A 48,516-nucleotide genomic window follows, 5' to 3' on the forward strand; every position below is an offset into this window, starting at 1 on the left:
TCACACCAGATGCCGTGCACACCGAGAATGGCAGCCATCGAGCCAGAATATCCGCGGAGCACCTCCCGCGACCGCGGTTCTTCCCAATGTCGTTCGGGACGTACCGGGAAGATCACGATCGCCCAGGTCACCGGCCGCAGGCGGCGCGCCACGCCGCGAGAGACAGGTGCTGCTCGCCGAGGGTCGAGTCGTCGCCGGCGTAGAACCACGTGTTGCCGGTGAAGCGGTCCTGCCTGCACCTCCCCAGGAGAGCGAATCAGACGAACGGTGAACGCATCTGGGACCGCGTAGCGAGGACCGCGTGGGCGACTTCGATCCATGGGAGAGCAACCGCGGCTGAACGTCCGCGTCCGGGGTGCTCGACACCTGCACCTACACCGACGGATGGATCTGATGATCGCTGGTGTCGCATCATCGCGTGGACTACCGCTGTACACACGCAACGCCGACGACTTCAAGGGCTCGAAGTCTGATGACGGCAGTGGGAGCCCACCTCAGCGGGCTCCCCACTCGGCCGAAAGTCACCAGCCGCGGGCGCGCCACTCCGCGAGGGACGGGCGCTGCTCGCCGAGGGTCGAGTCGTCGCCGTGACCGGGGTAGAACCACGTCTCGTCGGGCAGCACCGCGAACACGCGGTCCTCGACGTCGTTGATGAGCGAGGCGAAGTTGTCGGGCGAGGTGGTCTTGCCCACACCCCCCGGGAAGAGTGAATCTCCGGTGAAGAGGTGCGGGCGGCCGTCCGGGTCGTCGTACAAGATCGCGATCGAGCCCGGGGTGTGGCCGCGCAGGTGGATCACCGTCAGGGGGACTTCTCCCACGTCGATGGTGTCGTTGTGGTCCACGAGGACGTCCGGTGCGACGGGGAGGACCGCGGCGTCCAGCTCGTGGGCGGCGGTCGTGCAGCCGTGGGTGGTGGCCAGGGGTTCGAGTGCCTGCCAGTGATCGGCGTGCTGGTGCGTGGTCACGATCGTGCGCAGCGCCGGGCGCGTGGGGAGTTGGTCGAGCAGGGCGGACAGGCGCTCGTGGTCGTTGGCCGCGTCGATGAGCAACGCCTCGTTCGTGGACCGGCAAACGAGCAGGTAGGCGTTGTTGTCCATCGGTCCGACGGAGATCTTCGTGATGGTCAGCGCGGGGAGGGTGCGGCTGGCCGCGGGGCCGCCGGGCTCGACGTGACCGGTGTAGTTCTCGAGTACGTCCACGGTGGCTGACGGTAGTCGCTCCGGGCCGTGCGCCGCACACCTTCAGGTTGCATACAGGTTGCACTCATAGGGTAAGTAAAGGTCGACAATCCGTCGCCGCGTACTCCGAAGGCACCAACCCGCATCGACGAACAGGTCCCCACCTCTCGTGATCCCAGAGCAACGACACAAGTCCCGGACGACCCGGCGGGTCAGCTGGGACGTCCTCAGGGTCGTCGCCATCGGATGCGTGCTGCTCCACCACGCCACGCTCACGAGCGTCAGCAGCCACCCCGACCTGGGGCCGTTGCCGTTCACCTTCCCGATGTCGATGGGCGCCAGCACCCTGATGGTCGTCTCGGCCTTCTTCGCCTGCGCCACCCTCAGCCACGGCCGGCCGGGCCGCTTCGTGTGGAGAAGACTCGCGCGGCTGCTGCCCGCCTACATGGCCGCCGTGCTGCTCACCTACGCCGTGCAGAGATGGGTCGCGCCGGAGGGGTGGAGCCAGCTCGACGGCCGTGACGTCGTCTACAACCTGCTGCTCGTCAACCAGTGGTTCCCGGACGTCGACATCGTCGACTTCGCCTACTGGACGGTCCCGGTGCAGATCTGCGCGTTCGTCGCGGGTGCGCTGCTGGTCAAGCGGCTGCGCGGGACCGGGCTGCGGGTCTTCCTGTGGGGGCTCGTCGTCACCCCGCTGCTGCTGCGGCCGTTGCTGGACCACTCGTACGCGCTCTTCACGATCTACAACGGGTTCGCGCTGCACCGCGCGCAGCTCTTCGCCGCAGGGATTGCCATCTGGCTGTGGTCCAAACACCGGATGGGCACGGCGCACCTGGGCGCACTGCTGACCGCCACGTTGGTGGCACAGGCGGTTCACACGACCGAGTACGGATCGACGATCGGCTTCGGCGTGCTGCTACTGCTCGTGTGCGCGGCGGCCGCTGGACCCGATTGGGTGTTCTTCAACCCGGTCCAGCGGGCCGTCACGTGGCTCGCGGGCATCTCGTACGGCGTCTACCTGGTGCACCAGCAGATCGGCACCGTGGTGATGGACCGCATGCACAACGCCGGGCTGCGGTCCTGGTGGCTGCTCGCCGGCTTCCTCACCTCGGCGGTCGTGCTCGGCTGGGCGCTCACGAAGTTCGTCGAACGGCCCGCCTACCGGCTGCTCACTCAGGCCCAGTCGGGCAGCTCCGGCAGCTCGCCGCGCAGCTCGGAGCCGTCGGAACGGCCGGTCAGCCACGCCAGCACGGCGCTCGCCGGCCCGCTCACCGAGCTGCGGCTCTCCGGGCCGGTGAGCTCCCAGCTGCGCTGAGCGCCGCCGGGCAGGGTGACCTCGACCGAGAACGCGTCGACACGGCCCTCGAACTGGCGCAGGACGTCGTCGAGGAACTCCTCCACGAGGTCGGCCGGCAGGTCGTCGAACGTCACGCCGGCGTCGAGGTCGACCAGGTGGATCCACAGCTCGCGCAGTCGCAGGAACGGCACGGACGACGCCGGGATCGACGCGCCCTTGGGCGAGGCGACCTCGGAACGCCAGGCGTGCGCGGGCAGGTCGCGGCAGGCCGCGTCGAAGCGCTGGCAGGCGGAGTCGAGGTCGGCCCTGATCACCTGCAGCAGCCTGCGGGAGCCCTCTTCGATGTCGGCGTCGCGGTCCGCGCGCGACGCGTACGCCTGGTGCTCGACCCCGGTCTTGGCCCAGGTGAGCAGGTTCACCAGCGCGTCGGCGTTGCGCGCGAGGTGGGCGACGACGTGCCCGCGGGTCCAGCCGGGCAGCAGGCTGGGGCCGCGCACCGCGGTCTCGTCCAGCTCCTCGACGACCTCGTACAGCACGTCCGTCGCCTGCCGCACCGCGGTCAGGTGCCGGTCGGGCACTCCCCGCGGCGACGGCACCGACGTGTGCTGCGTGGACGGCGTGTAGGTCATGTGCTGCCTCTCCCCGACGTTGAGGCTGATCGAAGTGCCCAGCCTAGGAGGTAGAGCCTGTTCAGGGGAATGCGGAAGCCGCCCGATCCGTTTTTGTCGGTGGTGGCACCTAGCATGGTTCGCGGGTCGGTCACAGCCTCCGGAACGGTGCTAGTACGCTTCGAACGCTTGTTCGGAAGAGTGTGGCGTGAGTGACCCGCCAATCGCAGCCGAAGGGACCCCAGTGGCAGACCGTCTTGTCGTTCGCGGCGCCCGCGAGCACAACCTGCGCAGCGTGGATCTCGACCTGCCGCGGGACAGCCTCATCGTCTTCACGGGGCTGTCCGGCTCCGGCAAGTCGAGCCTCGCGTTCGACACGATCTTCGCCGAGGGGCAGCGCCGCTACGTCGAGTCGCTGTCGGCGTACGCGCGCCAGTTCCTCGGGCAGATGGACAAGCCCGACGTCGACTTCATCGAGGGCCTCTCGCCCGCGGTCTCCATCGACCAGAAGTCCACGAGCCGCAATCCGCGCTCGACCGTCGGCACCATCACCGAGGTCTACGACTACCTGCGCCTGCTCTACGCGCGCGCCGGCAAGCCGCACTGCCCGCAGTGCGGTGAGGCGATCGGCAAGCAGACGCCGCAGGAGATCGTCGACCAGGTGCTCGCCATGGAGCAGGGCACCAAGTTCCAGGTGCTCGCGCCGGTCATCCGCGGCCGCAAGGGCGAGTACCTCGACCTGTTCCAGAACCTGCAGTCGCAGGGCTACTCGCGAGCGAAGGTCGACGGGGTCGTCCACGCGCTGGGCGAGGTGCCGAAGCTCAAGAAGCAGGAGAAGCACCACATCGCGGTCGTCATCGACCGGCTGAGCGTCAAGGCGTCGTCCAAGCAGCGCCTGACCGACTCGGTCGAGACCGCGCTCAGGCTCGCCGACGGCCTGGTCGAGCTGGAGTTCGTCGACCTGCCGGAGACCGACCCGAACCGGGTCAGGGGCTTCTCGGAGAACCTGGCCTGCCCCAACGGCCACCCGCTCGCGATCGAGGACCTGGAGCCGCGGTCGTTCTCGTTCAACTCCCCGTACGGCGCCTGCGTGGTCTGCACCGGCATCGGCGTGCGCAAGGAGGTCGACCCGGAGCTCGTGGTCCCCGACGACGAGCTGACGCTCGAAGAGGGCGCCATCGCGCCGTGGGCAGGCGGGCAGACCGCCGAGTACTTCACGCGCCTGCTGCAGTCGCTCGGCGAGACCATCGGCTACCGGATGGACCAGCAGTGGCGCCACCTGCCCGCGAAGGCGCAGAAGGCGATCCTGCACGGCATCGACGAGCAGGTGCACGTCCGCTACCGCAACCGCTACGGCCGTGAGCGCTCCTACTACGCCAACTACGAGGGCGTGATCCCGTTCCTCGAACGGCGCCAGGAGCAGACCGAGTCCGACTACATGCGGGAGAAGTACGAGGGCTACATGCGGGAGGTCCCGTGCCCCGCGTGCGCCGGCACCCGCCTCAAGCCCGAGATCCTCGCGGTCACGCTGCACCACGGCAAAAAGGGCGACAAGTCCATCGCCGAGGTCTGCGCGATGAGCGTCGGCGAGTGCTCGGACTTCCTCGACGGCCTCAAGCTCGGCAAGCGCGAGTCGATGATCGCGGGCGCGGTGCTCAAGGAGATCCAGGCCCGCCTGCACTTCCTGCTCGACGTCGGCCTCGACTACCTCTCGCTCGACCGCGCCTCCGGCACGCTGTCCGGCGGTGAGGCGCAGCGCATCCGGCTCGCCACCCAGATCGGCTCCGGCCTGGTCGGCGTGCTGTACGTGCTGGACGAGCCGTCGATCGGCCTGCACCAGCGCGACAACCACCGGTTGATCGAGACGCTGACCCGGCTGCGCGACCTGGGCAACACGCTGATCGTCGTCGAGCACGACGAGGACACGATCCGCACTTCCGACTGGGTCGTCGACATCGGTCCCGGCGCCGGTGAGCACGGTGGCAAGGTCGTGCACAGCGGCCCGTACAAGAAGCTGCTGAGCAACAAGGAGTCGATCACCGGCGCCTACCTGTCCGGCCGCAAGTCGATCCCGATGCCCGCGAAGCGCCGCAAGATCGACAAGAAGCGCCAGCTCACGGTCGTCGGCGCGCGCGAGCACAACCTGCGCGGCATCGAGGTGTCGTTCCCGCTCGGCTCGCTCACCTCGGTCACCGGCGTGTCCGGCTCCGGCAAGTCGACGCTGGTCAACGACATCCTCGCGACCGTGCTCGCGAACAAGCTCAACGGCGCCCGCCAGGTGCCCGGCCGGCACACCCGGATCAAGGGCCTGGACCTGGTCGACAAGCTGGTGCAGGTCGACCAATCGCCGATCGGCCGCACCCCGCGGTCGAACCCGGCCACCTACACGGGCGTGTTCGACCACATCCGCAAGCTCTTCGCGGCGACGACCGAGGCGAAGGTCCGCGGCTACCAGCCGGGCCGGTTCTCGTTCAACGTCAAGGGCGGCCGCTGCGAGGCGTGCGCGGGCGACGGCACGATCAAGATCGAGATGAACTTCCTCCCGGACGTCTACGTCCCCTGTGAGGTGTGCAAGGGCGCGCGGTACAACCGCGAGACCCTGGAGGTGCACTACAAGGGCAAGACGATCTCCGAGGTCCTCGACATGCCGATCGAGGAGGCCGCGACGTTCTTCGAGCCGATCAACGCCATCCACCGCCACCTGAAGACGCTGGTCGAGGTCGGTCTCGGCTACGTGCGGCTCGGCCAGCCGGCACCCACGCTGTCCGGTGGTGAGGCGCAGCGCGTGAAGCTCGCCTCCGAGCTGCAGAAGCGGTCGACCGGCAAGACGGTCTACATCCTCGACGAGCCGACGACGGGTCTGCACTTCGAGGACATCCGCAAGCTGCTGGGCGTCATCAACGGGCTGGTGGACAAGGGCAACACCGTCATCGTCATCGAGCACAACCTCGACGTCATCAAGACGTCCGACTGGATCGTCGACATGGGTCCCGAAGGGGGCTCCGGCGGCGGTATGGTCGTAGCAGAGGGCACACCCGAGCAGATCTCGCAGGTGGAGGAGAGCTACACGGGGCAGTTCCTGCTGCAGGTGCTCGGGAATGAGGAGGTGTCGGCGGCAGGGTGATGATCCCACTCGATGCGCTGGCCCACCGCGAGCGCGCCCTTGCGGCGTCGCGCGGCGTGCCCGTGGCGTACCCCTTCAGCCTCGTTGAGGCGCTCGACATGTCGGAGCAGGCACTCCGCCGTGTCGCGGCTGTCGGCTGGTTGCGAACCCTGGAACGGTTTCCCCGCCTCGCCGACAAGTGAACTAGGCGCCGCTCGGGTCCTGCTTGAGCGGTACTGGAGCCGAATTCCCGGTCGTGGGGAATCGATCTCTCGATGTGACTTCTGTCGAGGGACTGTGACTCCCACGAGCTATCCGGGATGATTCTGACGTGTCACTCAACCGCTACCGGTTCCGCAGCGTGTGGCATGTCTGCGCGCCGCCGGCAGCCGTGTACGAGGTGCTGTCCGACATCGCGAACTACCCGCGGTGGTGGCCGGAGGTCAAGTCGGCGACGAAGATCGACGATGAGACCGGTGAGCTCCGCTGCCGGTCGTTCCTGCCCTTCGACCTCGTCATCCGGGCGCGGCACAGCATCCGCAACCAGCAGGCGGGTCTGCTGCGCGCGACGCTGACCGGTGACCTGGAGGGCTTCGCCGGCTGGGAGATCATCGGCCGCGACGGTGGCACCGACCTGGTGTTCGACCAGGAGGTCGTGGTCAACAAGGCGCTGCTGCGGCGGCTGGTGCTGATCGCGAAGCCGTTCTTCCGCGGCAACCACGACCTGATGATGCGCGGCGGCCTCAAGGGGCTGAAGCAGCAGCTGGAGGTCCGGGCCGCGAGCCGCCCCGAGTCCTGACCTCGGCGCGGGCGCCAGCTCCGCACGACCGGCCGCCCGTGTGCGCGGAACCGGCTCAGTCGCCGGCGGACAGGTGGCGCACCAACCGGCCCAGCTGCTCGGCGTGTGGTCGCCGACTGGAAGAAGTTCAAGATCGTTGTGAACCGGTGTGGCCCGCCCTGCGTGTGGAGGGCGGTGGTCGCCGCGGCGACCGGGCCCACAGGGGAGAGAGGAGCCCCGGCGGGATGTTCCCGCCGGGGCTCTTCCCGTCTCTCACCGCAGGCGCAGCAGCACCGCCTGCTCCGGTTCCAGGACCGGCAGCTGGACCCCGACGTCCGACAGCACGGAACCGGGCAGCTCCACGGTCTCCCAGCGCGCGGGACCCCGCTGCGTCAGCCGCGGTCGGCCGGCGGGCGCGTCGAACGAGAGCCGGTACGTCCGCTCTGGGTCGAGGCCCGGCAGCCGCACGCGGCGCGGCTTGGTCTGCGTCGAGGTCGTGAGCTGGACGTAGGCGAAGAACGCCTCGGACCGGTCGGCGGCCACGACGCCGTGCACCCACGCCGCGGGGTCCGGGTGGTCGGAGTGCACGACGACCCCGCTGTGCACCAGCGACCGCACGTCCTTGTAGTACTCGATCACCGCCTGCAGTCCGGCGCGTTCGGAGTCGGTGGCCGAGTTGATGTCCCACTCGATCCCGAAGTGCCCGAACAACGCCGTGGCCGCGCGGAACGACAGGTCGTGCACACGCCCGGTGGTGTGCGACTTCGTCGGGCCGACGTGCGCGCCCATCAGCTCCGGTGGCAGGAACACACCGGTCCACCGCTGGATCAGCTGCCGTTCCAGGGCGTCGTTGCAGTCCGACGTCCACACGCGGTCGGTGCGCGCGAGCACGCCGAGGTCGATCCGCCCGCCGCCGGACGAGCAGCTCTCGATCTCCACGTGCGGGTGCCGCAGCCGCAGCTCGTCGAGCAGCCGGTAGAACGCGGCGGTCTGCTCGTGCACGCGCGAGCCGATCAGGTCGCGGTTGTGGTCCCACTTCACGAACGCGATGTCGTTGTCCGCCAGCACCGACGACACGCGGTCGAGGATGTAGGCGTACGCCTCCGGGTGCGCGATGTTCAGCACCTGCTGGTGGCGCGACGGCGGCGGCAGCACGCCGGGACGCGGCCCGAGCACCCAGTCCGGGTGGGCGCGGTAGAGGTCGGAGTCCGGGTTGACCATCTCCGGCTCGAACCAGAGGCCGAACTCCATGCCGAGCGCGCGCACGTGCTTGATCAGCGGGGTCAGCCCGTCCGGCCACACGGTCTCGTCGACGAACCAGTCACCGAGCCCGGCGGTGTCGTCGCGGCGGTGCCGGAACCAGCCGTCGTCCAGCACGAACCGCTCCACGCCCATCGCCGCGGCGGTGTCGGCCAGCGCGGTCAGCCGCCCCAGGTCGTGGTCGAAGTAGACGGCCTCCCAGGTGTTCAGCACGACCGGCCGCGGCCGCCGCGGGCGTTCCCGCAGCTGCCGGTGGAAGGCCGCGCTGATGCCGTCGACGCCCGCCGGCGAGTAGGCCGCGTACAGCCACGGCGTCTCGTACTCCTGGCCCGCGGCCAGCGTGATCTCGCCCGGCAGCAGCAGCTCGCCGCCACCGAGGACGGGCGTGCCGTCGACCTGGTTCTCCGCGTACGTCACGTGGTTGCCGCTCCACGCCACGTGCAGCGCCCACACCTCGCCGTCGCGGAACGAGAACCCCGGCGTGCCCGCCAGCAACCCGATGGTCGCGTCGTGCCCGGTGCGCCCGCGCCGGCTCTCCCGCACCCACGAGCCGTGGTGGAACGCCTGCCGCTGCGGCTGGCGTTCGCGGCTCCAGCGGCCGGTGAAGTCGAGCAGCTCGGTGGCGTGCGACGGGACGGGCAGCGCGGTCTCCACGCCCTCCAGCGCGTACGGCGTCGTGCCGTCGTTGCGGACGACGTGTCGCAGCCGGAGCATGCCGGACTCCAGCAGCTCGACGGTGCCGGTGACGGTCAGCTCGGCCGCCGCGTCGGAGGCGGCGTAGCGGAAGATCCGGTCCTCGGCCGAGGACGAGGTGACCTGGAGCGCCGGGGCGAAGTGCTCACCGCCGCGGTGCCCGCGCAGACCCGGACGGCCGGAGTACCCGGCACCGGCGTCGGGCAGCAGCGCGAGCGGGACGGGGACGTCCGGGGTGTTGTTCGGGTTGCTCCACGAGACGACGCCGGCCAGGCCGCGCAGTGCGGCCTGGCCGAGGTCCCCGAGGGTGCGCCCCCAGTGCGCCACGACCGGCAGGCCTGCGCCCTCGACGGTGATGACGACGCTGGAGGTGTCGTCGTGCAGGTGCACGACCTCCGTGTTGCTCATGCGGGCCCCGTCCACATCAAACACAACTGAACAATGTGCCGATCCTCAGATCCGGGGCCCGCGTTGTCAAGCGTTGGAACTTGTTGGGTTTTGTCCGATCAGATGATCAGACTGATGAGCGCCGCGACCACGAAACCGACCACCGACAGGATGGTCTCCAGCACGGTCCACGACTGCAGCGTCTCCTTCACCGACAGCCCGAAGTAGCGCGACACGATCCAGAACCCGCCGTCGTTCACGTGCGAGGCGATGATCGAACCGGACGCGATCGCCATCACGACCAGTGCGAGCTGGGGCTGCGAGTAGTTCAGGTCCGACAGCACCGGTGCCACGATGCCCGCGGTCGTCACGATCGCGACCGTCGCCGAACCCTGCGCGATCCGGATGACGCAGCTGATCACGTACGCCAGCGCGATCACCGGCAGGCCGAGGTCGGACAGCTCGCCCGCCAGGGTCTTGCCGATGCCCGTCGCGGCCAGCACGGCGCCGAAGAAGCCACCGGCACCGACCACGAGCAGGATCATCGCGACCGGCTTCAACGACGCGGCGGACAGCTCCGCCACCTTCTCCCGCGTCATGCCGCGCCGGAAACCCAGCAGCCAGAACGCGAGCAGTACCGAGATCGTCAGCGCCACCGCGGGCGTGCCGAAGAACGTCGCCACCGAGTACAGCCGCGTGCCCTTGGTCAGCAGGATCGAGCCGAACGTGCCGGCGAGGATCAGCACCAGCGGCAGGCCGATGATCGAGAGCACCAGGCCGAGCGACGGCGGGTCGCGGTCGTCGCCACCGTTCTCCGCCCGCGCGACCTCGGCCGCCGCCAGCATCTCCTCCGGGACGGGCACGTTGATGCGCTTGCCGATCCAGTACGAGTACAGGACACCGCCGACGAACCACGACGGGAGCGCCACCGCGAGACCCATGATGATGATCCAGCCGAGCGACACCCCCAGCAGACCGGCTGCCGCCACCGGTCCCGGGTGAGGTGGCATGAACGCGTGCATGACCGAAAGGCCCGCGAGCAACGGCATGGCGAACAACACGATCGACTTGCCGCTGCGCTTGGCCGCCACGTAGACGAGCGGCGCGAGCACGAAGATGCCGATGTCGAAGAAGACCGGCACACCGAAGATCAGGCCGGCGAGGCCGATCGCGACCGGCGCCTTCTTCTCGCCGAACGCGTTCATCAGCTTGTCCATCAGCACCTGTGCGCCGCCGGACGCCTCGAGGATCGCGCCCAGCAGCGTGCCGAGGCCGATGATCGCGGCGATGTGCCCGAGGATGGAGCCGAAGCCCTTCTCCAGCAACGAGTCCGAGGCCTTCTGCGCCGACCCGACCAGCTGCTCCACCGGCACGCCCGCGAGGAGCGCAACCAGCAGGGCGACGACGATCAGCGCGATGAACGGCTCGACCTTGAACTTGATGATCAGCAGGAGCAGCACCGCGATGCTGACCACCGCGAGGGTCAGCAGACCCGGTGTTGAGTGTTGCAACCAGTCGATCACGGGCGGCTCCTGAGTGAATGGCCTGGCAATGCGCCGGTGGCGGTTCCGTCGTCGATCACCGGTACCCCGTTGCAGAACACGAACGGGATGCCGGTGGCCTGCTGCCTCGGCTGGTCGAAGGTCGCCGTGTCGGCGATCGTGGCCGCGTCGAACAGCACCAGGTCGGCCGCGAACCCCTCGCGGACCAGACCCCGGTCGGTGAGCCGCAAGCGTTTGGCGGCCCGGCCGGTGAGGTGCTCGACGCACTCCTCCAGGCTCAGCACGCCCAGCTCGCGGACGTAGCGCGCGAAGTAGCGGGGGAACGTGCCCCACGCGCGCGGGTGGGGGCGGTCGCCGACGAGCAGCCCGTCGCTGCCGCCGGTGTGCGCCGGGTGCCTCATGATCGCCTGCACGTTCTCCTCGTGCCCCACGTGCATGAGGCAGGAGGTACCCAGGCGTTCATCGACCAACACGTCGAAGTACAGGTCGGCCGGGGTGCGCCCGAGCCGTGCCGCGGACCGCAGGACGCTCGCGCCGACGAGGTGCGCGTTGCGGTCGTTGCGGACCCCGTTGATCTCGATGGAGTCCCAGTCGACCGGCACGCCGTGGCAGCCGTCCGAGCCGATCTCCTCGATCTCCGCACGGATGCGCTCACGGGTGTCCACATCGGACAACCGGGCCAGCGCGCTGTCCGGTCCGCCCTCCGTCGCCCAGGACGGGAGCAGCGCGGACAGGTACGTCGCGCCCGGCAGGTACGGGTAGGTGTCCAGCGAGATGTCGGCACCGCCCGCGATCGCGTCGTCCAGCAGCGCCAGCAGCTCCGGTGCCCTGCCCTTGTTCACCGGGAAGTTCATCGTGGCGTGCGCGAGGTGCAGCGGGCAGCCGGAGCGCTTCGACACGTCCACCATCTCGGCGTACGCCTCCAGCGCGCCCGCGCCGTAGCTGCGGTGGTGCGGGCTGTAGAAACCGCCGTGGCTCCCGACGACCTCACAGAGCTGCACCAGCTCGGACGTGTCCGCGTACATGCCGGGCGTGTAGGTGAGCCCGGAGGACATGCCGAAAGCGCCCTCCGCCAACGACTTCGCGAGCTCGTCCTTCATCGCGAGCAGCTCGGCCCCGGTCGCCGGCCGGTCCTCCCAGCCGACGGCGAGCATCCGCAGCGTCCCCTGCGGCACCAGGTACGCGGCGTTGACCGCGATGCCCTGGTCGAGCCGGTCGAGGTACTGCCCGACCGAGCGCCAGTTCCAGTCGAAGCCCGGCGGGTCGTCGTTCCACCCGGCGAGCTGGCCGCGCAGCGTGGCGAGCACCTCGTCGTTCACCGGCGCGTAGGACAGGCCGTCCTGGCCGAGCACCTCGGTCGTGACCCCTTGCGAGACCTTCGCCAGGTGGTCCGGCTCGGCGAGGATGCGCAGGTCCGAGTGCGAGTGCATGTCGATGAACCCCGGCGCGAGCACGAGCCCGTCCGCGTCGATCGACCGCGTGGCGGAGATCCCGCTGCCGATGGACGAGATGACGCCGTCCTTGATCCCCACGTCCGCCTGGTAGGCGGGCGCGCCCGTGCCGTCGGCGATCAGTGGTCCGCGCAGGACGACGTCGTCCATCAGGGCACTTCCCTTCTAGAAGTAGGTGCGGATCAGGTCGACCACGGTCGTGCCCTGCACGACCGGGATCAGCTGCCACTTGTCGAACACCGTGCAGGGGTGCGACAGGCCCAGCCCGACCCAGTCGCCGACCCGGACCGTGGCCTCGGGACCGAGCTTCAGGAACGCGTGCTGGTCGTTCAGCGCGGTCACCTCGGCCTGGGTCAACGGGGCGACCGCGCCGTCGCGGCGGCGCAGCAGCTGCGGCTCCGGCAGGCCCTCGTCGAACGACGCGTCGCGCTTGCCGATCGTGAGCAGCGCCAGGTCGCGCTGGGGCCGTGAGGTCACCTGGGCCCACGCCTTGAGCGCCGGCCGGAACGGCTCCACGCCGTCGATCCGCGCGAACGGCGAGATGCCGCGGTAGAAGCCGTCGTCGTGCGTGATGTACGCGCCGCTGCGCAGCACCGGGGTGACCGGCATCGGCCACGGCTGCGTCAGCGTCGCCGCGACCTGGTCGAAGTACGCGCTGCCGCCGGCGGTGACGACCACCTCGTCGAGCTCGTCGAACAGACCGGCGTCGGCGAGCTGGACCACGAGCCCGCGCAGGTCGGCGAGGTAGCGGTCCACGACGGACTGCGACGACTCGGACGCGTCGTGCGCCAGGGCGCCCTCGTAGCCGCCCGCTCCGACCAGGCGCAGCACCGGGCTCTGGGCGGCCGCGCGGGCCACGGCCAGCGCGGTCTCCACGTCCCGCGCGCCGGTGCGGCCGCCGGGTGCGCCCAGCTCGACCAGCACGTCCACCGGCCGTCCCGGCTGGAGCTCCTGCAGCGTCTCGCTCATCAGCGCGACACCGGCCTCGGAGTCGACCCAGCAGCTGAACTCGAACCGCGGGTCCGCGTCCTGCTCGGCGACCAGCCAGCGCAGGCCGGCCGGGTCGAGCAGCTGGTTGGCGAGCAGGACGCGCTGCACGCCGAACGCCCGGTAGACGCGTGCCTGCGACGCGTTGGCCGCGGTCAGGCCCCAGATGCCGTGCTCGATCTGCCGCTGGAACAGCTGTGGCGCCATCGTCGTCTTGCCGTGCGGCGCGAGCTTGACGCCGTGGTTGTCGCACCACGTCGCCATCGTCGTCAGGTTGTGCTCCAACGCGTCCGCGTCGAGCACGACCAGCGGGCCGACGAACTCGTCGGCGAACAGGTCGAGGCGGCGGTCCGCGACCTCGCCGATCGTCGAGCCGAAGACGCTCGACGGCAGGCCCTTGAACCGCCAGTCGACGCGTTCGGACCGGATGCCGGCGACCGCGGAGAGGTTCATCTCCGTCAGTTGTTGCATATTTTGCAACTCCCATTGCGCGATGTGATGCTGGAGTGTGTAGCATTCGGGTGCGCCGCCGTCAACGAACACCTCTGGAGCACGCATGCGGTTCGAACACGTTGGCGGTGTCGTGTGTCTCGGCGAGACCATGGTGATGATGGTTCCGGCTGAACCCGGTCCCGTGCACCTGGTAAGCACCTGGCACCGCGCCATCGGCGGTGCCGAGTCCAACGTCGCCTGCCACCTGTCGCGCCTGGGCGTGTCCTCGTCGTGGGTGAGCGCGGTCGGCGACGACTCGTTCGGCCGTGCCGTGCTCGACACCGTCGGCGGGTTCGGCGTGGACGTCTCCGGGGTGCGGGTCGACCCGGCGCGGCCGACCGGCCTGTACGTGAAGGAGGCCTCACCGCACGGCAGCCCGGTGCGCTACTACCGGCGCGGGTCGGCGGCCTCCGGCATGGGCCCGGAGATGATCGACCGGCTCGGCCTGGACGAGGTCGCGCTCGTGCACCTCAGCGGGATCACGGCCGCGTTGTCCGACTCCTGCCTCGCCCTGCTGCGGGAGCTGCTGCGCAGGCCGCGGCACGGGTTCCGGATCTCGTTCGACCTGAACTGGCGGCCGGCGCTGTGGACCGACCGCGACCCGCGGGTGCTGCGCGAGCTCGCCGACCTGGCCGACGTCGTGCTGGCCGGCGCCGACGAGGCCGAGCTGGTGTGGGGGACCGGCGACCCCGCGCGGCTGCGCGCGTTGCTGCCCGGCCCGAAGTCGCTGGTCGTCAAGCACGGCGCGGACGGCGCGACGCTGCTGGAGGACTCGGGTTCGTGGTTCGAACCGGCGCTGGAGGTGCGGGTCGTGGAACCCGTGGGCGCCGGTGACGCGTTCGCGGCGGGGTTCCTCGCGGCGACCCTGGCCGGCGAGCCGCCCTCGGTGCGGCTGCGGGCGGGGCACCTGCAGGCGGCCTCCGCTTTGCTGACCGCGGAGGACGTCGGCGATCCTTTGCCCGGCGACGTGACAGCACGCCTGCTGCACGCCGATCCGCAGACCTGGGCCGCCGCCCGGCTGGAGGGGTAGATGAGCCAGAGCCTCGACCGCGCGCTCACGCTGGTGGGCCAGCTCGCGACCGGCCCGAAGACGCTGGACGAGCTGTCCGGCGTGATCGGCGTGCACAAGTCCACGACGCTGCGCCTGCTGCGCACCCTGGAGACGCACCGGTTCGTCCAGCGCGACGGCGTGCACCACTACCGGCTCGGCACGGCGCTGTTCGACCTCGCCCACCGCGCCCTGGAGGAACGCGACGTGCGCCGCGCCGCCGAACCCGCGTTGCGCGAGCTGAACTCCAAGCTCGGCTACACCCTCCACCTCGCGTCCTATGAGGACGGTGAGGTCATCTACATCGACAAGTACGAGTCCTCGCACCCGATGCGCATGTACTCCCGCATCGGCCGCCGCGCCCCGCTGCACTGCACCGCCGTGGCCAAGATCCTGCTGTCCGGCCTCCCGCCCGCCGCGTTGCAGAAGGTGCTGGCGACCATGGAGTTCCCGCGCCTGACGGCGAACACCATCACCGGTCGCGCCGGCTACCTCGCCGAGCTGGACCGCGTGCGCGCCAACGGGTACGCCGTCGACAACGCCGAGCACGAGGACTTCATCCACTGCATCGCCGCACCCATCCGCGGTGCCCGCGGCGAGGTGATCGCGGCCGTCTCGATGTCCGTGCCCAAGGTGCTGCTCGACTTCGACGGGCTGCTCGCGCACCTGCCAGAACTGCTCGCCACCGCAGAGGCCGCTTCCGTCGAATGCGGTCACGTTCCGAGGTAAGGGGATTTACCGTTGTCCAAGGTTGAGATCAAGACTGCCGACGCGCCGCAGCCGGTGGCCCGCTTCTCGCAGGGTGTGCGCAAGGGCAACATCCTGCAGGTGGCCGGCCAGGTCGCGTTCGACCCGTCCTCCGGTGAGATCGTCGGCACCACCGTCGCCGAGCAGACCCGCCAGACGTTCGCGAACCTCAACGCCGTGCTCGCCGCCGGTGGCGCGTCCATCGACGACGTCGTGATGATCCGCGTGTACCTCACCGACACCGCGCACTTCGCGGAGCTGAACGAGGTCTACGGCGAGTTCGTCACCGACCCGGCCCCGGCGCGGACCACCGTGTACGTGGGACTGCCGGCCGGGTTGCTGGTGGAGATCGACGCACTGGCCGTCGTGGACTGACGACCCGCTCGGCGGGCTTTTTCGCCCGCACAGCGCGCCGGACACCGGCTACTGCGGTTTCCTGGGGTGCACCTCCCGGCTGGGAGGTGCGCCCTTCGCCCGCGAGTGCCTGCGCCAGGCCGAACGACCGGTGACGGCGTTGTTCTCGATCTCCGAGCCGTACGACGACGTCGTGCCGGTGACCACGCACGTGGCGTTCTGAACGCATCGGCGTGAGGCCGAGGACTTCGCGGACTCCGATCAGCAGCTGATGTTGTTGAGCACCGAGCCGACGACCTGCCGCACGACGAGGCGGTGGCGCTGGTCAACGCCTGCTGGAGCGACCTGAACAGGCGCTATTCACTGCTCTACGGCGGGTGGCTCGGCCGGCAGAGCGGTGCGGAGTGGGCCGCGCGGATCAGGGCGGGGACCGCGGCGGCGGAGTGATCATCGACGCCGGATTGGTCACGTGGCAGCATCCGCCCCATGAAGTGGTACGCGGACAGACCGGTCAGGCTCACGCGTCAGGTGGTGGCAGACCTCCTCGCCGTCGGGTGGGTGGCGCTCTGGATCTGGGTGGCCACCACGGTCCACGACTGGGTGCTCGAGCTGCGGGCGCCGGGCGACGGGCTGGTCAGCGCGGGCGTCAGCATCCGCGACGTCTTCACCAACGCCGCCGGCAAGGCCAGGGGCGTCCCCTTCGTCGGGGAGGACCTGTCCGGGGCTTTGGGCAACGGCACCAAGGCCGGCGAGACCCTGACCGACGCGGGCAACGCGCAGATCGGCGTGGTGCAGGACTCCGCGTTCTGGCTCGCCGCGGCGCTGGTCGTCGTCCCGGTGCTGTTCCTGCTGATCACGTGGTTGCCGGTCCGGCTGCGGTACGCGCGCAGGGCCGCCGGGGTCGCGCGGCTGCGCGACAAGCCGGACCTGCTGGCGCTGAGGGCGCTCACCAGCCTCTCGCCGCGGCAGCTCGCGAAGTTCGGCGGAGATCCCGCGGTGGCGTGGCGCACCGGCGACACCGACGTGATCGACGAGCTGGCCCGGCGCGAGCTCGCCTCGCTGGGGGTGCGGGCATGACCGCCATCGCGGTGATCGCCGCCGTGGTGTCGCTGTGCTCGGTGGCGGTGGCGCTGTGGCAGGCGCGGGAGGCGAAGAACGCGCAGGAGGCGGCGCGCAAGGCGCAGGAGGAGGCCGCGGCGGCCCGCAAGGCCGTCGAGCAGGCCACCTCGAGCGCGTTGCAGGCCAAGACGGCGGTCGAGGAGTCGCGCAAGGCGGCCGAGGACGCGCGCAGGGGCGTCGACGAGGCCCGTGGCGCGGCGGTGAACGCTCAGGACGCGGCCGGTGCTGCGCGGATGCTGGCCGACGAGGCGCAGCGGGCTGGGCAGTTCGCGATCGAGCGGGTCGAGGAGGTCGCCGAGAGCGTCTCGGCCGAACGGCGGCGGCGCGGCATGCCCTCGTTCGAGATCACACCGGGCGCACCGGACGAGTTCCACCTCAGCTACGTGGGCGGGCCGCCGGTGCTCGACCAGGTCACCGTCTCGGTCGTGCCGGGCTCGCGGGTGCTCGGGCTGTCGGTGGGCGACGAACCGCCGGGCGAGCAGGTCGAGATCGGCCCGCTGCCCAACGGCACCAGCGTCGCGTTCCGCGCCGCCACCGGCCAGCGGGCCTCACCGGTGTTCTCGGTGAGCGCCCAGCCGTGGGAGCCCGTGGTCGTGCGGGCGGATCAGTAGACGGGACCGGTGAACTTCTCGCCGGGGCCCTGACCCGGCTCGTCGGGCACGACGGAGGCCTCGCGGAACGCGCGCTGCACCGACTGGAGACCGTCCTTCAGCGGTGCGGCGTGCGGGCCGAGGTACTCCGACGAGGCGGTCACCAGGCCGGCCAGCGCCGTGATCAGGCGGCGGGCCTCGTCGAGGTCGCGGCGCGGCGAGCTGTCCGGGTCCGGGTCCGCGAGGCCGAGGCGCTCCGCGGCGGCGGACAGCAGCATCACGGCCGCACGGCTGATGACCTCGATGCTGGGGACGTCGCCCAGGTCGCGGACGTCGTCTTCAAGGGTGCCTTCAAGCGGATCGGTCACGCCGCCCATTCAAGCAAGCGGACCCCACCCGGCCTCGATTCGGGGGTTGACAACCGCGTCTGCTACTATTTCCGACGCGACCAGCTCCCGCTCGTGCGGGAGCGGCAAGTGGAGCCCCGCTCCCACCCGCGATCACCGCTTGTTGAGGTGGCCGGGTCCGGTCCTCCTGGCAGCAGGGCGCACGGGTGCCCTCCGCCAGGTCTGTGATCGGTCGGAAGCGGGCCCTGTCGTCATCGACGACGGGGCTCTTGTTTTTGGCGCAAACGAGTCTCAAAGGACGTGAATGACAAGTCCCTCGAACCGCGGTGCACCCGTCAGCACCGAGCCGCGCATCAACGACCGCATTCGGGTGCCGGAAGTTCGTCTGGTCGGGCCGAATGGTGAGCAGGTCGGGATCGTTCGCATCGAGGACGCGCTCCGACTCGCGCAGGAAGCGGATCTCGACCTCGTCGAGGTCGCCGCTCAGGCTCGCCCGCCGGTCTGCAAGCTGATGGACTACGGCAAGTTCAAGTACGAGACCGCGCAGAAGGCGCGCGAGTCCCGTCGGAACCAGCAGCTGACGGTCATCAAGGAGCAGAAGCTCCGGCCGAAGATCGACCCGCACGACTACCAGACGAAGAAGGGCCACGTGGCCCGCTTCCTCTCGCACGGGAACAAGGTCAAGGTGACCATCATGTTCCGCGGTCGCGAGCAGTCGCGCCCCGAGCTCGGCTACCGGTTGTTGCAGAAGCTGGCGGAGGACGTCGCGGAGCTGGGCTTCGTCGAGTCGAACCCCAAGCAGGACGGCCGCAACATGATCATGGTGTTGGCGCCGCACAAGAACATCAAGCCGCGTCCGGTCAAGCAGGAGCAGGACGGCGTCGTCGAAGCCGACGAAGCCGCCGAGGCCACCGAATAAGGACGCATGGCCGCCCCCGACCCGGTGGGTAGCACGAGACGAGGACGGAAATGCCGAAGAACAAGACGCACAAGGGCACCGCGAAGCGAGTCCGGGTGACCGGCAGCGGGAAGGTCGTCCGCGAGAAGACGGGCAAGCGCCACCGCCTGGAGGTCAAGTCCAGCCGTGAGACGCGTCGCATGGCCGGCACGACCGTGGTCTCCCCGGCCGACGCCCCCCGCATGAAGAAGCTGCTCGGTCTCTGACCTGCTTCGACCCCCTAGCTAATTTCGGGGCGGCAGCACCAGGCTCTGGTGAGCACCGCCCCCATGAGATCGACAGGATGGACCCGTGGCACGCGTCAAGCGGGCTGTGAACGCCCAGAAGAAGCGCCGTACCACCCTCGAGCTGGCCAGCGGCTACCGCGGTCAGCGTTCGAGGCTGTACCGCAAGGCCAAGGAGCAGGTGCTCCACTCGCTCAACTACGCGTACCGCGACCGCCGTGCGCGCAAGGGCGACTTCCGCAAGCTGTGGATCCAGCGCATCAACGCCGCTGCCCGCGCGAACGGGATGACCTACAACCGCCTCATCCAGGGCCTGCGCCTGGGCGGTGTCGAGGTCGACCGCAAGATCCTGGCCGACCTCGCCGTCACCGACGCGACCGCGTTCGCCGCCCTCGTCGAGATCGCCCGTGGCGCGCTCCCGGCCGACGTGAACGCCCCGGCCGAGGACAAGGCCTGAGCCACCACGCACCCGGTCAACGACCCGAGGCAGCTCCGTTCACCGAACGGACGCCTCGGGTCGTTGCTGCTCGCCACCTGACCCGCCGCCAGGGCCGTGACAAGGCAGGCCGGTTCCTCGTCGAGGGCGCCCAGGCCGTGCGGGAAGCACTCGCCTGGCGCCAGGGCGAGGTCCACGAGCTCTTCGTCACCGCGACCGCCGCCGACCGCAACCCCGAGCTGCTCCGCACCGCCGCCGACGCGGGCATCCGGATCAGCGAGGTGACGGACAAGGCCGCCGCGTCGCTGTCCGAGACCGTGACACCGCAGGGCCTCGTCGCCGTGTGCGACGCGGTCCCGCAGCCGCTCGACCGGGCGCTGTCCGGTTCTCCGCGGCTCGTCGCGGTGCTGTACGGCGTGTCCGACCCGGGCAACGCCGGCACCGTCACCCGCGTGGCCGACGCGGCGGGAGCCGACGCGGTGATCTTCGCGGGCGATGCGGTCGACCCGCACAACGGCAAGTGCGTGCGCGCCTCCACGGGCTCGCTGTTCCACCTGCCCATAGCCCGGTCCCGCGACGCCGGTGAGGTCTTCGCGGCCTGCCGCGCGGCCGGTCTCACCCTGGTCGCCGCCGACGGGTACGCGGAGCAGGACCTGGTCGAGGCCTCCGCCAAGGGCGAGCTGAACCGGCCCACCGCGTGGGTGTTCGGCAGCGAGGCGCACGGGCTGCCCGACGACGTGGTCGCCTCCCTCGACACCGCGCTGAAGGTGCCGCTGTACGGGGCCGCCGAGAGCCTCAACCTGGCGACGGCCGCCGCGGTCTGCCTCTACGCCTCCGCCCGCGACCAGCGCAGCTGACCGGGCCGCGGAAAACCGCTGGCGCGCAGACGCGTTTTTCGTATCGTGTGCCGGTGCGCGAACCCGAGATCGAACTCCTCTGCTCCCAGCTCACCGCCTACTACGTCTTCCCGGACACGGCGGTCGAGATCGCCGCGGTCCTGCGCGGCCGGCTCGCCGAGGGCGCGTACGCCGACGTGGACGACGAGCGGTTCGCCGCGCTCGTGACCGAGGACCTGCAGAAGGTCAACGGCGACAAGCACCTGCGGCTCCTGCACAGCCACGACGAGGTGTCCGAGTCCGACCAGGGGTCGGCGTGGGACCCGGTGGCGTACCGGCGGGAGGCCGAGCTGGACGCGTTCGGCATCACCCGCGTCGAACGGCTCGCCGGCAACGTCGGCCTGCTGGCCCTGCGCCTGCTGCACGACGCCGAGATCGCCACCCCGGCCGTCACCGCGGCCATGACGCTGCTCGCCCACACCGACGCGCTGATCATCGACCTGCGCGCCAACGGCGGCGGTGACCCGCACACGGTCGCGTTGATCTGCAGCTACCTGTTCGACGAGCCGGTGCACCTCAACGACATCTACAACCGGCCCGCCGACTCGACGCAGCAGTTCTGGACGTTGCCGCACGTGCCGGGCCCGAAGTTCGGCGGCACCAAGCCGGTGTACGTGCTGACGAGCGGCCGCACGTTCTCCGGTGCCGAGGAGCTCAGCTACAACCTGCGGCAGAACGAGCGCGCCACCCTCGTCGGCGAGACGACGAAGGGCGGGGCGCACCCCGGCGACCGCTACCGCGTCGGCCCGCACCTCAAGTCGTCCATCCCGAACGGCCGTGCCATCAACCCGGTGTCCGGCACCAACTGGGAGGGCGTCGGTGTCGTGCCGCACGTCGAGGTGTCCGCCGCCGATGCGTTCGACGTCGCGTACCGCGAGGCCCTGACCCACGTCCTGACCCTGGGCTCCGACGGCCCGCGCCGCGCCATCCACGAGGCCGCGACCGCCGCCCTCACCTCGGTGTGACCGCACGCGGGGCCCTTTCGTGCTCTCCTGGTGAACGAAAGCTCCCCGCGTGCACCCGCTTCTGATGTCACGCGGGAGTCCTTCGTTTCCCTCAGGGGAACGAAAGGGCCCCGCGTGACGGTCAGGAGAGGCGGGCGGTCAGGGCGCGGACCAGGGGGTCGGTGCCGGGGGTTTTCTGCTGGGCGCCCAGGGCGTCCGACAACGCCGAGAGCACCTCGCCGACCAGTGAGTCGTCGGGGAGCAGGGTTGCGGCGCGGCGGGCCTCGGACTCGGAGCCCTCGGGGTCGCCCGCCTCCAGCAGCACCCGTGCCGAGCGCACGACCAGGAACGTCCGCCAGCCGTCCTCCGACAACGAGGTCGCCAGCGCCTCCGCCTCGCGGTTGTACTTGATCGCCAGCGCGTACTCACCGGCCTGCGAGTGCAGGAACGCCCTGATCGCCGCGATCTCCGCCTGCCGCCGGGTGACCTCGGTGAGGTCGTCCAGCGACGGCAGCAGGGCCTCGGCGTCGTCGAGGGCCGAGCGGGTCTCCCGCACCGCCTCACCGGGCAGGGCGGAGGCCAGCTCGATCAGCGAACCGACGGCCTCGGAGACGTTGCCCTCCGACTGCCACAGCTCGGCGGCGGCGCGGTAGGTCGCCGTCGCCTCCTCGTGCTCGTCGGTGCGGTGCAGCACCGAGGCGAGCGCGTCGAGCAGGAACGCGCGGCGGCCGACCTCCTCGGCGGGCAGCAGGGCGGCGGCCTCCCGCAGGTGCTTCACGGCGTCGGGCAGCTCGTCGAGCGTGCGGCAGACCTGGCCGAGCCGGAACACGATCTGCAGGCGCAGGTCCTCCTGGCCCTCCTGCACCAGCCGCAGCGCCTCCTCCAGCACCTCGGCGGCCTCGACGAACCGGTTCGTCTGCACGTAGCCACCGCTCAGCGCGAAGCAGAAGTGCGCGGTGTGGCCGGGGGAGAGGTGCACGCGCGAGACCGCCACGGCCTCCCGCAGCTCCGCCAGGCAGGCACCCTCCTGGTCGAGCTCCTGGATCGCGGCCACCTGGTACCAGCGCGCCTCCGCCGACTCCGGCAGCGGGAACGACGACACGAACGCCGCCGCGGTCGCCAGCGCCTCCGGCACGCGCTGCTGCAGGGTCTCGAGCCGCAGCCGCATCCGCAGGCCCTCGAAGCGGGCGTTCGGCGGCAGGTCACCGGCCAGCGCGGCCACGACGTCGGCGTACGCGCCGTCGAGGTCCTGCTGCCGGGCCTTGTGCTCGGCGGCCTGCACGAGCACCCGGCCGCGCAGCTCCGGAACGTCCAAGGAGGACGCGAGTGCCATCATCTCGCCGGCCTGGTCGTGCTGGTGCTCCTCGTCGAGGAGCTCGGCCAGCGACAGCGCGGCGATCGTGCGCGTGTAGTCGGTAGTGGCCTCGGCCAGGCACCGCTGCGCGAGCTCCCGGCCGTTCTCCAGCTTGACGGCCATCCTGGCCCGGTAGCGCAGCGCCATGTCCGCGGGCAGTGCCGCCAGCAGCGCCTCGAAGTGCTCCTGCTCGAACGGCGCCAGGCCGCTCGTGATCCGGCGGATTCCGGCGTGCGCGGCCAGGTCCGGCGGCAGCAGCGCGTCCATGTCGGCGGGCAGCGAGTCGAGCATCCGCCGCGCCTGCACGAAGTCACCGCTCTCGTACAGCTCGACCATCCGCGTGGCGATGTCGACGGGGTCGCCGAAGACGACCGGCTCCTCCGCCGGCGCCGGCGCCGCGGCCACCGGGACCGCCAGCGGCACGTGCGGGTAGTCGGCCTGCTCCAGCGCCTTCGTCACGCGCTCGGTCCACGCCGGGGTGCCGTTGCGCTCGTCGAACGCCTTCGCGAGCTCGACGGCCCGCGCCGACAACCGGTCGAGCAGCTGGGCCGCGGTCAGCGTGCCCACCGACGGCACGTCGAACCCGACGTCGGCCGGGAGCCGCTTCAGCAGCACGGAGGCGCATTCGGCGAACGACATCTCGTCGGCCGGCAGCTGCGTCGCGGTCACCTTGTGCAGCGACCGGCGCAGGATCTCCTCGCCGCGGTCGAGGTTGCCGGTCAGCGCGCAGAACCGGATGTGCTCGTGCACGTACGAGGTGATCTCGTCGTCCTTGATCAACCGGTACGCGGTGGTGTGCGCGTGCGCGGCCTTCTCCAGGTCGCCGATCTCCAGCAACGGCCACAGCAGCGCGCTCAGGATGCCCTGCGGCTGCGTGGCGCACCCGGTGTTGCCGGACAGGCCCTCCCAGCCGTGGCCGGCGGCCTCGGAGTGCCGGCCGAGCCGCGCCAGCATCCACACCTGCTCCTCGACCACGCACGCGTCGCAGTCGGCCATCGGGCCGGACTCCGTGGCCAGGTACCTGCCGAGGTGCTCGCGCACGCCGTCCAGGTCACCGACGTGGTAGGCGTACTCCGCGCGGGCGCCGTGCACCGGCTGCACCGAGTACCCGAGCCGGCCGTAGCGGTCGGCGAGCTGCCCGATGACGGCCTGCAGCTGCTCCAGCGAGAACCGCGGGTCGCGGCGCAGGCCGGTGGAGATCCACTTGTGGGACCAGTCGAGCGAGTGGCGCTCGTAGTCGTTGAACGCCTCCGGGTCCTTCTCCTCCGCGCCCAGGCACCACGCGAACGGCGCCAGCATCAGGTCGTAGCGCGACAGGTAGTAGGCCGAGTCGATCATCGCGATCCGGCACGACACCCCGAGCGGCAGGTGGCCGAGCGCGTCGGACATCCGCGCCACCCGTTCCAGCGCCTCGTGCTTCGGCATGCCCGTGGGCATGTTGTAGGCCTCCAGGAACGCGTTCTCCGCGTCCTCCTCGGTGAAGTCGGCCATGTCTCACTTACCCCCAACGGCGCGGTCGAGCAGTTCCAGGAACGAGCGGTTCAGCGCCGCCGTGTCCTTCGGTCGCATGGCCCGCCGCGCCTGCAGGACGGCGTGCACGTACAGAGATTCGAGCGTCAGCTCCACGAGCGACGGGTCGGTCAGCCGCGCGAGCCGCTGCACCAGCGGGTTGCGGCAGTTCAGCACGAGCTGCTCCGGCCGGCCGGAACCGGTGTCCGCGGTCAGCTGCCCCAGCAGCTCCGCCCACAGCGGGTCGGCGTCGGCGGCGGTCTGCTCGGTGTCGAGCCTGCGCTGCTGCTCGGCGTTGCTGATCAGCAGCGCGGGCAGCGAGACCGGGTCGAAGTCGCGGACCACGGCGTCGCAGTCGTGCCGGTCCAGCGCCGCCGCGCCCTCCGCGAGCCGCAGCTTCAACGCGGCCTCGACGTCGGGTTCCGGATCGGCCAGTGCCGCCAGCAGCTCGCTCGGGGCGACCCGCCGCGCGACGGCGGGACCGTCGAGCGCGCTCAGCCGGTTCAGCAGCTCCATGTCGTAGGCGTAGCCGGCGTTGACCAGCCCGAGCCCCTGCGCCGCCGCGACCGGGGCGAGCTGGTGGAACTCGTCGACCTCGGGGATGTAGAGGATCGCGCCGTGCTTGCGCCTGAACTGCCGCAACGGGATCGCACCGTCCGTGGTCTCGAACGGCAGCCACCGCTCCACCAGCCGCAGCATCTCGTCGTCGGACCGGGCCAGCGACTTGATGCCCAGGTGGTGCGCGGCCAGCAGCTCACCCGCGCGGCGCGGCTCGATCGCGTCCAGCCGGATCAGCCAGTCGCGGATCTGCTCGCCCAGCTCCTCGCGCACCGCCAGCAGCATCTCGTCCTGGTACAGCGACTCGCGCGACGCCGTCGGGCGGATCGCGGACGCGTCGACCACGCACCGCACGAAGTACGCCCAGTCCGGCAACAGGCCCTCGACGTTGTCGCCGACCAGCATCCGCTTCAGGTACACCCGGTGCGTCTGGCGCGTCCCGGGGTGCACGCCTGAGGGCAGCACGAACGCGACACCGGTCAGCCCGGCCGCCTCGACCTCGATCGGGATCGCCTCGAACGGCGTGAACCCCAGCACCTGCTCGCAGTAGGCGGACAGTTCCGCGTCCTCGTCGTCCCACGGCCGCAGCCCGCGCGTCACGACCTCGCCGTCCACCGTGACGACCGCGGGCAGCAGATCGCCGTAGTCGCTCACCAGCGGCCGCACGACGTCGGCTTCCAGCCAGTGCTCGTTGCCGCGCGACGCCCGCAGCACCACCGTCGTCCCGACGGCCACCTCACCGTCCACGGCGGACACGGAGTAGTTGCCGGAGGAGTCCGCCTGCCACCGCACGGCCGCACCACCGCGGGCCGAGCGCGTGATCACCGTCACCGAGGAGGCGACCAGGAAGCACGACAGCATGCCGACGCCGAACTGCCCGAGGAACCCCTCGCGGGCGAAGCCCAGGTCGTCGCGCTTCGAGGTGCGGCCGAGCGTCGACAGCAGCCCGTGCACCTCGTCCTCGGTGAGGCCCACACCGCTGTCGGTGATCGTCAGCTCGGGGCCGCAGGTGATCGAGACCTCGGCCGGGCAGGACGGGTCGAGCTCGCGCCGTGCCGTGATCGCGTCGACGGCGTTCTGCAGCAGCTCGCGGACGTAGACGCGCGGGCTGCTGTACAGGTGGTGGCTGAGCAGGTCGATGATGCCGCGCAGGTCGACGCGGAAGGTGTGCGACATGATGCCGCCCATCCTAAGGACGCGATCCACGCCGGCGCCGCCATTTATGTGGAACGGCCCGGGGCGGTCAAGTGGGCACCCACTAGGATCGGGGAGTTGATTACCGAGTCCGTGACGGGAGCTGTCCTACAACCATGTCCGGAGCCAACGACCCGTACGACCCCAAGCAGGTCGCGGCGCTGTCGGCCGAGCACCTCGACGCCGCCGTGCAGAAGGCGCGCGAGGCGTTCGCCGGGGCAGCCGACCTGGAGGCGCTGGCCGCGGTCAAGCCCGGCCACCTCGGCGACCGGTCGCCCGTGCTGCTGGCCCGCCGTGAGATCGGGGCGCTGCCACCCAAGGCCAAGGCCGACGCCGGCAAGCGGGTGAACGAGGCGCAGTCCGCGATCAAGGTCGCCTTCGACGAGCGCCACGCGGTGCTCGCCGTCGAGCGCGACGAGCGGGTGCTGCGCGAGGAGACCGTCGACGTCACGCTGCCCTGGGACCGCTTCCCGCGCGGCGCGCGCCACCCGATCACCACGCTCGCCGAGCGCATCGGTGACGTCTTCGTGGCCATGGGCTACGAGGTCGCCGAGGGCCCCGAGCTCGAGACCGAGTGGTTCAACTTCGACGCGCTGAACTTCGGCAAGGACCACCCGGCGCGGTCGATGCAGGACACCTTCTACGTCGCGCCGGCCGACTCCGCGCTGGTGCTGCGCACGCACACCTCGCCGGTGCAGGCCCGCACGCTGCTCGACCGCGAGCCGCCGGTGTACGTGGTGTGCCCCGGCCGCACGTTCCGCACCGACGAGCTCGACGCGACCCACACCCCGGTGTTCCACCAGGTCGAGGGCCTCGCCGTGGACAAGGGCCTCACCATGGGCCACCTCAAGGGCACGCTCGACGCGTTCGCCCGCGCCATGTTCGGCGAGGACTCCCGCACCCGGCTGCGCCCGTCGTTCTTCCCCTTCACCGAGCCGTCGGCCGAGGTCGACGTGTGGTTCCCGGAGCGCAAGGGCGGCGCAGGCTGGGTCGAGTGGGGCGGCTGCGGCATGGTCAACCCCAACGTGCTGCGCGCCTGCGGCGTCGACCCGGACGTCTACTCCGGCTTCGCGTTCGGCATGGGCCTGGAGCGGACGCTGCAGTTCCGCAACGGCCTGCCCGACATGCGCGACATGGTCGAGGGCGACGTCCGCTTCACCCAGCCTTTCGGAACGGAGGCCTGAGCCGGATGCGCATCCCGGTCAGCTGGCTGGTCGAACACCTCGGTTTCGACGAGATCCCCACCCCTGACGAGCTCGCCGAGGCGTTCGTGCGCATCGGCATCGAGGTCGAGGAGGTGAGCCCGCTCGGTCCCGTCACCGGCCCGATCGTCGCCGGTCGCGTCGTCGAGATCGAGGAGCTCACCGAGTTCAAGAAGCCGATCCGCTACTGCAAGGTCGAGGTCGGCCCCGAGCAGGTCAACAACATCATCTGCGGTGCCTCGAACTTCGTCGAGGGCGACTCGGTCGTCGTCGCGCTGCCCGGTGCCGTGCTGCCCGGCGGCTTCACGATCTCGGCGCGCAAGACGTACGGCCGCACGTCCGAGGGCATGATCTGCGCCGCGGACGAGCTCGGCATCGGCGACGACCACTCCGGCATCCTCGTGCTGCCCTCGGGCACCGCGACGCCCGGTGACGACGCGATGGAGCTGCTCGGCCTGAACGACAGCGTCATCGAGGTCTCGCCGACACCCGACCGCGGCTACGCGTTCTCGGTGCGCGGCCTGGCCCGCGAGATCGCCTGCGCGCTCGACGTGCCGTTCGGCGACCCCGGTGTCGTCGAGGTCCCGGAACCGGAGGGTGAGGCCTGGCCGGTCCACCTCGAAGACCGCGCCGGCTGCTCGCGCTTCGTCGCACGCCGGGTGACCGGTGTCGACCCGACCGCGCCCACGCCGTGGTGGATGCGCCGCCGCCTGATGCTCGCCGGCATGCGCTCCATCTCGCTGCCGGTCGACGTCACGAACTACGTGATGCTCGAACTGGGCCAGCCGCTGCACGCGTTCGACGCGGCAGCGGTCCAGGGCGCGCTGACCGTGCGCCGGGCGGTCGCGGGCGAGAAGCTCACGACCCTGGACGACGCGGTGCGTGCGCTGGACGTCGACGACATCGTCATCGCCGACGACTCCGGGGTCGTGTCACTGGCCGGTGTCATGGGCGGCGCGTCGACCGAGGTCCGCGACAGCTCCTCGGACATCCTGCTGGAGGCCGCGAACTGGGACCCGGCGTCCATCGCCCGCACGGTCCGCCGCCACAAGCTGCCGTCCGAGGCCGCCAAGCGCTTCGAGCGCACGGTCGACCCCGCGCTCGCCCCGGTCGCGCTGGAGCGGGCCGCGAAGCTGCTCGTGCACTACGGCGACGGCGCGATCAAGCCCGGCCGCACCGACGTCGGCGCGGCCGTGCTGCCCGAACCCGTGTCGATGCCGATCGACCTGCCCGACCGCATCGCCGGCGTCCGCTACGCCCGCGGTGTGACGGCACGGCGCCTCGGCCAGATCGGCTGCCAGGTCGCGGTGACCACCTCCGACGACGGCCAGACGATCGTCACGGCGACGCCGCCGACGTGGCGTGCCGACCTCGTGCAGCCCGCCGACCTGGTGGAGGAGGTGCTGCGGCTGGAGGGCTACGACACGATCCCCTCGGTGCTGCCGCCCGCGCCCGCCGGTCGTGGCCTGACCGAGCAGCAGCGCCGCCGCCGCACCGTGTGGCGCACGCTCGCCGAGGACGGTTTCGTCGAGGTCAAGCCGTTCCCGTTCATCGACCCGTCGGTGTTCGACGCGTTCGGTCTCGCGGAGGACGACGTCCGCCGCAACACCGTCGGCGTGCTGAACCCGCTGGAGGCGGACAAGAACGTCCTCGCGACGACGCTGCTGCCCGGCCTGCTGGAGACGTTGCAGCGCAACCTCGCCCGTGGCGCCAAGGACGTCGCGCTCTACAACGTCGCCCAGGTGACGTTGCCGCGCGCGCAGCAGGTCCCGGTGCCGTCGCTGGGCGTGGACCGCAGGCCGACCGAGGCCGAGGTCGCCTCGATGCTGGCCGCGCTGCCGCAGCAGCCGCTGCACGTCGCCGGTGTGCTGACCGGCCACCGCGAGCTGGCCGGCTGGTGGGGCAAGGGCCGCATCGCCGACTGGTCGGACGCCGTCGAGGCGGCCCGCCGCGCGGGCCAGGCCTACGGGGTGACCCTGCGCGTCGTGGCGTCGGACCTGCTGCCGTGGCACCCCGGCCGCTGTGCCGAGCTGCGCGTCGGCGACTGGCCCGTCGGCCACGCCGGTGAGCTGCACCCGAAGGTCGTCGAGGCGCTGGGCCTGCCCAAGCGCACGGTGGCGTTCGAGCTCGACCTCGACGCACTGCCGCTCGACGACCACCGCCCGGCCCCGGTCGTGTCGCCGTACCCGCCGGTGCTGCTGGACGTGGCGCTCGTCGTGGCCGCGTCCGTGCCGGTGCAGTCGGTGTCGGAGGTGCTCGGCGCGTCCGCGGGCGAGCTGCTGGAGGACATCCGGCTGTTCGACGTGTACACGGGCGAGCAGGTGGGCGAGGGCAAGAAGTCGCTCGCGTACTCGTTGCGCTTCCGCGCGCCGGACCGCACGTTGACGGTGGAGGAGGCGACCGCGGCCCGCGACGCCGCCGTGGCCGCCGCCGGTGAGCGCGTGGGAGCATCGCTGCGCGGCTGACCGGTCACTCGCGGTGAAGCCCGGGGTTCCGCGGAGTCCCGGGCTTCACCGCGTCATGGGACGAGTGCCGTTGTCCAGAAGAACTGCCGTACCGAAGAATCGCTCGATCGGCTGAATCCCCAGAACCGGGATTTGGGGTCAAACCGGCAGGTGGTGGCCCTGGGTAGCTGTCAAGGTGCCGAAGGTCCTTCATTACAGGGGGAGATCGGCGCCCGACAGACGCTTGCGCAGTACGTGAAGGTTCTCCAAGATTGGCGGCGCGGCCCGCTGGGCCGAGGGGCGAAGCGATGAACCACCGGGCGAGTCTGGTCGCCGGTCCGGTGGGGAGCTAGAGGCGAACCCACCGCCTGGAGCAACAACTCTGGAGAGTTGCGCCATGCGTAGTTTGGGTCCCCGACTGGAGATCGCCGTGTCGTTGACGATCCTCATGGTCGGCGCGGCCGTGGTGGCGGCCATGCACCTCACGTGGCCGGAGCCGCAGGTCCCGGCGATGGCGTACTCCGTCAGCAGCGGCGAGTCGGGGATGCAGCAGCTCAAGCCGTTCGAGATCAACGACATCTCCGGTGCCCCGGTCGAGCTCACGCCGGGTGCGGTGGGCCAGCGCACGGTGCGGCTGTCGAACCCGAACGCCGTCGGCATCATCGTCGAGAGCCTGTCCGCGGTGCCCGGTCAGCCGCTGGACGCCACGCAGCAGCGCGTCGAGGGCTGCCCGGCCGGTGTGCTGAGCGTCGTGCCGCTGACCGACGTCGTGGAGATCCCGGCGGGCGGAGCGGTCGAGGTGACCATGAAGGTCCAGGTCGCCGCGGACGTCCCCGCGGTCTGCGCCGAGCTGGTCTTCCCGCTCACCTACTCGGGCCGCGCCAAACACGGTTAGTCAGCCGCTCCCGCACCGCCGGCCACTCGTCGGCCAGCACGGAGTGGACGACCGTGTCGCGGCAGGTGCCGTCCGGTCGCGTGATGTGCCCCCGCAGCACGCCTTCCCGTTCCGCGCCGAGCTCCTCCACCGCCCGCTGGGACCGCACGTCCCCGGCGTCGGTGTGCCAGGCCACCCGCACCGCGCGGCGCGTCTCGAAGGCCTCGGTCAGCACCAGCAGCTCGGCCTCCGGGGTGATCTCGGTGCCGTGCCGGTCGGTGCCGACGACGGTGTACCCGATCACCAGCCTGCGGTGCTCCGGCACGACCTCGTAGAACGACGTCGTGCCCACCACGCGGCCCGTGCCGTTCTCGACCTGCGCGTACGGCTCGCGCGTGAGCACCGCGTCGGTGACCCACTGCCGCATCTCGTCGACCGTCCGCGGCCGGCTCGGCAGCCACGTCCAGAGGTCCGGGTCGCGGGTCGCCTCGAACAGGCCCTCCGCGTGTGCCGGCGTCAGCGGTTCCAGCCGGACGTGCGTTCCCCTCATGTGGTCAACCTAGAGGTGTTTGAGGGCTTCGCGCCGTGACAACGGCGACAGGCCCGGCCGCGCGGCCACGAACGCCCGCACCCAGTCCGGCTCGGTCTTCGCGTACTCGCGCAACGCCCAGCCGATGCCCTTGCGCAGGAAGAAGTCCGGGTCGCCGGCGTTCGCGTCGACGCACGCCGTCAGCAGCTCGGTGTCGGTGGCCGCCTTGGCGCCCAGCTGGCAGATGACCGACGTCCTCCGCCGCCACCGGTCCGGGTCGGCCGACCACTGGAGCACCACCGGCCGGACGGCCGCGGGTTCCGAGCGCAGCAGCGGGCCGATCCGCTTGGCCGCGATCTCGTCGACGTGGTCCCACCACGCACCGGTCACGACCATCTCGTCGAACCACGGCAGGAGCTCGGCCGACTGAAATCGTTCGTCCCCGCTCAACGAGAGCGCGACATACCGTTCCTCGCGAAACTCCGCTTCACGCCACAACCGCTGCACGGCGCGGAACCAAACGTTCCGGTCGTCGATTCGCGGCAACGTCCTCAGCAACGCCGTGCGACCCGGCTTCGGCACGCCCAGGAACGGCATGTCCGACTTCATGTACGCCCGCATCTGCGGTGCCTTAACCGGGTCGGCCAGCGCGGCCAGCCCCGTCCGCACGGCGTCGACCAACACGTCCTCGGCAGTCACAGCGGCACTGTACGACCGGAGTCCCGCTCGCGCGGGCGTTGACCCGACTGCCCGAGGCTCGGCGGTCGATCGGCGCACACTTCTTGAATTTCGCTACGCACAATGCCCGGCCTAGCTAACGAAAACGCAAAACATCTCCGGCCACACCCTCACGGTGAACAAGAAACACTTGTGCGCGCACTACAGTTCGCTTTCATGCGCGTGCTGATGGTGGTGGTGGCGCTCGTGCTCGGCAGCATGAGCGCGACCAAGGCGGAATCCGCGGATTTCCTGGACCTGCCGCTGCTCAACGGGAACGGTGAGCAGCGCGGTGGCGTGCACCCCGACCTGCCGGCCGACCGGGTCGTCCTGGAGCGCGCGCTCGACTCCGCCCGGTCGAAGGGCCTGCACCCGACCCGCTACCAGGCGCTGCTGTGGCAGTACTGGGTCGTCCGCGCCGCCGACGACGCCGGGGTGCGGCTGGCCGACTGGGACCCGCAGCGCCCGGCCGAGCACAACCGGCCGATCATCTTCGCCGTCTACGACTTCTACGCGCGGCTCTACCTGGCGCACCCGGACACGTTGCGGTGGATGGGCTTCGCGAACATCGGCGCGCCCGCGTTCGCCGCCGGCATGCTCGACCTGGGCACCCTGCCGGAGCTCCGGTTCTTCTCCTCGATGCTGATGTCGATGCAGAAGCACATCTTCATGGACCTCGGCGCGATGCACGCCGCCTACCTCGCCGGGGGCATCGCCGCCGTGGAGGAGATGCGCGACGCCGGGATCATCGACGCGGCGACCACCGCGGCCTGGGCGGACCCGGCACGCGCGGTGCTCGCGTTCTCGAACCGCGAGCAGAACCTCGTGATCCCCGACCAGTTCGACCGGATGCGCGCCCGCCTGCTGCCGCCCGGCGAGATCGTCACCTACGCGATGACGGTGGCGGGACCGATGCCGGTGCCGGGCGCGCGGACCCCGGCGCAGTACCGGCCGCTGCTGTGCGGTCCGCTGCCCGCGTTCAACTACGCGGACCGGGTGGCCCGCTGGGACTTCCTCAGCCACGACACGGTGCCCGCCTACGAACGCCTGACACCCGAGGCGGTGCGCGGGATCGTGACCCGGCCGTTCGGCGAGCGCGTGGCCGAGTACCGGGCAGCCGCGCGGCTGCTGGACCTGATCCTCCGGCTGCCCGCGCGCACAGCGGCCTGCGGGTTGTCGCTGCTGACCGGCTGAACCGGATCAGTCGTTCCCGCGTGGAACCGGTGCGCGCTGGGTAGGCTGCCGACCATGACGTCGTACGACTACGACCTGATCGTCATCGGCTCCGGCCCCGGCGGCCAGAAGGCGGCGATCGCGGGTGCGAAGCTGGGCAAGCGCGTGGCGATCATCGACAAGCAGGAGATGGTCGGCGGCGTCTGCGCGAACACGGGCACCATCCCGTCCAAGACGCTGCGCGAGGCCGTGCTGTACCTGACCGGCATGAGCCAGCGCGAGCTCTACGGCGCGAGCTACCGGGTCAAGCAGGACATCACGATCTCCGACCTGATGGCCCGCACCCAGCACGTGATCGGCCGCGAGGTCCAGGTCGTGCGCGCGCAGCTGCACCGCAACGGCATCGACCTGCTCAACGGGTTCGGCCGGTTCGTGGACGAGCACACCGTCGCCGTCGACGGCAGCCACCGCGGTGACCACACGCGGATCACCGGCGAGTTCATCGTCATCGCCACCGGCACCACGCCCGCGCGTCCGTCCGTCGTGGACTTCGACGAGGAGCGGATCCTCGACTCCGACGAGGTCTTCGCCCTGCAGGAGATCCCGTCGTCGCTGGTCGTCGTCGGCGCCGGCGTGATCGGCATCGAGTACGCGTCGATGTTCGCCGCGCTCGGCACCCGCGTCACCGTCGTCGAGCAGCGCGAGCGGATGCTCGACTTCTGCGACCCGGAGATCGTCGAGTCGCTCAAGTTCCACCTGCGCGACCTGGCCGTCACGTTCCGGTTCGACGAGAAGGTCGTGGACGTCTCGGTGTCGGAGTCGGGCACGATCACGACGCTGGCGTCGGGCAAGCGCATCCCGGCCGCCGCGGTCATGTACTCCGCCGGCCGCCAGGGCTGCACCGAACACCTCGACCTCGCCGCCGCGGGCCTGGAGGCCGACCGCCGCGGCCGGCTGTCCGTCGACGAGCACTACCGCACGCCGGTCGAGCACATCTACGCCGTCGGTGACGTGATCGGGTTCCCCGCGCTCGCCGCGACGTCGATGGACCAGGGCCGCCTCGCCGCCTACCACGCGTTCGGCGAGCCGGTGCACGAGCTGACCGCCTTGCAGCCGATCGGCATCTACACGATCCCGGAGATCTCCTACTGCGGTGCCACGGAAGCCGAGCTGACGTCGTCCGCGGTGCCCTACGAGGTCGGCATCTCCCGCTACCGCGAGCTGGCGCGCGGCCAGATCGTCGGTGACGCCTACGGAATGCTGAAGCTGCTGGTGTCCACTGCGGACCGCAAGATCCTGGGCGTGCACGTGTTCGGCACGGGCGCGACCGACCTCGTGCACATCGGCCAGGCCGTGATGGGCTGCGGCGGCACGGTCGACTACCTCGTCGACACGGTGTTCAACTACCCGACGCTGTCCGAGGCGTACAAGGTCGCCGCGCTCGACGCGACGAACAAGATCCGCGCGCTGGACAGGTTCAGCGGTCTGTGAGGTTCAGCGATCTGTGAGACCGGCGTCGTGAGCGACGATGGCGGCCTGCACGCGGTTGGCGCAGCCGAGCTTCGGCAGGATCCGGCTGATGTGCGCCTTCACCGTGCCGGTCGCCATGAACAGCCGCTCGCCGATCTCGGTGTTCGACAGCCCTGACCCGACGAGCCGGAGCACCTCCCGCTCGGTCCCGGTGAGCGCGTCGACCTTGCGGCGCGCCTCCCCGCTGGTGTCCGGTGCGGTCAGGTGCCGTTCGATCAGGCGCTTCGTGATCTGCGGGGCGAGGATCGGCTCGCCCCTGGCCGCCGTGCGCACGGCCGTGATCAGCTCCTGCGGCGGGGTGTCCTTGAGCAGGAACCCGGTCGCGCCCACCTTCAGCGCCTGCGCCACGTAGGAGTCCTCGCCGAACGTCGTGAGCATGACGACGTTCGTGCTCCCGGCGATCTGCTCGGCGGCCTTGAGCCCGTCGCCGCCGGGCATCCGGATGTCCAGCAGCGCCACGTCGACCCGGTGCGCGCGGGCCTGCTCGACGGCCTGCCTGCCGTCGCTCGCCTCGGCCACCACGGTGATCTCCGGGTCGTTCTCCAGGATCAGCCGGATGCCGGCGCGCATCAGCGTCTCGTCGTCGGCGATCAGAACTCGGATCACGCGCCCACCCTACGGGCGCTCCTGCTCCTTGGAGATCAGCCTGCCCTCGCGGAAGCACAGCTTGTAGAGCAGGTCCGCGTCGTGCGAGCTGCGGAAGCGCGAGCAGCTGTCCACGCCGAGCTGCCCGAACCCGTACTGGTCGAACACCTCCTCCTCGGTGGTGACACCCACCCGCAGCGAGTCGAAGTACGGCGCGTTCATCTGCGTCGGGTTGAACAGCGCGAAGACCAGCAGCACGATCAGCGCGCCGCTGATCGGCAGCAGCGCGAGCAACCCCAGGCAGCCGCCGCCGAGCACCCGCGGCACGGTCAGCACCTCGGCCGCGAGCGGCGGCGGCACCTCCTGCACCTCGGCGGCGAACTGGTCGGCCTGCGATGCCGGGTGCAGCGGCACGTCCGCCGCCACCCGGAAACCGCCCTCGTGCGGCGGTCCCGCGCTGAACGCGCCGCCGAGCAGCCCGACCCGTTCCTCCAGGCCGGCCAGGCCGCGCCGGGTGCCCCTGCCGGGCACGGTGGTGGTCGGTCCGTTGAGGACCTGGATCCTGGCCCGACCGCCCTGGACGGCGACCTGCACCCTGGTGCGGGCCTTCGGCGCGTGCTTGCGGACGTTGCTCAGCGCCTCACCGACCACCCGGTGCACCGCGCGCCGGGTCCGCGGGTCGGCGCCGTGCAGGTCGTCGCCGGACCAGTCGAGGGTCACCGCGACGCCCGCCGCGGCCGCGTTCTCCACCAGGTTCGCGATGTCGGTCCTGGTGCCGGTGTCCTCGTCGAGCGACTCGGGTTCGGGGTTGGTCCGCAGCACGCCGAGGATCTCGCGCAGCTCGGCCATCGCGAGCGACGACGTGGTGCGGATCAGCTCGGCCTGCTCCTGCAGCTGCGGTGCCCTGCGGGCGGTCGTCAGCTCCAGCGCGCCGGCGTGGATGGAGATCAGGCTGAGCCGGTGGCCGAGCATGTCGTGCATCTCGCCCGCGATGTGCGCGCGTTCCTCGGAACGGGCCGACGCGGCGGTGAGCGCGCGCGCTCGTTCCAGGTACTCGTTGCGTTCCCGCAGGAGCCGGACCATCGGCCTGCGGCGGCCGAGCAGCATCCCCGACACCGCGGGGAAGAAGATGAAGAAGACCGACCCGACCGCCGCGGCCAGCAGCGACTCGGCCGGCGGCGTGGTCCGGTAGCTCTCCTGCAGCAGGCTGAACCCGCCTTGCAGCACCGTCATGAGCCCCAGCAACGCCCACAGCCGGCCGAACCGGGAGACGCGCCGGCACGCGGCGAAGACCACGAACATCGTCACGGCCTGCGCCCACAGGTTGTTGACCGCGAACAGCGGCGCGGTGAGCAGCAGCGCCCACTCCGGCCGCAGCGGCGCGAGCCACACCAGCACCGCGACCCACAGCGCGGTCGCGACGGTCAGCGCCGGGTGCGGGACCGGCGCCAGCGGTGCGAGCAGCGGCACCAGACCGACCAGGAACGCCAGCACCGGCCACGCGACCCTCACCGCGCCAGCTCCCTCTTCGTCGTCAGCAGGCCCTGCCGGGTGAAGCAGAGCTCGAAGTCGTGCCCGTCGTCGTCGCGCACGGGGTAGCGGTAGCAGCCGGGACCGTCGGCGGGCACGCCGAAGCCGTGCGTCTCGGTCACCTCGGCCTCGTGCGTGACCGCCACCCGGTAGCCGTCGAACTCCTGCCGGGTCATCTCGCCGCGGCCGAACACCGCGATCACCACCAGCACCAGCACCGTGCCCACGGCGGGGACGACGGCGAGGACGCCGAGGCAGCCGCTGCCGACCACCCGCGGCACGGTGAGGACGTCGGCGGTGACCGGCGGCGGCGCTTCCGCGACGGCACCGGTCGCGCCCGTCTCCTCCTGGACCACCGGGTGCGCCGGCAAGTCGGCCGCCACCCGGAACCCGCCCGCGAGCCGGCCCGCGTCGAACTGCCCGCCGATGAGCGTGACCCGCTCCTCCAGGCCGATGAGCCCGCGCCGGGTGCCGCCACCGCGGGGTTCGCCGCTCGGGCCGTTGACCACCTCCACGCGCACCCGTTCGGCCACGTGCACCGACACGCGGGTCTGGGCTGACGGCGCGTGCTTGTGCACGTTCGTGAGTGCTTCACGCACGACCCGATGAACGGCCCTGCGCAGCCGTGCGTCGGCATCGGCCAGATCGTCGCCCGTCCACCGCAGGTGCACGGAGACGCCCGCGTCCTGCGACGCCGCCACGAGCCGTTCGACGTCGGCGCGGGTTCCGGCGTCCTCACCGGTCTCGGTGGCCGTGCCGAGCACGCCGAGGATCTCGCGCAGCTCGTCCATCGCGACCGCGGAGGTCTTGCGGATCAGCTCCACCTGCTCGCGCAGCTCCGGTGCCTGCTCGGCTGCGGCGGCCTCCAGTGCGCCCGCGTGCGCGGTCAGCTGCCGGAGCCGGTGGCTGAGCACGTCGTGCATCTCGCTCGCGATGTGCGCCCTGGTGTCGGACCTGGCGGTGCTCGCGGTGAGCACACGCGCGTGCTCCAGGTAGTCGTTGCGCTCCATCAGCACCTGCGTCAACGGCTTGCGGCGCCCGACGAGCGCACCGGCCACGGCCGGGAAGACCAGCAGGAACACCACCGAGAACCCGGTGCCGAGCAGGTACTCGGTGACGTTGTCGCCGTTGAGCCACGAGTGCAGCCCGCCGAACCCGGCCTGCAGCGCCGCGGTCGCGGGCACCAGCAGCCACAGCTGCCGGGCGGGGACCGTCCTGGCCACGCGGAAGACCACGAGCGAGGTGGGCGCGATCGCGAGCAGGTTGTTGACCGCGTGCAGGGGAGTGGTGAGCAGCAGCGCCGCTCGCGGCCAGCGAGCACTGACCGGCACCACCGCCGCGGCCCACACGGCGGAGGCGACCACCAGCCACGGCGCGGCGGGCCGGCCGAGCGGTGTCATGAGCGACATCAGCGCCAGCAGCAGGGCACCGCCCGCCCACAACCCGTCGCGCAGCCTCACGTTCACGGCGATCATCCTCGCCGACCGCCCCGGTGGCGCCCAGCGCCACCCGACCCCAATCCCCCAGCCACCCGGCCACGCTTTGCCGACACGCGGGGACCCCGCGTGCCCCAGGAGAGTACGAAAGCTCCCCGCGTGCACTTTCAGTTGAGTGAGTTTGCATGGGCGTGCATAATCATTCGTATGACAGTGAGGATCGCGGTCGCGGGCGCCAGCGGGTACGCGGGTGGCGAGCTGCTCCGCCTATTGCTGGGCCACCCGGACGTCGAGATCGGTGCGCTCACGGCCAACAGCAGCGCCGGTGACCAGCTGCTCAAGCACCAGCCGCACCTCCTGCCGCTCGCCGACCGACAGCTACAAGACACCACAGTCGACACCCTCAGGGGGCACGACGTGGTGTTCCTCGCACTTCCGCACGGCCACTCCGCCGAGCTCGCGGCCCAGCTCGGCGACGACACCGTCGTGATCGACTGCGGCGCCGACCACCGGCTGACCGACGCTGGCGACTGGACCCGCTGGTACGGCGGCACGCACGCGGGCTCGTGGCCCTACGGCCTGCCCGAACTGCCCGGACACCGCGAGAAGCTGGTCAACGCGCGCAGGGTCGCCGTTCCCGGCTGCTACCCGACCGTGTCGTCGTTGGCGCTCGCACCGGCCGTGGACCTCATCGAGGACGAGGTCGTCATCGTCGCCGTGTCCGGCACGTCCGGTGCCGGCAAGTCGCTGAGGACGAACCTGCTCGGCTCCGAGGTCATGGGCTCCGCGAGCGCGTACGGCGTCGGCGGCGCGCACCGGCACACGCCCGAGATCACCCAGAACCTGAGCGGCGTGGCCGGACGGCCGGTCAAGGTCAGCTTCACGCCGGTGCTGGCGCCGATGTCGCGCGGCATCCTCGCCACGTGCACCGCCACGTTGCGCGACGGCGGTGACGTCCGCACCGCCTACGAGAAGGCGTACGCCGACGAGCCGTTCGTCCACCTCCTGCCGGAGGGCATGTGGCCGACGACGAACGCCGTCCTCGGGTCCAACGCCGTCCAGCTGCAGGTCACCGTCGACACGGACCTGAACCGCCTCGTGGTCGTGGCGGCCGTCGACAACCTGGCCAAGGGCACCGCCGGTGCCGCCGTCCAGTGCATGAACCTCGCTCTCGGCCTGCCGGAGACGACCGGCCTCTCGACCGTTGGAGTCGCACCGTGAACCGCAGCAAGGGCGTCACCGGGCCCCAGGGCTTCCGCGCGGCCGGAGTCGCCGCCGGGATCAAGGAGTCCGGTGCCCTCGACCTGACCCTCGTCGTGAACGACGGGCCGCAGGACGCCGCCGCGGGTGTCTTCACCACCAACAAGGTGAAGGCCGCACCCGTGCTGTGGTCGCAGCAGGTCGTCCAGTCCCGCCGGCTCACCGCGGTGGTGCTCAACTCCGGCGGCGCCAACGCGTGCACCGGCCCCGAGGGCTTCCAGGACACGCACGCCACCGCCGAGAAGGTCGCCGAGGTGCTCGGCACGGGCGCGGTCGACGTCGCCGTGTGCTCCACCGGCCTGATCGGTGAGCGGCTGCCGATGGACAAGGTCCTCACCGGGGTCGAGACGGCCGCGAAGGAGCTCGCGTCGTCGCAGGAGGCCGGTCTCAACGCCGCCACCGGCGTGATGACGACGGACAGCCGCCCGAAGCAGTCGTGGAAGGACTCCGGGCAGGGCTGGTCGATCGGCGGGTTCGTGAAGGGCGCGGGCATGCTCGCCCCGAACATGGCCACCATGCTGTCGGTCCTCACCACCGACGCCAGGATCTCCGGCGAGGAGCTGGACCGGGCGTTGCGCGCGGCCACCTCCAAGACTTACGACCGCCTCGACGTCGACGGCGGCACCTCGACCAACGACACCGTGCTGGTGCTCGCCTCCGGCGCCTCGGGCGTCGAGCCGTCCTACGAGGACTTCCTCGCGCTGCTCACCGAGGTCGCGGGCGACCTGGTCAAGCAGCTGCAGGGTGACGCCGAGGGCGTGACCAAGGAGGTCAGCATCACGGTGAAGCAGGCCGCCACCGAGGCCGAGGCCGTTCTCGTCGGGCGCACCGTCGCCGAGGACAACCTGGTGAAGACCGCGCTGTTCGGCTCGGACCCCAACTGGGGCCGGATCGCGATGGCACTGGGCCGGGCCGACGCGCAGATCGACCCGGACGTGCTGCAGATCCTGATCAACGGCGTGTCGCTGTACCGCAACGGGACCCGTGACCGCGACCGGTCCGAGGCCGACCTGTCCGGCCGCGACATCGAGATCGTCATCGACCTCAACGTCGGCGAGGCCGAGGCCACGATCCTCACCACCGACCTGTCCCACGACTACGTCGAAGAGAACAGCGCATACTCATCGTGAACGCACAGGAAAAAGCGGCAGTTCTGGTCGAAGCGCTGCCGTGGCTGGAACGCTTCCGCGGCGCGCTCGTGGTCGTGAAGTACGGCGGCAACGCCATGGTCGACGACGAGCTGAAGAAGGCGTTCGCCGAGGACATGGTGTTCCTGCGGCTGTGCGGCCTGCGCCCGGTCGTCGTGCACGGCGGCGGCCCGCAGATCAAGTCGATGCTCGACCGGCTCGGCATCCACAGCGAGTTCCGCGGCGGCCTGCGCGTGACCACGCCGGAAGCCATGGACGTCGTGCGGATGGTGCTCGTCGGCCAGGTCGGGCGCGAGCTCGTCGGCCTGATCAACCAGCACGGCCCGTACGCGGTCGGCATCTCCGGCGAGGACGCGCACCTGTTCACCGCCACCCGCCGCGGCGCACTCGTGGACGGCGAGGAGGTCGACATCGGCCTCGTCGGCGACATCACCAAGGTCAACCCGGACGCGGTGCTCGACATCGTGCGCGCGGGCCGCATCCCGGTCGTGTCGTCGGTGGCGCCGGACGTCCACGGCGTGCCGCACAACGTCAACGCGGACACGGCGGCCGGCGCTCTCGCGGTCGCTCTCGGCGCCGAGAAGCTCGTCGTGCTCACGGACGTCGAAGGTCTGTACGCGAACTGGCCGGACCGCTCGTCGCTGCTGAACCAGGTCCGCGCCTCCGAGCTGGAGCGGATTCTGCCGGGCCTGGACAGCGGCATGATCCCGAAGATGGAGGCCTGCCTGCGCGCGGTGCGCGGCGGCGTCCCGCAGGCGCACGTGATCGACGGCCGGCTGGCCCACAGCGTTCTGCTCGAAGTCTTCACCTCCGAAGGTGTCGGAACCATGGTGTTGGGGGACAAGTGACCACGCGTTGGCAACAGTCCATGATGGACAACTACGGCACACCGTCGCTGCAGCTCGAACGCGGTGAGGGCGCGCACGTCTGGGACGCCGACGGCAACCGCTACGTCGACCTGCTGACGGGTCTCGCCGTCAACGCGCTCGGCCACGCGCACCCGGCGATCGTCGAGGCGGTCTCGACGCAGATCGCGAAGCTCGGCCACACCGGCAACCTGTACGTCAACGAGCCCGCCCTGAAGCTGGCCGAGCGCCTGCTCGACATCGCGGGCGAGCCCGGCAAGGTCTTCTTCTGCAACTCCGGCGCCGAGGCCAACGAGGCGGCGCTGAAGATGGCCCGCCTCACCGGCCGCACGAAGGTCGTCTCGACCGTCGGCGGGTTCCACGGCCGCACGATGGGCGCGCTGACGCTCACCGGCCAGGAACCCAAGCGCGCGCCGTTCGCACCGCTCGTCCCCGGCGTCGAGCACGTCCCGTTCGGTGACGTGGCCGCACTCGAAGCCGCGATCGACGACGACACGGCGGCGTTCATCGTCGAGCCGATCCAGGGCGAGCAGGGCGTCGTCGTCGCTCCGGCGGGCTACCTCCAGGAGGTCCGCCGGATCACCGCCGAGCACGGCGCGCTGTTCATCCTCGACGAGGTGCAGACCGGCATCGGCCGCCTCGGCACGTGGTTCGCGTTCCAGCAGGCCGGGATCGTGCCGGACGTCCTGACGCTCGCCAAGGGCATCGGCGGTGGCCTGCCGCTGGGCGCCACCATCGGCTTCGGCGCGGCGGCTGAGCTGTTCAAGCCCGGCCACCACGGCACGACCTACGGCGGCAACCCGGTGTGCTGCGCCGCCGGGCTCGCCGTGCTCGACACGATCGCCTCCGAAGGCCTGCTGGAGCACGTCTCCGCGGTGGGCAAGGAGATCGCCACCGGTGTCGAGGCGTTGCACCATCCCGCGATCACCGGGGTCCGGGGAGCCGGTCTGCTGCTCGGCATCACGCTGCGCGAGGCGGTCTCGGCGAAGGCCGCGGCGGCCGCGCAGAAGGCCGGTTACCTCATCAACCCCATCCAGCCCGACGTGCTGCGGCTCGCCCCGCCGCTGGTGCTGGACGAATCCGACGCGCAGTCGTTCGTGGCCGCGCTGCCGACCTTCTTCGAGGAGCAGGCGTGACTCTGCGGCACTTCCTCCGCGACGACGACCTGACGACCGCCGAGCAGGCCGCCGTCCTCGACCTCGCTGACACCTACAAGGCCGACCGGTTCACCGCGAAGCCGCTGGCGGGCCCGAAGTCAGTAGCCGTGATCTTCGAGAAGAACTCGACCCGCACCCGGCTGTCGTTCGAGGTCGGCATCGCCCAGCTCGGCGGCAACCCGGTGATCATCGACGGCCGCTCCATGCAGCTCGGCCGCGAGGAGACCATCGAGGACACCTCGCGGATCCTGTCCGGGTACGTCGACGCCGTGGTGTGGCGGACGTTCGCCCAGGCCCGCATGGAGGCGATGGCCTCCGTGTCGCGGGTTCCCGTGGTCAACGCGCTGACCGACGAGTTCCACCCGTGCCAGGTGCTCGCCGACCTCCAGACGATCCGCCGCCGTTACGGCACGCTGGCCGGCCTCACGCTGACGTACCTCGGTGACGGCGCCAACAACATGGCGCACTCGCTGCTGCTGGGCGGCGCCACAGCCGGGATGCACGTCCGCATCGGCGCACCGGCCGGGTTCGTGCCGAACCCGCAGTTCCTGGAGGACGCCAAGAAGCGGGCGGCCGAGACCGGCGGCTCGGTGGCGCTGATCAGCGACCCGCGCGAGTCGGTCGACGGCTCCGACGTGCTGGTCACCGACACGTGGACGTCCATGGGCCAGGAGAACGACGGCAAGGACCGCGTCGGCCCGTTCCGGCCGTACCAGGTGAACGCCGACCTGCTGGCCGCGACCGGCAAGCCGGACTCGACGGTGCTGCACTGCCTGCCCGCGCACCGCGGCTGGGAGATCACCGACGAGGTGCTCGACGGCCCGCAGTCGCTGGTGTGGCAGGAGGCGGAGAACCGGCTGCACGCCCAGAAGGCGCTGCTCGTGTGGTTGCTGGAGCAGTCGTCATGACCCGCACCGCCCGGCAGGGCCGCATCGTCGAGATCGTCAGCCAGCAGGCCGTCCGCAGCCAGTCCGAGCTCGCGAAGCTGCTGGCCGCGGAAGGCATCGAGGTCACGCAGGCCACGCTGTCGCGCGACCTCGACGAGCTCGGCGCGGTCAAGCTGCGCGGACCCGACGGCGGTGCGCCGGTCTACGTGATCCCGGAGGACGGCAGCCCGGTGCGCGGCGTGCAGGGCGGCACCACCCGGCTGGTGCGGCTGCTCAGCGAGTGGCTGGTGTCGGCCGACTCGTCGGGCAACCTCGCGGTGCTGCGCACCCCGCCCGGTGCCGCGCAGTTCCTGGCCAGCTCGCTCGACCGGGCCGCGCTGCACGAGGTCGTCGGCACGATCGCCGGCGACGACACGATCCTGGTCGTGGCCCGCGAGCCGATGACCGGCGCGGAGCTGGCCGAGCGGCTCACCGCGCTGGCCTCGGTCAACGGCGATGAATGACCACCCGGTGCACGCCGTCGTGACGTTCGACGAGGGCGTGCCGGTCGCGGTGGACGGCGAGACGCTGACCGTGCCCGAGGCCGTGCGGGAGCTGAACTTCCGCGCCGGCGTGGTGCGGTCCAGCCTCGGTTCGGTGGCGCTGCGGGTGGCGCGGACGGCGATCCGCGGTGGCTCCGGCGAGGTCGACATCACGCTGTCCGAGGGGCGCGTGGTGGGCATCGTCGCCCGTTCGGAAGAATCCCTCTACGACTTCGCTAGCTGAAAGTTGCGTGCAATGAGTTCCTTGTGGGGTGGCCGGTTCGAGTCGGGACCGGCCGAGGCGATGGCCCGCCTGTCGCTGTCGACGCACTTCGACTGGCGGCTGGCGCCGTACGACATCGCCGGCTCGCGTGCGCACGCCCGTGTGCTGCACGCGGCGGGCCTGCTCACCGACGACGAGCTCGCCGGCATGCACAAGGCGCTGGACGAGCTGCTGGCCGACGTCGAGTCGGGCGCGTTCACGCCGGTGCTGGAGGACGAGGACGTCCACACGGCCCTGGAGCGCGGCCTGATCGACCGCGCGGGCGCCGAGCTGGGCGGCAAGCTGCGCGCGGGCCGGTCCCGCAACGACCAGGTGGCGACGCTGTTCCGGATGTGGCTGCGCGACGCCGCCCGCCGGGTCGCCGCGGGCGTGCTGGACGTCGTGGACGCGCTGGCGGGACAGGCCGAGACGCACTTCGGTGCCGTCATGCCGGGCCGCACCCACCTGCAGTCCGCGCAGCCCGTGCTGCTCTCGCACCACCTGCTGGCGCACGCGCACTCGTTGCTGCGCGACGTCGACCGCCTGCACGACTGGGACAAGCGCGCGGCGTTCTCGCCGTACGGCTCCGGTGCGCTGGCCGGCTCCTCGCTGGGCCTGGACCCCGCGAAGGTGGCCGCCGACCTGGGCTTCTCCGCACCGGTCGAGAACTCCATCGACGGCACCGCCGCACGCGACTTCGCCGCCGAGATCGCGTTCGTGCTCGCCATGGTGAGCGTGAACCTGTCGCGGATCGCGGAAGAGGTCATCATCTGGACCACCGCCGAGTTCCGGTTCGCCGTGCTCGACGACGCGTGGTCGACCGGCTCGTCGATCATGCCGCAGAAGAAGAACCCGGACGTCGCCGAGCTGGCGCGCGGCAAGTCGGGCCGGCTGATCGGCAACCTCACCGGGCTGCTGGCGACGCTGAAGGCCCAGCCGCTCGCGTACAACCGCGACCTCCAGGAGGACAAGGAGCCGCTGTTCGACTCGGTCGAACAGCTCGAACTGCTGCTCCCGGCGTTCGCGGGCATGGTCGCGACGCTCAAGTTCGACGTCGACCGGATGGCCTCGCTCGCGCCGGCCGGGTTCACGCTCGCCACGGACATCGCGGAGTGGCTGGTGCGCGAAGGCGTCCCGTTCCGCGTGGCGCACGAGGCCGCGGGTGCGTGCGTGCGCGCGGCGGAGTCCCGTGGCGTGGGCCTGGAGGACCTCACCGACGAGGAGTTCGCGGCGATCTCGCCCGCGTTGACGCCTTCGGTCCGTTCGGTGCTCACGGTCGAGGGCTCGATCGCGTCCCGCAACGCCCACGGCGGCACGGCACCCCCGCGGGTCCGCGAACAGCTGGACGCGTTGATGGCCAAGGCATCGGCGGCCCGTGAGTTCTAGGCTGCTCACCCGGGAGGAGCTGGCGGTCGACCCGGTCGACGCGTCCCGGCTCCTCCTGGGGTCCTTCCTGGAGACCGGCGGCGTGCGCGTGCGCATCGTCGAGGTGGAGGCGTACCGGGGCGGCGACGACCCGGCGTCGCACTGCTACCGCGGCAAGACGCCCCGCAACGAGGTCATGTTCGGCCCGGCCGGCCATCTGTACGTGTACTTCGTCTACGGCATGCACTTCTGCGCCAACGTCGTGTCGCTGACCGACGGCGTGCCCGGTGCGGTGCTCTTGCGCGCGGGAGAGGTCGTCGAGGGCGAGGACATCGCGTTCTCCCGCCGCCCGGCCTCGCGTTCCGCGGCGGAACTGGCCAAGGGACCCGCACGGCTGTGCAAGGTCCTCGGGCTGGACCGCGGCTCCAACGGCCTCGACCTGACGTCTGCTGACTCGCCGGTGCGGTTGTACGCGGGCGACCCGGTGACGACCGTGCACTCCGGACCGCGCGTGGGTGTCGCCGTGGCGATGGACGTGCCGTGGCGGTTCTGGATCGACTCCCCGTCCGTGTCGACCTACAAGCGCGGCGGGAAACGGCGCGCGAACCCGGCACCGGAGTCGAGCTGACCCGTCCGGTGAGAACGGGACGGGCGGGGTGACGCGCTCGGCCACCCCGCCGCCGTCGGCTACGGCCGCACCGTGGTCCTGCGGTACCAGGCCCTGCGGTGGTCCACCGGCAGCGCCAACCGGGTGATCAGGCTCGTCAGCAGCGTGCCGATGAGCAGCCAGAGCACCGCGGCCAGGCCCTCGTTGAACAGCACCGCCACCTTGGGGCTGTCCGGCGTGAACAGGCCCTCCAGGCCCAGGGTGATCCCGTCCGCCCAGCCCGCGACGAACTGGAAGAACCCGTTGGTCGCGTTGGCATCGGCGATCACCAGGAAGATGTGCACCAGAAGCACGATGGCGAACACCCAGCACACGACGTCGATGACCGCGCAGACGCTGTGCACGGTGCGCACCTTGCGGTACGTGTCGTCGCGGCGCTCGACCACTTCCTCGACGACCGGCTCGTTCACCCGCTCGTTCACGCGCGGCAAGCGCTCGGTGGGCCGCCGTAACTCCGCATCACGTGGGTCCGTCATGGCGCTGGCGTACCCGTCCGCGTACCGGGTCGAAACACGTTGGACCAGGTAGGCGACAATGAGACGCGTGAGCGAGCACATCCTTGACGAACTGTCCTGGCGCGGCCTGATCGCGACGTCCACCGACCTCGACGCACTCCGGAAGGACCTGGCCGCCGGCCCGCTCACCCTCTATTGCGGTTTCGACCCGACGGCGCCGTCGCTGCACGCGGGCAACCTCGTGCCGCTGCTGATGCTGTCGCGGTTCCAGCGGGCGGGCAACCGGCCCATCGTGCTGGCCGGCGGTGCCACGGGCATGATCGGCGACCCGCGCGACACCGGCGAGCGCACGCTGAACTCGCTCGACACCGTCGCCGAGTGGGCCGACCGGATCCGCGGCCAGCTGGAGCGGTTCGTTGAGTTCGACTCCTCGGCCACGGGCGCCGTCGTCGAGAACAACCTCAACTGGACCGGCCAGGTCACCGCGCTGGAGTTCCTGCGCGACGTGGGCAAGCACTTCTCGGTCAACGTCATGCTGTCGCGGGAGACGGTGAAGCGCCGGCTCGAGTCGGACGGCATGTCGTACACCGAGTTCAGCTACCTGCTGCTGCAGTCGAACGACTACCTGGAGCTGCACCGCAAGTACGGCACCTCGCTGCAGATCGGCGGCTCCGACCAGTGGGGCAACATCGTCGGCGGCGTCGACCTGATCCGCCGGGTCGAGGGCAAGCACGTGCACGCGCTGACCGCACCGCTGGTCACCGACGCCGAGGGCCGCAAGTTCGGCAAGTCCACCGGCGGCGGCAACGTGTGGCTCGACCCGGAGATGACCTCGCCGTACGCCTGGTACCAGTACTTCGTCAACGTCGGTGACGCCGACGTGCTCCGCTACCTGCGGCTCTTCACGTTCCTCTCCCGCGAGGAGCTCGGCGAGCTGGAGCGGGAGACGGCGGAGAAGCCGCACCTGCGCTCGGCGCAGAAGCGGCTCGCGCAGGAGTTCACCGACCTGGTGCACGGCAAGCGCGCGACGGAGCAGGTGCAGCTGGCCTCTCAGGCGCTGTTCGGCCGGGGCGAGCTGCGGGACCTGGACGAGTCGGTGCTGAAGGCCGCCCTGGCGGAGGCGCCGACCGGTGACGTCCGGCTCGCGGACGAGCCCACGATCGTCGACCTGCTGATCGCCGGTGGGCTGGCGGACAGCAGGGGAGCCGCGCGGCGCACGGTGAACGAGGGCGGTGCCTACGTGAACAACGCGAAGGTGACCGACGAGGAGTGGAAGCCGTCGTCGTCGGACCTGCTCCACGGTGAGTGGCTGGTCCTCCGCCGGGGGAAGCGCAACAACGCCGGCGTGCGGGTAGCGCTCTGACCTGGGTCTACAGCTGTCCGAAGGCCGTCTGCCCCGCACGGGGCGGGCGGCCTTCGATCTTTCTGAACGTGATCGCGGTCACAGTGTGCAGGGGATCGGGGCTGCGATAGCGTGTTCGTGGGTCCTGTACGGGGCTGTTGACCTGCGGTTTCACCACCGCGGGTGAACGGTTTGCCCCCGATTTGACCCCGAGTTGGCGTGCGTGTAACTTTCTCCATGTCAGCGCGGAACGGGCCGGGAACACCGGAACGGAGCGCGACGAGGGTCACGAACCAAGCTTCCACGGACTGTGGTAGAGTGGGTGACCGAGAAACGACGAAGACCCAGCCGGTAGCTCGTCTGAGCTCAGAGGCCAAGGGCGTCGGAAGTTTCAACAACAAGCTTATGTACGACACAGCCTCGGATCGAGTCGCCGTGCGGCGGACCGTGATGATGAGCGCGTGTTCTTTGAGAACTCAACAGCGTGCCGATAACACAGCCAGTAATATGAATACTCCTCGTCAGGAGTATTCCTTTGAGTAGCTAGAC

45 protein-coding genes and 2 pseudogenes (1 of these 47 cut by a window edge) are annotated in these 48,516 nt (G+C 70.8%); 30 read left to right on the top strand and 17 right to left on the bottom strand.

Features of this window, described 5'->3' with window-relative positions:
• Together AB0A63_RS32065 and AB0A63_RS32070 are read right to left on the bottom strand one after the other, a co-directional pair.
• A protein-coding gene (locus tag AB0A63_RS32065) for a hypothetical protein (RefSeq protein WP_360397801.1) crosses the window boundary here: on the bottom strand, positions 1–152 show its 5' end (the start). Its footprint begins 790 nt before the window's first position; the window shows 152 of its 942 coding nt (coding positions 1–152); it begins with the start codon at positions 150–152; its stop codon lies off the left edge, out of view.
• 369 nt (positions 153–521) lie between these two features.
• Positions 522–1,199: an MBL fold metallo-hydrolase gene (locus tag AB0A63_RS32070; protein WP_360397803.1), complete on the bottom strand. Its 678-nt coding sequence runs from the start codon at positions 1,197–1,199 to the stop codon at positions 522–524.
• A 148-nt stretch (positions 1,200–1,347) separates the two neighbouring features.
• Here AB0A63_RS32070 and AB0A63_RS32075 point away from each other — a divergent pair, with 148 nt between their 5' ends.
• Entirely contained in the window at positions 1,348–2,496 is a 1,149-nt protein-coding gene (locus tag AB0A63_RS32075; RefSeq protein WP_360397805.1) for an acyltransferase, read from the top strand.
• Here the strand turns inward: AB0A63_RS32075 and AB0A63_RS32080 are convergent.
• A pseudogene (locus AB0A63_RS32080) lies at positions 2,430–3,107 on the bottom strand (maleylpyruvate isomerase family mycothiol-dependent enzyme); the annotation flags it as partial. The gene AB0A63_RS32075 and the pseudogene AB0A63_RS32080 sit on opposite strands and share 67 nt — an antisense overlap.
• A 223-nt stretch (positions 3,108–3,330) precedes the next feature.
• On the opposite strand from AB0A63_RS32080, the gene uvrA reads away from it, so the two are divergent.
• The 3 genes from uvrA to AB0A63_RS32095 all read left to right on the top strand — a co-directional run bounded on the left by uvrA (position 3,331) and on the right by AB0A63_RS32095 (position 6,988).
• Complete coding sequence (gene uvrA / locus AB0A63_RS32085) at positions 3,331–6,210, top strand: excinuclease ABC subunit UvrA (RefSeq protein WP_360397807.1); 2,880 nt, start codon at positions 3,331–3,333, stop codon at positions 6,208–6,210.
• Entirely contained in the window at positions 6,207–6,392 is a 186-nt protein-coding gene (locus AB0A63_RS32090; RefSeq protein WP_360397809.1) for a hypothetical protein, read from the top strand. The genes uvrA and AB0A63_RS32090 overlap by 4 nt, the downstream gene beginning before the upstream one ends.
• Positions 6,393–6,520: 128 nt before the next feature.
• The gene (locus AB0A63_RS32095) at positions 6,521–6,988 is read left to right on the top strand and encodes an SRPBCC family protein (RefSeq protein ID WP_360397811.1); all 468 of its coding nucleotides are present in this window, start codon (positions 6,521–6,523) and stop codon (positions 6,986–6,988) included.
• A 252-nt stretch (positions 6,989–7,240) separates the two neighbouring features.
• On the opposite strand, the gene AB0A63_RS32100 is transcribed toward AB0A63_RS32095, so the two are convergent.
• From AB0A63_RS32100 to AB0A63_RS32115, 4 genes are all read right to left on the bottom strand, one after another.
• Positions 7,241–9,328: an alpha-galactosidase gene (locus AB0A63_RS32100; protein WP_360397813.1), complete on the bottom strand. Its 2,088-nt coding sequence runs from the start codon at positions 9,326–9,328 to the stop codon at positions 7,241–7,243.
• A 98-nt stretch (positions 9,329–9,426) separates the two neighbouring features.
• Positions 9,427–10,830 (bottom strand): gluconate:H+ symporter, encoded by a 1,404-nt coding sequence (locus AB0A63_RS32105; RefSeq protein WP_360397815.1) that lies wholly within the window; start codon positions 10,828–10,830, stop codon positions 9,427–9,429.
• Positions 10,827–12,410, bottom strand: a complete 1,584-nt coding sequence (locus AB0A63_RS32110; protein WP_360397817.1) for a D-aminoacylase — start codon at positions 12,408–12,410, stop codon at positions 10,827–10,829. The genes AB0A63_RS32105 and AB0A63_RS32110 overlap by 4 nt, the downstream gene beginning before the upstream one ends.
• A 15-nt stretch (positions 12,411–12,425) precedes the next feature.
• On the bottom strand, positions 12,426–13,718 hold the full coding sequence (locus AB0A63_RS32115; RefSeq protein ID WP_360397819.1) for an amino acid deaminase: 1,293 nt from the start codon (positions 13,716–13,718) through the stop codon (positions 12,426–12,428).
• A gap of 85 nt (positions 13,719–13,803) precedes the next feature.
• Here AB0A63_RS32115 and AB0A63_RS32120 point away from each other — a divergent pair, with 85 nt between their 5' ends.
• From AB0A63_RS32120 to AB0A63_RS32130, 3 genes are read left to right on the top strand one after another with little or no spacing between them, the layout of a single operon-like run.
• A complete protein-coding gene (locus AB0A63_RS32120; RefSeq protein WP_360397821.1) occupies positions 13,804–14,769 on the top strand; it encodes a sugar kinase in 966 nt (321 codons plus the stop codon).
• Positions 14,770–15,516, top strand: a complete 747-nt coding sequence (locus tag AB0A63_RS32125; RefSeq protein ID WP_360397823.1) for an IclR family transcriptional regulator — start codon at positions 14,770–14,772, stop codon at positions 15,514–15,516.
• 12 nt (positions 15,517–15,528) lie between these two features.
• Entirely contained in the window at positions 15,529–15,909 is a 381-nt protein-coding gene (locus tag AB0A63_RS32130) for a Rid family detoxifying hydrolase (RefSeq protein ID WP_030474127.1), read from the top strand.
• Between the two features lie 48 nt (positions 15,910–15,957).
• On the opposite strand, the gene AB0A63_RS32135 is transcribed toward AB0A63_RS32130, so the two are convergent.
• A complete protein-coding gene (locus AB0A63_RS32135) occupies positions 15,958–16,095 on the bottom strand; it encodes a hypothetical protein (RefSeq protein ID WP_360397825.1) in 138 nt (45 codons plus the stop codon).
• A 108-nt stretch (positions 16,096–16,203) separates the two neighbouring features.
• Here AB0A63_RS32135 and AB0A63_RS32140 point away from each other — a divergent pair, with 108 nt between their 5' ends.
• Genes AB0A63_RS32140 through AB0A63_RS32150 form a run of 3 tightly spaced genes read left to right on the top strand, consistent with a single transcriptional unit; the run spans position 16,204 to position 17,618 of the window.
• The gene (locus AB0A63_RS32140; RefSeq protein ID WP_360397827.1) at positions 16,204–16,335 is read left to right on the top strand and encodes a hypothetical protein; all 132 of its coding nucleotides are present in this window, start codon (positions 16,204–16,206) and stop codon (positions 16,333–16,335) included.
• A 39-nt stretch (positions 16,336–16,374) separates the two neighbouring features.
• Positions 16,375–16,965: a hypothetical protein gene (locus AB0A63_RS32145; RefSeq protein WP_360397829.1), complete on the top strand. Its 591-nt coding sequence runs from the start codon at positions 16,375–16,377 to the stop codon at positions 16,963–16,965.
• Complete coding sequence (locus tag AB0A63_RS32150) at positions 16,962–17,618, top strand: hypothetical protein (RefSeq protein ID WP_360397831.1); 657 nt, start codon at positions 16,962–16,964, stop codon at positions 17,616–17,618. Before AB0A63_RS32145 ends, AB0A63_RS32150 begins: the two co-directional genes overlap by 4 nt.
• On the opposite strand, the gene AB0A63_RS32155 is transcribed toward AB0A63_RS32150, so the two are convergent.
• Entirely contained in the window at positions 17,612–17,965 is a 354-nt protein-coding gene (locus AB0A63_RS32155; protein WP_360397833.1) for a DUF1844 domain-containing protein, read from the bottom strand. The two genes, AB0A63_RS32150 and AB0A63_RS32155, sit on opposite strands and share 7 nt — an antisense overlap.
• A gap of 283 nt (positions 17,966–18,248) precedes the next feature.
• Between AB0A63_RS32155 and infC the strand changes: the two genes are divergently transcribed.
• The 5 genes from infC (at position 18,249) to AB0A63_RS32180 (ending at position 21,423) form a co-directional block, all read left to right on the top strand.
• Complete coding sequence (gene infC, locus AB0A63_RS32160) at positions 18,249–18,863, top strand: translation initiation factor IF-3 (protein ID WP_360397835.1); 615 nt, start codon at positions 18,249–18,251, stop codon at positions 18,861–18,863.
• Between the two features lie 50 nt (positions 18,864–18,913).
• Positions 18,914–19,108, top strand: a complete 195-nt coding sequence (rpmI, locus tag AB0A63_RS32165; RefSeq protein ID WP_360397837.1) for a 50S ribosomal protein L35 — start codon at positions 18,914–18,916, stop codon at positions 19,106–19,108.
• A gap of 85 nt (positions 19,109–19,193) precedes the next feature.
• Positions 19,194–19,583 (top strand): 50S ribosomal protein L20, encoded by a 390-nt coding sequence (gene rplT / locus AB0A63_RS32170; protein ID WP_360397839.1) that lies wholly within the window; start codon positions 19,194–19,196, stop codon positions 19,581–19,583.
• Complete coding sequence (locus AB0A63_RS32175) at positions 19,580–20,419, top strand: RNA methyltransferase (protein ID WP_360397883.1); 840 nt, start codon at positions 19,580–19,582, stop codon at positions 20,417–20,419. The genes rplT and AB0A63_RS32175 overlap by 4 nt, the downstream gene beginning before the upstream one ends.
• 53 nt (positions 20,420–20,472) lie before the next feature.
• Complete coding sequence (locus tag AB0A63_RS32180) at positions 20,473–21,423, top strand: S41 family peptidase (protein ID WP_360397841.1); 951 nt, start codon at positions 20,473–20,475, stop codon at positions 21,421–21,423.
• Positions 21,424–21,544: 121 nt separating this feature from the next.
• Here AB0A63_RS32180 and AB0A63_RS32185 read toward each other — a convergent pair whose 3' ends face one another.
• Positions 21,545–24,247, bottom strand: a complete 2,703-nt coding sequence (locus tag AB0A63_RS32185) for a hypothetical protein (protein ID WP_360397843.1) — start codon at positions 24,245–24,247, stop codon at positions 21,545–21,547.
• A gap of 3 nt (positions 24,248–24,250) precedes the next feature.
• Positions 24,251–26,011, bottom strand: a complete 1,761-nt coding sequence (locus tag AB0A63_RS32190) for an HSP90 family protein (protein WP_360397845.1) — start codon at positions 26,009–26,011, stop codon at positions 24,251–24,253.
• Positions 26,012–26,133: 122 nt separating this feature from the next.
• Here AB0A63_RS32190 and pheS point away from each other — a divergent pair, with 122 nt between their 5' ends.
• The 3 genes from pheS (at position 26,134) to AB0A63_RS32205 (ending at position 30,558) form a co-directional block, all read left to right on the top strand.
• Positions 26,134–27,201 carry a phenylalanine--tRNA ligase subunit alpha gene (gene pheS, locus AB0A63_RS32195; RefSeq protein WP_360397847.1) on the top strand — a complete coding sequence of 356 codons (1,068 nt, stop codon included), beginning with the start codon at positions 26,134–26,136 and terminating at the stop codon, positions 27,199–27,201.
• Positions 27,202–27,206: 5 nt separating this feature from the next.
• Positions 27,207–29,684, top strand: coding sequence for a phenylalanine--tRNA ligase subunit beta (pheT, locus tag AB0A63_RS32200; protein WP_360397849.1), 2,478 nt, complete (start codon positions 27,207–27,209; stop codon positions 29,682–29,684).
• 376 nt (positions 29,685–30,060) lie between these two features.
• Complete coding sequence (locus AB0A63_RS32205) at positions 30,061–30,558, top strand: hypothetical protein (protein WP_360397851.1); 498 nt, start codon at positions 30,061–30,063, stop codon at positions 30,556–30,558.
• Here the strand turns inward: AB0A63_RS32205 and AB0A63_RS32210 are convergent.
• Positions 30,527–31,087 (bottom strand): GNAT family N-acetyltransferase, encoded by a 561-nt coding sequence (locus AB0A63_RS32210; RefSeq protein WP_360397853.1) that lies wholly within the window; start codon positions 31,085–31,087, stop codon positions 30,527–30,529. The genes AB0A63_RS32205 and AB0A63_RS32210 overlap by 32 nt on opposite strands.
• A 9-nt stretch (positions 31,088–31,096) precedes the next feature.
• Positions 31,097–31,765, bottom strand: a complete 669-nt coding sequence (locus AB0A63_RS32215; protein WP_360397855.1) for a DNA alkylation repair protein — start codon at positions 31,763–31,765, stop codon at positions 31,097–31,099.
• A gap of 195 nt (positions 31,766–31,960) precedes the next feature.
• Here AB0A63_RS32215 and AB0A63_RS32220 point away from each other — a divergent pair, with 195 nt between their 5' ends.
• Positions 31,961–32,977, top strand: a complete 1,017-nt coding sequence (locus tag AB0A63_RS32220) for a hypothetical protein (RefSeq protein WP_360397856.1) — start codon at positions 31,961–31,963, stop codon at positions 32,975–32,977.
• A gap of 54 nt (positions 32,978–33,031) precedes the next feature.
• Positions 33,032–34,447 (top strand): Si-specific NAD(P)(+) transhydrogenase, encoded by a 1,416-nt coding sequence (sthA, locus tag AB0A63_RS32225; RefSeq protein ID WP_360397857.1) that lies wholly within the window; start codon positions 33,032–33,034, stop codon positions 34,445–34,447.
• A gap of 3 nt (positions 34,448–34,450) precedes the next feature.
• Here sthA and AB0A63_RS32230 read toward each other — a convergent pair whose 3' ends face one another.
• Genes AB0A63_RS32230 through AB0A63_RS32240 form a run of 3 tightly spaced genes read right to left on the bottom strand, consistent with a single transcriptional unit; the run spans position 34,451 to position 38,067 of the window.
• Complete coding sequence (locus AB0A63_RS32230) at positions 34,451–35,092, bottom strand: response regulator transcription factor (RefSeq protein ID WP_360397859.1); 642 nt, start codon at positions 35,090–35,092, stop codon at positions 34,451–34,453.
• A gap of 9 nt (positions 35,093–35,101) precedes the next feature.
• Positions 35,102–36,583: a histidine kinase gene (locus AB0A63_RS32235; RefSeq protein ID WP_360397861.1), complete on the bottom strand. Its 1,482-nt coding sequence runs from the start codon at positions 36,581–36,583 to the stop codon at positions 35,102–35,104.
• Complete coding sequence (locus AB0A63_RS32240) at positions 36,580–38,067, bottom strand: histidine kinase (protein ID WP_360397863.1); 1,488 nt, start codon at positions 38,065–38,067, stop codon at positions 36,580–36,582. The genes AB0A63_RS32235 and AB0A63_RS32240 overlap by 4 nt, the downstream gene beginning before the upstream one ends.
• Before the next feature lie 177 nt (positions 38,068–38,244).
• Here AB0A63_RS32240 and argC point away from each other — a divergent pair, with 177 nt between their 5' ends.
• The 9 genes and pseudogenes from argC to AB0A63_RS32285 all read left to right on the top strand — a co-directional run bounded on the left by argC (position 38,245) and on the right by AB0A63_RS32285 (position 46,131).
• On the top strand, positions 38,245–39,258 hold the full coding sequence (gene argC / locus AB0A63_RS32245) for an N-acetyl-gamma-glutamyl-phosphate reductase (protein WP_360397865.1): 1,014 nt from the start codon (positions 38,245–38,247) through the stop codon (positions 39,256–39,258).
• Positions 39,255–40,427, top strand: a complete 1,173-nt coding sequence (gene argJ / locus AB0A63_RS32250) for a bifunctional glutamate N-acetyltransferase/amino-acid acetyltransferase ArgJ (RefSeq protein WP_360397867.1) — start codon at positions 39,255–39,257, stop codon at positions 40,425–40,427. Before argC ends, argJ begins: the two co-directional genes overlap by 4 nt.
• Positions 40,415–41,293 carry an acetylglutamate kinase gene (gene argB, locus AB0A63_RS32255; protein ID WP_360397885.1) on the top strand — a complete coding sequence of 293 codons (879 nt, stop codon included), beginning with the start codon at positions 40,415–40,417 and terminating at the stop codon, positions 41,291–41,293. The genes argJ and argB overlap by 13 nt, the downstream gene beginning before the upstream one ends.
• Before the next feature lie 20 nt (positions 41,294–41,313).
• Entirely contained in the window at positions 41,314–42,447 is a 1,134-nt protein-coding gene (locus tag AB0A63_RS32260) for an acetylornithine transaminase (RefSeq protein ID WP_360397887.1), read from the top strand.
• Entirely contained in the window at positions 42,444–43,376 is a 933-nt protein-coding gene (gene argF, locus AB0A63_RS32265) for an ornithine carbamoyltransferase (protein ID WP_360397869.1), read from the top strand. The genes AB0A63_RS32260 and argF overlap by 4 nt, the downstream gene beginning before the upstream one ends.
• Entirely contained in the window at positions 43,373–43,858 is a 486-nt protein-coding gene (locus tag AB0A63_RS32270) for an arginine repressor (protein ID WP_360397871.1), read from the top strand. The genes argF and AB0A63_RS32270 overlap by 4 nt, the downstream gene beginning before the upstream one ends.
• A 16-nt stretch (positions 43,859–43,874) precedes the next feature.
• A pseudogene (locus AB0A63_RS32275) lies at positions 43,875–43,967 on the top strand (argininosuccinate synthase); the annotation flags it as partial.
• Between the two features lie 165 nt (positions 43,968–44,132).
• Positions 44,133–45,524 (top strand): argininosuccinate lyase, encoded by a 1,392-nt coding sequence (gene argH / locus AB0A63_RS32280; RefSeq protein ID WP_360397873.1) that lies wholly within the window; start codon positions 44,133–44,135, stop codon positions 45,522–45,524.
• Positions 45,514–46,131 carry a DNA-3-methyladenine glycosylase gene (locus AB0A63_RS32285; RefSeq protein WP_360397875.1) on the top strand — a complete coding sequence of 206 codons (618 nt, stop codon included), beginning with the start codon at positions 45,514–45,516 and terminating at the stop codon, positions 46,129–46,131. The genes argH and AB0A63_RS32285 overlap by 11 nt, the downstream gene beginning before the upstream one ends.
• Positions 46,132–46,190: 59 nt before the next feature.
• Here AB0A63_RS32285 and AB0A63_RS32290 read toward each other — a convergent pair whose 3' ends face one another.
• Complete coding sequence (locus AB0A63_RS32290; protein WP_360397877.1) at positions 46,191–46,592, bottom strand: hypothetical protein; 402 nt, start codon at positions 46,590–46,592, stop codon at positions 46,191–46,193.
• Between the two features lie 121 nt (positions 46,593–46,713).
• Here AB0A63_RS32290 and tyrS point away from each other — a divergent pair, with 121 nt between their 5' ends.
• Entirely contained in the window at positions 46,714–47,988 is a 1,275-nt protein-coding gene (gene tyrS / locus AB0A63_RS32295) for a tyrosine--tRNA ligase (RefSeq protein ID WP_360397879.1), read from the top strand.
• The last annotated feature ends 528 nt before the right edge of the window (positions 47,989–48,516 follow it).

The sequence above is a fragment of the Lentzea sp. NPDC042327 genome (assembly GCF_040647275.1).
Classification (GTDB): Bacteria; Actinomycetota; Actinomycetes; order Mycobacteriales; family Pseudonocardiaceae; genus Lentzea.

What these genes read in the sequence shown, in the direction of transcription:
- pheT (WP_360397849.1), top strand. Translation starts at nt 27,207, where the DNA reads ATGCGCATCCCGGTCAGCTGGCTGGTCGAACACCTCGGTTTCGACGAG.
- infC (WP_360397835.1), top strand. Translation starts at nt 18,249, where the DNA reads ATGACAAGTCCCTCGAACCGCGGTGCACCCGTCAGCACCGAGCCGCGC.
- AB0A63_RS32145 (WP_360397829.1), top strand. Translation starts at nt 16,375, where the DNA reads ATGAAGTGGTACGCGGACAGACCGGTCAGGCTCACGCGTCAGGTGGTG.
- AB0A63_RS32115 (WP_360397819.1), bottom strand. Translation starts at nt 13,718, where the DNA reads ATGCAACAACTGACGGAGATGAACCTCTCCGCGGTCGCCGGCATCCGG.
- AB0A63_RS32260 (WP_360397887.1), top strand. Translation starts at nt 41,314, where the DNA reads ATGATGGACAACTACGGCACACCGTCGCTGCAGCTCGAACGCGGTGAG.
- AB0A63_RS32125 (WP_360397823.1), top strand. Translation starts at nt 14,770, where the DNA reads ATGAGCCAGAGCCTCGACCGCGCGCTCACGCTGGTGGGCCAGCTCGCG.
- AB0A63_RS32110 (WP_360397817.1), bottom strand. Translation starts at nt 12,410, where the DNA reads ATGGACGACGTCGTCCTGCGCGGACCACTGATCGCCGACGGCACGGGC.
- argC (WP_360397865.1), top strand. Translation starts at nt 38,245, where the DNA reads ATGACAGTGAGGATCGCGGTCGCGGGCGCCAGCGGGTACGCGGGTGGC.
- AB0A63_RS32150 (WP_360397831.1), top strand. Translation starts at nt 16,962, where the DNA reads ATGACCGCCATCGCGGTGATCGCCGCCGTGGTGTCGCTGTGCTCGGTG.
- rpmI (WP_360397837.1), top strand. Translation starts at nt 18,914, where the DNA reads ATGCCGAAGAACAAGACGCACAAGGGCACCGCGAAGCGAGTCCGGGTG.
- AB0A63_RS32210 (WP_360397853.1), bottom strand. Translation starts at nt 31,087, where the DNA reads ATGAGGGGAACGCACGTCCGGCTGGAACCGCTGACGCCGGCACACGCG.
- AB0A63_RS32120 (WP_360397821.1), top strand. Translation starts at nt 13,804, where the DNA reads ATGCGGTTCGAACACGTTGGCGGTGTCGTGTGTCTCGGCGAGACCATG.
- AB0A63_RS32190 (WP_360397845.1), bottom strand. Translation starts at nt 26,011, where the DNA reads ATGGGCGGCATCATGTCGCACACCTTCCGCGTCGACCTGCGCGGCATC.
- AB0A63_RS32270 (WP_360397871.1), top strand. Translation starts at nt 43,373, where the DNA reads ATGACCCGCACCGCCCGGCAGGGCCGCATCGTCGAGATCGTCAGCCAG.
- AB0A63_RS32185 (WP_360397843.1), bottom strand. Translation starts at nt 24,247, where the DNA reads ATGGCCGACTTCACCGAGGAGGACGCGGAGAACGCGTTCCTGGAGGCC.
- argH (WP_360397873.1), top strand. Translation starts at nt 44,133, where the DNA reads ATGAGTTCCTTGTGGGGTGGCCGGTTCGAGTCGGGACCGGCCGAGGCG.
- AB0A63_RS32100 (WP_360397813.1), bottom strand. Translation starts at nt 9,328, where the DNA reads ATGAGCAACACGGAGGTCGTGCACCTGCACGACGACACCTCCAGCGTC.
- sthA (WP_360397857.1), top strand. Translation starts at nt 33,032, where the DNA reads ATGACGTCGTACGACTACGACCTGATCGTCATCGGCTCCGGCCCCGGC.
- AB0A63_RS32220 (WP_360397856.1), top strand. Translation starts at nt 31,961, where the DNA reads ATGCGCGTGCTGATGGTGGTGGTGGCGCTCGTGCTCGGCAGCATGAGC.
- pheS (WP_360397847.1), top strand. Translation starts at nt 26,134, where the DNA reads ATGTCCGGAGCCAACGACCCGTACGACCCCAAGCAGGTCGCGGCGCTG.
- AB0A63_RS32205 (WP_360397851.1), top strand. Translation starts at nt 30,061, where the DNA reads ATGCGTAGTTTGGGTCCCCGACTGGAGATCGCCGTGTCGTTGACGATC.